General features: G+C 65.8%; 53 protein-coding genes, 1 tRNA gene and 1 pseudogene (2 of these 55 only partly in view). 16 read left to right on the forward strand and 39 right to left on the reverse strand.

What is annotated here, in order from left to right:
• From IE122_RS12250 to IE122_RS12285, 8 genes are all read right to left on the reverse strand, one after another.
• A protein-coding gene (locus tag IE122_RS12250) for an XrtA system polysaccharide deacetylase (RefSeq protein WP_189621465.1) crosses the window boundary here: on the reverse strand, positions 1-56 show its start. 814 nt of this gene lie to the left of the window's left edge; the window shows 56 of its 870 coding nt (coding positions 1-56); its start codon is at positions 54-56; its stop codon lies beyond the left edge, outside the window.
• 65 nt (positions 57-121) lie between these two features.
• Positions 122-1360, reverse strand: a complete 1239-nt coding sequence (locus IE122_RS12255; RefSeq protein WP_189621466.1) for an XrtA/PEP-CTERM system-associated ATPase — start codon at positions 1358-1360, stop codon at positions 122-124.
• Between the two features lie 24 nt (positions 1361-1384).
• The gene (locus IE122_RS12260; RefSeq protein ID WP_308430418.1) at positions 1385-3118 is read right to left on the reverse strand and encodes a preprotein translocase subunit YajC; all 1734 of its coding nucleotides are present in this window, start codon (positions 3116-3118) and stop codon (positions 1385-1387) included.
• 32 nt (positions 3119-3150) lie between these two features.
• Positions 3151-4179, reverse strand: coding sequence for a P-loop NTPase family protein (locus IE122_RS12265; RefSeq protein ID WP_189621467.1), 1029 nt, complete (start codon positions 4177-4179; stop codon positions 3151-3153).
• Between the two features lie 13 nt (positions 4180-4192).
• Positions 4193-5713 (reverse strand): XrtA system polysaccharide chain length determinant, encoded by a 1521-nt coding sequence (locus IE122_RS12270; RefSeq protein ID WP_189621468.1) that lies wholly within the window; start codon positions 5711-5713, stop codon positions 4193-4195.
• A gap of 22 nt (positions 5714-5735) precedes the next feature.
• Positions 5736-6383, reverse strand: a complete 648-nt coding sequence (locus tag IE122_RS12275) for an XrtA/PEP-CTERM system exopolysaccharide export protein (RefSeq protein ID WP_189621469.1) — start codon at positions 6381-6383, stop codon at positions 5736-5738.
• A 177-nt stretch (positions 6384-6560) separates the two neighbouring features.
• Positions 6561-7787 (reverse strand): pyridoxal-dependent decarboxylase, exosortase A system-associated, encoded by a 1227-nt coding sequence (locus IE122_RS12280; protein ID WP_189621470.1) that lies wholly within the window; start codon positions 7785-7787, stop codon positions 6561-6563.
• On the reverse strand, positions 7784-9310 hold the full coding sequence (locus tag IE122_RS12285) for an acyl-CoA ligase (AMP-forming), exosortase A system-associated (protein WP_189621471.1): 1527 nt from the start codon (positions 9308-9310) through the stop codon (positions 7784-7786). The genes IE122_RS12280 and IE122_RS12285 overlap by 4 nt, the downstream gene beginning before the upstream one ends.
• A gap of 35 nt (positions 9311-9345) precedes the next feature.
• Between IE122_RS12285 and IE122_RS12290 the strand changes: the two genes are divergently transcribed.
• Genes IE122_RS12290 through IE122_RS12305 form a run of 4 tightly spaced genes read left to right on the forward strand, consistent with a single transcriptional unit; the run spans position 9346 to position 12140 of the window.
• Entirely contained in the window at positions 9346-10359 is a 1014-nt protein-coding gene (locus IE122_RS12290; protein ID WP_189621472.1) for a GNAT family N-acetyltransferase, read from the forward strand.
• Positions 10360-10398: 39 nt separating this feature from the next.
• Positions 10399-10680, forward strand: a complete 282-nt coding sequence (locus IE122_RS12295) for an acyl carrier protein (protein ID WP_189621473.1) — start codon at positions 10399-10401, stop codon at positions 10678-10680.
• Between the two features lie 3 nt (positions 10681-10683).
• Positions 10684-11358, forward strand: a complete 675-nt coding sequence (locus tag IE122_RS12300) for an alpha/beta hydrolase family protein (RefSeq protein ID WP_189621474.1) — start codon at positions 10684-10686, stop codon at positions 11356-11358.
• Positions 11355-12140, forward strand: coding sequence for a hydrolase 1, exosortase A system-associated (locus IE122_RS12305; protein ID WP_189621475.1), 786 nt, complete (start codon positions 11355-11357; stop codon positions 12138-12140). The genes IE122_RS12300 and IE122_RS12305 overlap by 4 nt, the downstream gene beginning before the upstream one ends.
• 148 nt (positions 12141-12288) lie before the next feature.
• On the opposite strand, the gene trxB is transcribed toward IE122_RS12305, so the two are convergent.
• Complete coding sequence (trxB, locus tag IE122_RS12310; protein WP_189621476.1) at positions 12289-13260, reverse strand: thioredoxin-disulfide reductase; 972 nt, start codon at positions 13258-13260, stop codon at positions 12289-12291.
• Between the two features lie 190 nt (positions 13261-13450).
• On the opposite strand from trxB, the gene IE122_RS12315 reads away from it, so the two are divergent.
• On the forward strand, positions 13451-14329 hold the full coding sequence (locus IE122_RS12315) for an alpha/beta fold hydrolase (RefSeq protein ID WP_189621477.1): 879 nt from the start codon (positions 13451-13453) through the stop codon (positions 14327-14329).
• Positions 14330-14350: 21 nt separating this feature from the next.
• On the opposite strand, the gene IE122_RS12320 is transcribed toward IE122_RS12315, so the two are convergent.
• From IE122_RS12320 to IE122_RS12335, 4 genes are all read right to left on the reverse strand, one after another.
• Positions 14351-14542, reverse strand: coding sequence for a hypothetical protein (locus IE122_RS12320; RefSeq protein ID WP_189621478.1), 192 nt, complete (start codon positions 14540-14542; stop codon positions 14351-14353).
• Between the two features lie 153 nt (positions 14543-14695).
• Positions 14696-14899 (reverse strand): hypothetical protein, encoded by a 204-nt coding sequence (locus tag IE122_RS12325; RefSeq protein ID WP_189621479.1) that lies wholly within the window; start codon positions 14897-14899, stop codon positions 14696-14698.
• A gap of 610 nt (positions 14900-15509) precedes the next feature.
• Positions 15510-15586: transfer RNA gene (locus tag IE122_RS12330), tRNA-Arg, on the reverse strand.
• 37 nt (positions 15587-15623) lie between these two features.
• Positions 15624-16124, reverse strand: a complete 501-nt coding sequence (locus tag IE122_RS12335; protein ID WP_189621480.1) for an NUDIX domain-containing protein — start codon at positions 16122-16124, stop codon at positions 15624-15626.
• A gap of 71 nt (positions 16125-16195) precedes the next feature.
• On the opposite strand from IE122_RS12335, the gene IE122_RS12340 reads away from it, so the two are divergent.
• Together IE122_RS12340 and IE122_RS12345 are read left to right on the forward strand one after the other, a co-directional pair.
• Positions 16196-16393, forward strand: a complete 198-nt coding sequence (locus IE122_RS12340) for a Flp family type IVb pilin (RefSeq protein WP_189621481.1) — start codon at positions 16196-16198, stop codon at positions 16391-16393.
• 110 nt (positions 16394-16503) lie between these two features.
• Positions 16504-16680, forward strand: a complete 177-nt coding sequence (locus IE122_RS12345) for a Flp family type IVb pilin (protein WP_189621482.1) — start codon at positions 16504-16506, stop codon at positions 16678-16680.
• Positions 16681-16803: 123 nt separating this feature from the next.
• On the opposite strand, the gene IE122_RS12350 is transcribed toward IE122_RS12345, so the two are convergent.
• The 4 genes from IE122_RS12350 to IE122_RS12365 all read right to left on the reverse strand — a co-directional run bounded on the left by IE122_RS12350 (position 16804) and on the right by IE122_RS12365 (position 21347).
• Positions 16804-18306: a M48 family metalloprotease gene (locus IE122_RS12350; protein WP_189621483.1), complete on the reverse strand. Its 1503-nt coding sequence runs from the start codon at positions 18304-18306 to the stop codon at positions 16804-16806.
• Between the two features lie 74 nt (positions 18307-18380).
• Complete coding sequence (locus IE122_RS12355) at positions 18381-19307, reverse strand: tyrosine recombinase (protein WP_268249019.1); 927 nt, start codon at positions 19305-19307, stop codon at positions 18381-18383.
• Positions 19308-19335: 28 nt separating this feature from the next.
• Complete coding sequence (locus tag IE122_RS12360; RefSeq protein ID WP_189621484.1) at positions 19336-21204, reverse strand: hypothetical protein; 1869 nt, start codon at positions 21202-21204, stop codon at positions 19336-19338.
• Positions 21201-21347 carry a hypothetical protein gene (locus IE122_RS12365; RefSeq protein WP_189621485.1) on the reverse strand — a complete coding sequence of 49 codons (147 nt, stop codon included), beginning with the start codon at positions 21345-21347 and terminating at the stop codon, positions 21201-21203. The genes IE122_RS12360 and IE122_RS12365 overlap by 4 nt, the downstream gene beginning before the upstream one ends.
• 76 nt (positions 21348-21423) lie before the next feature.
• On the opposite strand from IE122_RS12365, the gene IE122_RS12370 reads away from it, so the two are divergent.
• The 3 genes from IE122_RS12370 (at position 21424) to IE122_RS12380 (ending at position 24606) form a co-directional block, all read left to right on the forward strand.
• Complete coding sequence (locus IE122_RS12370; RefSeq protein ID WP_189621486.1) at positions 21424-21999, forward strand: shikimate kinase; 576 nt, start codon at positions 21424-21426, stop codon at positions 21997-21999.
• Positions 21990-23105, forward strand: a complete 1116-nt coding sequence (gene aroB / locus IE122_RS12375; RefSeq protein ID WP_189621487.1) for a 3-dehydroquinate synthase — start codon at positions 21990-21992, stop codon at positions 23103-23105. The genes IE122_RS12370 and aroB overlap by 10 nt, the downstream gene beginning before the upstream one ends.
• A 103-nt stretch (positions 23106-23208) precedes the next feature.
• Positions 23209-24606, forward strand: coding sequence for a peptide MFS transporter (locus tag IE122_RS12380; protein ID WP_189621488.1), 1398 nt, complete (start codon positions 23209-23211; stop codon positions 24604-24606).
• 9 nt (positions 24607-24615) lie between these two features.
• On the opposite strand, the pseudogene IE122_RS12385 reads toward IE122_RS12380, so the two are convergent.
• The 11 genes and pseudogenes from IE122_RS12385 to gor all read right to left on the reverse strand — a co-directional run bounded on the left by IE122_RS12385 (position 24616) and on the right by gor (position 36638).
• Positions 24616-24986: pseudogene (locus IE122_RS12385) on the reverse strand (tRNA-binding protein).
• Between the two features lies 1 nt (position 24987).
• A complete protein-coding gene (locus IE122_RS12390; protein WP_189621489.1) occupies positions 24988-27009 on the reverse strand; it encodes an acetyl-CoA carboxylase biotin carboxylase subunit in 2022 nt (673 codons plus the stop codon).
• Entirely contained in the window at positions 27009-27254 is a 246-nt protein-coding gene (locus tag IE122_RS12395; protein WP_189621490.1) for a hypothetical protein, read from the reverse strand. Before IE122_RS12395 ends, IE122_RS12390 begins: the two co-directional genes overlap by 1 nt.
• A gap of 7 nt (positions 27255-27261) precedes the next feature.
• Entirely contained in the window at positions 27262-28317 is a 1056-nt protein-coding gene (gene bioB / locus IE122_RS12400; protein WP_189621491.1) for a biotin synthase BioB, read from the reverse strand.
• 12 nt (positions 28318-28329) lie between these two features.
• Positions 28330-29130, reverse strand: coding sequence for a heme-dependent oxidative N-demethylase subunit alpha family protein (locus IE122_RS12405; RefSeq protein ID WP_189621492.1), 801 nt, complete (start codon positions 29128-29130; stop codon positions 28330-28332).
• 8 nt (positions 29131-29138) lie between these two features.
• The gene (gene scpA, locus IE122_RS12410) at positions 29139-31289 is read right to left on the reverse strand and encodes a methylmalonyl-CoA mutase (RefSeq protein WP_189621493.1); all 2151 of its coding nucleotides are present in this window, start codon (positions 31287-31289) and stop codon (positions 29139-29141) included.
• A gap of 189 nt (positions 31290-31478) precedes the next feature.
• Complete coding sequence (mce, locus tag IE122_RS12415) at positions 31479-31916, reverse strand: methylmalonyl-CoA epimerase (RefSeq protein WP_189621494.1); 438 nt, start codon at positions 31914-31916, stop codon at positions 31479-31481.
• Entirely contained in the window at positions 31913-32359 is a 447-nt protein-coding gene (locus IE122_RS12420) for a hypothetical protein (protein ID WP_189621495.1), read from the reverse strand. The genes mce and IE122_RS12420 overlap by 4 nt, the downstream gene beginning before the upstream one ends.
• Positions 32356-33537 carry a beta-ketothiolase BktB gene (gene bktB, locus IE122_RS12425; RefSeq protein ID WP_189621496.1) on the reverse strand — a complete coding sequence of 394 codons (1182 nt, stop codon included), beginning with the start codon at positions 33535-33537 and terminating at the stop codon, positions 32356-32358. Before bktB ends, IE122_RS12420 begins: the two co-directional genes overlap by 4 nt.
• Positions 33538-33620: 83 nt before the next feature.
• Positions 33621-35147, reverse strand: coding sequence for an acyl-CoA carboxylase subunit beta (locus IE122_RS12430; protein ID WP_189621497.1), 1527 nt, complete (start codon positions 35145-35147; stop codon positions 33621-33623).
• A gap of 141 nt (positions 35148-35288) precedes the next feature.
• Positions 35289-36638 (reverse strand): glutathione-disulfide reductase, encoded by a 1350-nt coding sequence (gor, locus tag IE122_RS12435; RefSeq protein WP_189621498.1) that lies wholly within the window; start codon positions 36636-36638, stop codon positions 35289-35291.
• A 251-nt stretch (positions 36639-36889) separates the two neighbouring features.
• On the opposite strand from gor, the gene IE122_RS12440 reads away from it, so the two are divergent.
• On the forward strand, positions 36890-37558 hold the full coding sequence (locus IE122_RS12440; protein ID WP_189621499.1) for an RBBP9/YdeN family alpha/beta hydrolase: 669 nt from the start codon (positions 36890-36892) through the stop codon (positions 37556-37558).
• A 30-nt stretch (positions 37559-37588) separates the two neighbouring features.
• Here the strand turns inward: IE122_RS12440 and dnaE are convergent, their stop codons facing one another.
• Positions 37589-41158 (reverse strand): DNA polymerase III subunit alpha, encoded by a 3570-nt coding sequence (dnaE, locus tag IE122_RS12445; RefSeq protein ID WP_189621500.1) that lies wholly within the window; start codon positions 41156-41158, stop codon positions 37589-37591.
• A gap of 147 nt (positions 41159-41305) precedes the next feature.
• Between dnaE and IE122_RS12450 the strand changes: the two genes are divergently transcribed.
• Positions 41306-41740 carry a PaaI family thioesterase gene (locus IE122_RS12450; protein WP_189621501.1) on the forward strand — a complete coding sequence of 145 codons (435 nt, stop codon included), beginning with the start codon at positions 41306-41308 and terminating at the stop codon, positions 41738-41740.
• Positions 41741-41805: 65 nt separating this feature from the next.
• On the opposite strand, the gene IE122_RS12455 is transcribed toward IE122_RS12450, so the two are convergent.
• Complete coding sequence (locus IE122_RS12455; protein ID WP_229814092.1) at positions 41806-43941, reverse strand: ComEC/Rec2 family competence protein; 2136 nt, start codon at positions 43939-43941, stop codon at positions 41806-41808.
• 143 nt (positions 43942-44084) lie between these two features.
• Between IE122_RS12455 and gltX the strand changes: the two genes are divergently transcribed.
• From gltX to IE122_RS12470, 3 genes are all read left to right on the forward strand, one after another.
• Positions 44085-45533, forward strand: a complete 1449-nt coding sequence (gene gltX, locus IE122_RS12460) for a glutamate--tRNA ligase (protein ID WP_189621503.1) — start codon at positions 44085-44087, stop codon at positions 45531-45533.
• Between the two features lie 15 nt (positions 45534-45548).
• Complete coding sequence (locus tag IE122_RS12465; RefSeq protein WP_189621504.1) at positions 45549-46832, forward strand: citrate synthase; 1284 nt, start codon at positions 45549-45551, stop codon at positions 46830-46832.
• Positions 46833-46947: 115 nt separating this feature from the next.
• On the forward strand, positions 46948-47175 hold the full coding sequence (locus tag IE122_RS12470; RefSeq protein ID WP_189621555.1) for a hypothetical protein: 228 nt from the start codon (positions 46948-46950) through the stop codon (positions 47173-47175).
• Positions 47176-47180: 5 nt separating this feature from the next.
• On the opposite strand, the gene IE122_RS12475 is transcribed toward IE122_RS12470, so the two are convergent.
• The 3 genes from IE122_RS12475 to thiE are packed head-to-tail and all read right to left on the reverse strand — an operon-like array spanning position 47181 to position 50226.
• Positions 47181-48560, reverse strand: coding sequence for a sensor histidine kinase (locus IE122_RS12475; RefSeq protein WP_189621505.1), 1380 nt, complete (start codon positions 48558-48560; stop codon positions 47181-47183).
• Entirely contained in the window at positions 48560-49522 is a 963-nt protein-coding gene (locus tag IE122_RS12480) for a hypothetical protein (RefSeq protein ID WP_189621506.1), read from the reverse strand. Before IE122_RS12480 ends, IE122_RS12475 begins: the two co-directional genes overlap by 1 nt.
• A gap of 53 nt (positions 49523-49575) precedes the next feature.
• Positions 49576-50226: a thiamine phosphate synthase gene (thiE, locus tag IE122_RS12485; RefSeq protein WP_189621507.1), complete on the reverse strand. Its 651-nt coding sequence runs from the start codon at positions 50224-50226 to the stop codon at positions 49576-49578.
• Between the two features lie 85 nt (positions 50227-50311).
• Between thiE and IE122_RS12490 the strand changes: the two genes are divergently transcribed.
• Entirely contained in the window at positions 50312-50752 is a 441-nt protein-coding gene (locus tag IE122_RS12490; RefSeq protein WP_189621508.1) for a hypothetical protein, read from the forward strand.
• A gap of 313 nt (positions 50753-51065) precedes the next feature.
• Here IE122_RS12490 and IE122_RS12495 read toward each other — a convergent pair whose 3' ends face one another.
• From IE122_RS12495 to tkt, 6 genes are all read right to left on the reverse strand, one after another.
• Positions 51066-51977, reverse strand: a complete 912-nt coding sequence (locus IE122_RS12495) for a fructose bisphosphate aldolase (RefSeq protein ID WP_189621509.1) — start codon at positions 51975-51977, stop codon at positions 51066-51068.
• 128 nt (positions 51978-52105) lie between these two features.
• A complete protein-coding gene (locus IE122_RS12500) occupies positions 52106-53299 on the reverse strand; it encodes an acyltransferase family protein (RefSeq protein WP_189621510.1) in 1194 nt (397 codons plus the stop codon).
• Positions 53251-54450, reverse strand: a complete 1200-nt coding sequence (locus IE122_RS12505; RefSeq protein ID WP_189621511.1) for a phosphoglycerate kinase — start codon at positions 54448-54450, stop codon at positions 53251-53253. Before IE122_RS12505 ends, IE122_RS12500 begins: the two co-directional genes overlap by 49 nt.
• On the reverse strand, positions 54447-54917 hold the full coding sequence (locus tag IE122_RS12510) for an MOSC domain-containing protein (protein WP_229814094.1): 471 nt from the start codon (positions 54915-54917) through the stop codon (positions 54447-54449). Before IE122_RS12510 ends, IE122_RS12505 begins: the two co-directional genes overlap by 4 nt.
• 8 nt (positions 54918-54925) lie before the next feature.
• On the reverse strand, positions 54926-55933 hold the full coding sequence (gap, locus tag IE122_RS12515) for a type I glyceraldehyde-3-phosphate dehydrogenase (RefSeq protein ID WP_189621512.1): 1008 nt from the start codon (positions 55931-55933) through the stop codon (positions 54926-54928).
• A 17-nt stretch (positions 55934-55950) separates the two neighbouring features.
• Positions 55951-57671 carry the 3' portion of a transketolase gene (gene tkt / locus IE122_RS12520; RefSeq protein ID WP_189621513.1) on the reverse strand. It continues 268 nt past the right edge of the window, so 1721 of the gene's 1989 nt are visible here — the last part of the coding sequence; the start codon falls outside the window, past its right edge; the stop codon is at positions 55951-55953.

The raw sequence follows: 57671 nt of genomic DNA on the forward strand, positions 1-57671 counted from the left end.
TGGAACCAGTCCTCGACATCGACGGAAAGACCGTTGACCGGCCCGGTGGCATTCATCGCGTGGCACTCCGCAAGCAAACGGGTCTTGGCAGAGCCGGGTGTTCGGCCCCCGTCAGGAAGGATCAGGCGGCCTGGCGCGTGCCCTCGCCGCCTTCGATCCATTCGATCAGCATCGTCAGGGTATGGCGCAGGGTGGTTTCCTGTTCACCAAGGCGCGCTTCGAGCCGGGCGGCGCGATCGTTGACCTCTGCCAGTTGCGCCTGCAGCGCGGCCACTTCGTCAGCGCCCGCAGCCGGCTCGGCAGCCTCCCGCTTCTCGGAAGCGGCGGCCAGTTCGACGACGGCCTGCTGCAATTCCTCGATCTGCTGATCGCGTTCCGCCAGCGCGGTCTCGATCAGCGCCACGGCATCGGCGGCATCGAACGAAGGCACCGCTTCGACCGGATCGCCGGCATAGGCTACCGGCGCGCTGAACGCGGCCGGTGCGGGCGCGATCGGTGCGGCAACGGGTTGAGGCTGGGAAGCGACCGGCGTCACCAGCGAGATCGAGCCGTCATCGTTCAGTTCGTCGAGCACCTGGCGCAGCATCGTGCTGTCGATCCGGGTGCGCTTGTCCACCGCCCCCAGCAGCAGCAGGCGGTTGACGATCTGGTTGATCCGCCGCGGGATGCCGCCGGTTGCCTCGTGAATTTCGGAGAATACCCGCTGATCGAAGCTGGGATTGCCCTTCCAGCCGACGCAGGCCATGCGGTGCTCGATGTAGGGCTGCACTTCCTTGGCATCCATCGCCGAGAGGTGGTGCGTGGCGATCACCCGCTGGCGCAGTTGCTCCAGCCCCTGCGATTCGAGCAGCGTCTCGCGGAATTCGGGCTGACCCAGCAGCAGCGTCTGCAGCAGCGGATAAGCGCCGAGCTGGAAGTTCGACAGCATGCGCAGTTCTTCCAGCGCGCCGACCGACAGGTTCTGCGCCTCATCGACGATCAGCAGGCAGCGGCGACCGGCGCGCGCTTCCTCATGCAGAAACGCCTCGATGGCGGCGAGCGCGCTGGCCTTGTCATGGCCGGCGATATCGAGGCCGAAGGCATGGGCGACGACGTGGACGATCTCCTCGCCGTCCAGCGCGCTGGTGACGATATGCGCGGCGGTCAGCCGGGCCGGATCGATCGTGGCCATCAGGTAAGCCACCAGCGTGGATTTGCCCGCGCCGACTTCGCCGGTGATGACCACGAAGCCTTCGCCCTGCGCCAGGCCATAGCCCAGGTAGGACAGCGCTTTGCGGTGTGTGCCGCTTTCGAAATAGAATGCCGGATCCGGCGTCAGTTGGAACGGCCGGCCATCGAGCCCGTAGAAATCATCGAACATATGCTGTCCCTCTTATTTTCGGGCTCAGAAGCCGTAACGCAGGCCCAGCAGGGCCGATGCTGTCCAGATATCGTCGATCGCCGCGTCCTTGCGGCTGATCCCGTCGATGCCGACCGCTGCCGTGGCGCGCAGACGCCGCGTCAGCATGCGGTAGTAGCTGGCGGTTGCGCCGTAGCCGGTAACGTCGCCGGCCAGCGGATCGCTGGTGGTCAGCCAGTTGGCATAGGCGTTGGTGGACCACCCGGCGGAATCGCCCAGCGCGCCGCTGAGGTAGGCCGCCAGCCAGTAGTTCTCGTCCAGCACCCCGTTCGCTGCGGCCAGTACAGTGCCGCTGGCGGCGATGAACTTGCGCCGGTCGTAACCCGCGCCGATCCCGGCGTTCAGTTGGCCGATGCGCATGGTGTAGTTGGCGGCGATGCCGCGCGCGCGGAAGGTGGACGAGCGGACCGAACCCAGCGCGCCGCCGAAGCAGCCGTTGCCGTCCAGCGTGTTGACGCAACTGGTGATGTTGCCGGTCAGCGGATCGCGGACCACTTCGAAATCATCGGGCAGCTTGTCGAGCACGCGGTTCACCTGCCCCCCGAAGCCCGCGATGTTGTCATAGACCGCGACCGACAGCGCGCTGCGATCATTCGGGGCATAGCTGAAAGTCCCGCCATAGCTGGTCGACCCATAGCGTTTGCCGACATAGGCGCTGAGCGCGGTACGCGCGCTGGGACGCCACATCACGCCCACTTCCCAGGTCAGGCCGCTGACATCATAGGCCAGCACCCGGGGGGATGACTTGTCGGTCACATAGCGGCCATCGCTGCCGATGATCGGATCGCCGTCCTCATCGCGCCTGGCATCGCGCGAGGAAACCTCGACGTCCTCGTAACCGATCGCGCCGGTCACCTGGACGGTGCGGCTGACCGGAACAGTCACCATGCCGCGCCCCTGCATGTCGCGCACGCGCTGGTCGAGGTTGGAGACGTCTTCCTGGTAGAAGCTGCCGGCGACCGCCAGCCCGACCGGCAGCACCGTGCCCGGTGCCACGCCCGCTTCGGCATCGGCAACCTGAACCGTGCTCTTGTCGAACACGTCCGCCGCCGCGCCGGTCGGGCTGGCGCGAAACGCATTGTCATTCTCCACCTTGGTGAAGCCGGCGCGATAGTTGGCGGACAGATTGACATCGCCGGCACGGGTAGTCAGCGAGGGGCCGCCGTAGATCGAATAGATGTTGGTGGTGGATTCGTCGTCCACGAGGCCCGAGCGCACCGCCGCGCCGCCGTTTTCCACGTTGGCCTGCGTCGCCAGCGCGCCGGCTTCGATAGTGAAGCCGGGGATCACCGTGGCATAGCCGCGCGCGATGCCGCTGATGACATCGCCGTCGCGGGCGTTCTTGCCCCAGCCGAAGTGGCGTTCATAGCGGACCGAGGCCGAAGCGGCGTTATTGCGCCCGCTGATGCCAAGATCGACGCCGACCGCTGCCTGGGTATAGGTCAGCACATCGTTGCCCGGCGAAAGCTGGGCATCGACGATCTGGTCGAGTTCCAGATACGGGGCGATGTAGACCTGCTTGCCGCCCTTGCCGCCCCGGCCGGACTTTCCGGCGCGCTTCGAAGCCTTGTCGTCCGGTGCATAGACCGGCTGATCCTCGCCCGAAGAGCCCGACGAGCCGACCGTGTCATAGCCGATCGATTGCGCCGGCGCGGTCTGCGGCATGACGCCGCCGATGCCCAGCGCCGCGATCACCAGCAGCGACGATGCCGGTTTCAACGATGCGGATGTGCGTTGCGCAAACATGCCGATCATCCCCTGTAGCCGTAATAGGACCCGAAGCGGCGGCCGCTCGGGCTGAACTGGGCTGCGTTCAGCAGCAGTTGGACATTGGGACAGGCCCCCAGCAGCGTGACGCAATCGTCGAGCGCGCCCTGCCCGGTGCGGTCCGCCCGCACCACGACCATGGCTTGGCCGACATACTTGGCGAGTTCGGCGGCGGGCGATGCCGCCAGCGCCGGCGGGCTGTCGAAGATGACGATCCGCTGCGGCGCGCCTTCGGTCAGCCGGTCGAGGATCTTGGCGGTGCGCGAGGAAGACAGATATTCGCTGTCATGCGCGGTGGTATCGCCGGCGGGGAGTACCCACAAGCCCGGCACATCGGTGCCCAGCACGCATTGCGCGACGTCGATCCGCTCGTCCATCAGCGCGTCCATCAGGCCGGGGCCACCGGGCAGGCCCAGCGCCGAGAGGATCGACGGCTTGGCGAAATCGGCATCGACGAGCAGGACCTCGCTCTCCTTCTCGGCCGCGATCGACAGCGCCAGGTTGAGCGCGCAGTAGGTCTTGCCTTCGCCCGGATGGGGCGAGCTGACCAGGATGCGCTGGGCGGCTGCACCGGGCATCTTGCTGCGCAACTGTGCGCAATTGACCAGAAGCTGACGCTTGATGATGCGGAATTCTTCGAGCAGCGCGGTCACCGTGCCTTCCGGCACGATCAGCCCCTGCTCGCGCAGACGCTCCCGATCGACCGGGTGATGCTTGCCATGGAAGGCCACCGGCGCGGCGTCATCCGTCACCGGATGGCGCACCGTTTCCGCCGCAGCCGGAGCGGGCTCTGGCGGGATCGGTGCGGGCGGCGGCGTTGCTGCCGCCTTGCGCGGGGCGACGGGCTGGCGCGCGGGGGCGGCCGGCGGCGTCGGGATCGGCGGGGCGATGAAGCTGTTGAGATCGAAACGTCCGCCGGCCCGCTCGATCAGCGATTCGCGGCGCGCTTCGCCACCATCGGCCGGGGTGCGCGAGGTTGCGCCGGGCATGGGGATCTTGCTGTGTTCGGTCATTGCGCCATGCTCCTCAGGCCACCATGCCGCGCTGGATGAATTCGACCGCGAGCAGTACGACGAACAGTCCGCCCAGAGCGGCGCTGGCACCGTAGAAATACTTCAGCCGCCGCTGGCGCAGGGCGCGCGCGCTGGCCGTCAGGTTCTGCGAAATCGCGCCCAGAACCGGCAGGCCCGTCGCCCGCTCCAGCCCGGCCGTAGTGGCGAAGACCGACCGCACCCGGCTGAGGGCAAAGGCACCGGCGCAACCGCCGACCACGCCGACCAGCAACACGCCGAACAGCAGCACCGGCCGGTTGGGCGCGGTGGGCGCGCGCGGTGTCGTCGGCGGATCGACCACCTCGAACTTCACCGCCTCGCGCTCGGTCTTCACCTCGCCACGCAGGCGCAGTTCCTCGCGGTCCTGCAGCAGCTTGTCGTACTGGCTGCGCAGCACGTCATAATCGCGGTTGATGCGCTGGGCCTCGGCAGCCAGTTGCGGATCGGAGATCATCGACGTGGTGAGGGAAGCGATGTCCGACTGCATCGCCGCCTTGCGCGACGTCAGCGCCTGGACATTGGCTTCGCGATCGGCGCGGATGGAGACCAGCGAACTGTAGGCCGGGTTCGGCATGCCGCCGCCGCTGGCCTGTTCGCGCGCCGCCGGGCCGCGTAGGGCATTGACCTGGTTCTGCGCCGCGATCACGTCGGGATGGCTATCGGTCAGCCCCCGCGCCTTGAGCCCGCCAAGCGCCATTTCCGCCTGCGCCAGCGATGCCGAGGCGCTGCCGGCCTGGCCGCCGGGCATGGTCTTGGGGGTGCCGCCGATCTGACCGTCGATCGCCGCCAGCGCGCTTTGCGCCGCGATCAGGTCAGCGTCGATATCCCGCAGCGACGCGCGCGAGGTTTCCAGCCGCTGCGAAATCGCCGCTCCGCCCTGAGCCAGTTCGGGATGCTGGGATTCGAATGTGTTGCGCTTGTTCTCGGCCGATTCCAGCTCCTTCTCGCGCGTGGCGAGCTGCTGGTTCACGAATTCCAGCGTCTCGACCATGTCACCGCGGTTGCCGGAGAGGTTCTCCTCGCGGAAGATGTCGATCAGCTTCTGCGCCACATCCTGCGCCAGCTTGGCGTTTTCCGCGTCCGAGAAGCTGGCGTTGTTGGCAGTGGCGGTGATCTCGAACAGGTTGTCCTGCTGGCTGACGACCTTGACGTTATCGCCGAGCTTGAGAACCGCAGCTTCCATCTGCTTGGGGTCTTCGATGGTATCGCCCAGCCGGGTCGCGCGGACGACCTTTTCCAGATTGACCGCGCTGGTCAGGGTCTGGCGGATCCGCTCGATATCGCGCTTCTTGTCGGCAATGCCGATGCCGACCTGCTCGGCCAGCGCATCGTCAAGCTGGATGAATATCCGCGCCTTGGATTCGTAGCTGTTGGGGATCAGCGCCACCACCAGCCAGCCCAGCAGGCAGATCGCCCAGGCAATGCCGAGGGCCAGCCACCGCCGGTGCCAGACGCTGTGGATCGCCGCCAGCAGTTCTTCGTAGAGGGTATTCATCGCGTGGGTGTGCCCTCTGCCGTCAGAACATGCTTTCGGGGATGATGATCACATCGCCCGGGCTCAGCATGACGTTCGCCTTGCTGTCGCCCTTCTTGAGGAGGTCGCCCAGGCGCAGCGCGTATTCCTTCTGCTTGCCGCTTGCCTTGTCGAAGCGGACCAGCCGGGCCTTGTTGCCCGCCGCATATTCCGACAGGCCGCCCACCGCGATCATCGCGTCGAGGACGGTCATGTTGGCGCGGTAAGGAATGGAAGCCGGCTTCTCGGTCGCCCCGACGACGCGGATCTGCTGGCTGTACGTGCCGGCGAAACCGTTGACGATGACGGACACGAGCGGGTCCTCGATGTACTGGGAAAGCTGCAGGCGAATATCTTCTGCCAGCATCGCCGGGGTCTTGCCCACCGCCGGCATGTCGGAAATCAGCGGCGTGGTGATGCGCCCGTCCGGGCGGACCTGAACCTTGGCCCCCAGTTCGGGATTGCGCCACACGAAGATCGTCAGATCGTCGAGCGGGCCGATCACGTATTCCTCGCCGGGGCCTTCCTGCATCGACACGAACGAAGCGGGCGGAAGCTCTGGCCCCGAAGCGGTGGAACAGCCGGCAAGCGCCACGCTCGCAAGGGCCGTTCCAGCCAGCAAACGGGTCAGGCGGTGGGGTCGAAATGACACGGTCCGGGGCTCTTTCCTGGTTGGCCCGGCCCCCGCATCGCGATCTTCACGCGCGGGGTCCTGGCAAAATCCAAGTCGAGCTATCGGAAAAAAGGGTGAATATTGCGTTAGCCTTGGGCCATCAAATCGATCGCGTTCCCGTTTCGGGACAGCGGCCGGGGCAAAGCGTTAATACCGCTAAACCAGCAGTTCCAGCGCCGGCCCCTGCCCCAGGAATGCCATCGGGCTGGCACTGGCTCCATAGGCCCCGGCGCAGAACACCGCCACCAGATCGCCCACCTCGGCGCGCGGAAAACCGCCCTTGTCGGCCAGCTTGTCCAGCGGGGTGCACAGGCAACCAACGATGCTCGCCTCTTCCTCCACCTCCGCCCCGAAGCGGGTGGCGATGGCGCTGGGATAGTTGCGGCGCACCACCGTGCCGAAGTTGCCGGATGCCGCAAGCTGGTGGTGCATGCCGCCATCCGTTATCAGGAAAACTTCGCCATGGCTGACTTTGCGATCTACTACCCGCGTCAGATAAACCCCTAATTCTCCTACCAGATAACGGCCAAGTTCGATGCAGAACGCGGTGTCCTGCAACACATCGGGCAACCGCTCGAACCGTTCGGCGAGACGGGCCCCGACGAAATCGAGATCAAGCGGCGCTTCTCCGGGGAAGTACGGAATCCCGAAACCGCCGCCCAGGTTGCAATGGACCAGCGGCAGTCCGCATTCGTCGGCCAGCCGCGCGGCCAGCTCCAGCGTCTGCCCCTGCGTTTCGGCAATCGCGGCCGCGTCCAGCGCCTGGCTGCCGGCGAATATGTGAAAGCCGCGCCATTCCGCCCCGGCCGCAGCGATTTCGCGGGCGAGCGCGGGCACTCGCTCGGCATCCAGCCCGAACGGCTTGGCACCGCCGCCCATCTTCATGCCCGATCCCTTGAGATCGAAATCCGGATTGACGCGGATTGCCAGGCGCGGGACCACGCCCAGCCGCTCGCCCAGCGCCAGCGCGCGCCGCGCCTCGTTTTCGGATTCGAGGTTGAGCGTTACCCCGGCAACGATCGCCGCTTCGAGTTCGGCATCGCGCTTGCCAGGCCCGGCAAAGCTGACAAGGCGCGGATCGATCCCGGCCTTGGCGGTGATCGCCAGTTCGCCGCCCGAAGCGATATCGAAGCCATCGACCAGCCCCGCCATCAGTTCCAGCAGCGGCACGAAGGGGTTGGCCTTCACGGCATAGTGCAACGCCAGACGCGGCGGCAGCGCCGCCCGCAGCCGCGCCACCTGCGCGCGCAGCCGATCGGCTGCATAGAGGAAGAGCGGCGTGCCCCCGGCTTCCTCCACCCACTGCGTCACCGGTCTCCCGCCGACCACCAATACGCCGTCGCGCGCTTCGAAACCGGCAGGGATCGGGCCCAGCGGCTTCACGCGACCAGCTCCGCCAGCAGGCCGGCGCGGTCGATCTTGCCGTTCGGGCCAGTCGGCATCGCGGCGCGCCAGTGGATCGCCTTGGGCTGCATGAAGTTGGGAAGTTCCTGCATCAATCGTCCTGGCAGCGCCGTTTCGGCATCGTCGGCATCGGCGCTGGCGCGCACGACAAGGTGAATCGCGTGGCCCAGCCGCGCATCGGGCACGCCCAGCGCCACCGCCTCGGCGACGAGGCCGGTCGCCAGCGCGGCCTCCTCCACCTCTTGCGGGCTGACGCGGTTGCCCGCCGTCTTGATCATCGCATCGCGGCGGCCGACGAAATAGAGCAGCCCTTGCGCATCGCGCCGGACCCGATCGCCGGACCACACGGCGGTCCCGCCATAAGTGGACGCCGCCGGGGCGGGCCGGAACCGCTCGGCGGTGCGCGCGGCATCGCGCCAGTACCCTTGCGCCACCAGCGGGCCGCAGTGAACCAGTTCGCCCTCCGCGCCGTCAGCCGCCACCGCCCCGGCATCGTCGATGACCAGGATCTCGGCATGGGGGATAGCCTTGCCCATCGATGTCGGATGGCTGTCGACCAGCGCGGGATCGAGATAGGTCGATCGGAATGCCTCGGTCAGCCCGTACATCGGGAACAGCCGCGCCTGAGGAAACAGTGCCCGCAGCCGCCGTACCAGATCGACCGTCAGCGCGCCGCCGCTGTTGGTCAGGCGGCGCAGATGGGCGGCGGTCTCGGCCGGCCACTCAAGCTCGGCAAGCTGGACCCAAAGCGGCGGCACCGCCGCCAGCGTGGTTATGCCATGACGCGCAACCGCCTTTACCACATCACGCGCCAGCAGATAGTCGAGCGGGACAACGCAGCCGCCGGCATGCCAGGTGCTGAAAAGCTGATTCTGCCCATAATCGAACGATAGCGGCAGCACCGCCAGCGTCCGGTCGCTGGCATCCATGCCAAGATATTGCGCCACGCTGTGCGCCCCCAGCACCATATTGGCATGGCTGAGCATGACCCCCTTGGGCCTGCCGGTGGAGCCGCTGGTGTAAAGGATCGCCGCCAGTTCATCCGCCCCGCCATCGCCCGGCGGCAACGCGACCCCGGCTGCGGACGCGGCTTCCCACGCCGCGTTCTCCTCGATCACCAAACAGTCTGCGGGCACATCGCCCTCACCCAGCGAGGCCAGCCGCGCCGCGTTGCCGATCAGCAGCGCCGCGCCGCTATCAGCCAGAATATGCGCTACCTGCGCGTGCTTGAGCAGCGGGTTGACGGGAACATGGACCAGCCCCGCCCGCGCAGCCGCCAGCGGCATCAGGCAAGTCAGCTCGCCCTTCGCCGCCCAGCTCGCCACCCGGCCGCCGCGCTCGGGCACCATCCCGCGCAGCCAGCCCGCCAGCAGGCCGACACGCGATCTTAAGTCCTTGTAGCTAAGCGTGCGATCACGCAGCACCAGCGCGTCGGCATCATCTTCGCCGCGCAGGGCAAGATGATCGAGCGGCAGGATCGGGTTTTCGGTCTGGCCGCGCATGACGGACGAAAGGCTCCGAGAGGTTCAGGAATACCGTGATTGCCATCGCATACACTCGCGACCTTAAGGAAGTCCAATCGGACGCGCTGCTCGGCCCGCTGCTCTCGGCCGACCGGCAGCGCGCGCCATTCGACCGGCTGGCGTGGTGGCAGGCGCTGGAACAGCATTGCGGCCTGGCCCCGCTGATGGCGATCGCGCGCGATGGCGACGATGCTGCGGTGCTGCCCTTGACGCTGGGCAAGGACGGGCCACGGGCGCTGGCCAACTGGTACACCTTCCGGTTCCGCCCGATCCTGACCGACGGACATGCCGCCCCGGCGTTGCTCGCCGCCCTCGCCCGCGATCTGGCGGGGGCGCATGCGCGGATCGTCCTCTCCGGGCTGCCTGACGAGGATGGCAGCGCCACGCTGGTGGAACGCGCGTTCCGCGCCGCCGGCTGGCTGGGCATCCGCGCCGAGTGCGACACCAACCATGTTCTGGCCCTCCAGGGCCGCGATTATCAGACCTATCTTTCCGGCCGTCCCGGCCCCTTGCGCACCACCCTCAAGCGCAAGAGCGGCAAGGTCGATGTGCGCGTGCTGACCCACTTCGATCCTGCCATCTGGGCCGCTTACGAAGATATCTATGCCGAAAGCTGGAAGCCCGAAGAAGGCAGCCCGGCATTCCTGCGCGCCTTTGCGGAGGCCGAAGGCGCGGCCGGACGGCTGCGACTGGGCATCGCCCACGTGGGGGGAGAGCCTGTCGCGGCGCAGATGTGGACGGTGGAGGGCGGCACTGCCTTCATCCACAAGCTTGCCCACCGCGAAAGCGCCAAAGGTGTCTCGCCCGGCTCCGTGCTCAGCGCGGCGCTGTTCCGCCATGTCATCGATGTTGATCTGGTATCGGGAATCGATTTCGGCACCGGCGACAATCCCTACAAGCGCGACTGGATGGAACTGGTGCGCCCACGCTACAGCCTGACGCTGATCCGTCCCGCTGCCCCGCGAAATTGGCCGTTTCTGGCAAAATTCGCCTTGCGACGCCTTGCCCGATGGGCGAAGCGGGGCTAGAGCCCAGCCCTTTCGTTAACAAGCCGACATCCGGGGGCCATGTCCGATACCGTAACCGATCAGTTGCTGCGTGGCATTCTGGCCAGCGTGCTCGGCCTGGCACCGGACCGGGTGGCCGGCTTCGACGCGCAGACCGGCCTGTTCGGCCATCTGCCTGAACTGGATTCGATGGCCGTCGCCGGTCTGCTGACCGAACTGGAAGACCGGCTGGACATCGTCATCGATGATGACGAGATCGATGGCGAGATGCTGGAAACCTATGGCGGCCTGCTCGCCTTCGCGATCCGCAAGCGCGAAGGCACGGCCTCTACCGGAGCCTGAAGCGTGGTCCCGGCTACATGGCCTTGCCCCCTGCCGGGCGGCGGCCAGGCCCGGGAGTATGCGCTGATCTTCGATCACGGGCGGGAAACGCGCCTGCTGATCGTCCCTGCCCTGTTCGATGAAGGCAACCGCCTGCGCCGGCTGACCGTCGATGTCATGCGCCGGCTCGACGGGGCCGGCATCGATTGCGTGCTGCCCGATCTGCCCGGCTGCAACGAAAGCCTGCAGCCACTCGAATTCCAGGACACCGCCGACTGGCTTGACGCCATGGTCGCCGCCGCGCGTCACTTCGGTGCCACCCATGCGCTGGGCATTCGCGGCGGCTGCCTGTTCACGCCGGGCCACCTGCCCGGCTGGCACTATGCCCCGGTCAAGGGCAGCGCGATCCTGCGCCAGATGCTGCGCGCCCGGGTCCTGTCCGCGCGCGAAGCCGGCCGCGAGGAGGATCGTGACAGTCTGGACGCCTTGGCGCATGAGGACGGGATCGTGCTGGCCGGCTATCCGCTCGGCCGCGACTTCTACATGCAGTTCGCGACGATGGCCCCGCAGGCCGACGCCACCGTGATCGCGCAGGACGATATCGGCGGTTCCGGCCTGTGGCTGCGTGCCGAGCCGGGCGAAAATCCCAAGCAGGCCGATGCGCTGGCGGCAACGCTCGCGATCGGACTGAACGCATGACCCGCCACCACTTCGCCTTCGACTGCGCCGGCGCGCGGCTGATCGGCACTCTGGATGAAGCGCCGGGATCAACCGGCCTGCTGATCGTCAGCGGCGGCAACGAAGTGCGCGCCGGAGCCTGGAACGGCCAGGCCCTGCTGGCCGCCGAGATCGCCATGCAGGGCTATCCGGTGATGCGCTTCGACCGGCGCGGTGTGGGCGATAGCGAAGGCGTGAACGCGGAGTTCCGTTCAAGCGGCCCGGACATCGCCGCCGCCCTCACCGCTTTTCACGAACGCTGCCCGTGGCTGTCGCGCGTCGTCGGCTTCGGCAACTGCGATGCTGCCAGCGCGCTGATGCTGGCGCGCGGCGCGGAGTGCGATGCGCTGGTGCTGGGCAATCCCTGGACGATCGAGAACGACAACGAAGCCGCCCCGGCTGAAGTGGTGCGCGATCATTACCGCCGTCGACTGGCCGATCCCGCCGCGATCCGCCGCTTGCTGACGGGCAAGGTCTCGCTGGTCAAGCTCGCCCGCAGCCTGTTCGCCGCCGCCCGCCCGGCCCCGCCGCAAAGCGTAAGGCCAACGGGGCTGGCCGGCGAGATATCCGACGGCTTGCAGGGTTTCGATGGCTCGGTGCGTTTCCTCATCGCCGGGCGCGACCGTACCGGCCTTGCCTTCCTGTCACGCTGGAACCGGAACGATCCCCGCCTGCGCACCTGCCCGCAAGCCTCGCACAGCTTCGTCGAGGACGAGGCGCAGGACTGGTTGGTCAGCCAGGTGCTGGAAGTGCTGGAAGGTTAGGCGTCCTCCTCCTTGGGGGAGGGGGACCATGCGCAGCATGGTGGAGGGGCACAGGCGGTTTACGGAACGCCCGTCTGCAGCCGTACCGTAACACGAAGGTGCCCCTCCACCACCCTGCGGGTGGTTCCCCTCCCCGTTTCGCGGAGGATCAGGCTGCGACTTCCGCTTTCAGCCGCTCGAACTCGCGCTCTGCCAGATAGCGTTCGGCATCGAGGGCGGCCATGCAGCCCGCACCGGCGGCGGTGATGGCCTGGCGGTAGACGTGGTCCGATACGTCTCCGGCGGCATAGACCCCCGGGATCGCCGTCTTGGGCGTGCCCGCTTCCACCAGCAGATAGCCGGTATCGTCCATCGCCAGCTTGCCCTTGAACAGCTCCGTCGCCGGGGCGTGGCCGATGGCGACGAAAGCGCCGTCCGTGACGATCTCGCTCTGCTCGCCGGTCACCGTATCGGTCAGCGCCAGCGCGCGCAGCTCACCATTTTCGCCCGGCATGAAGCGATCGACCTTCTTGTTCCAGATCACCGATATCTTCGGATTGGCGAACAGCCGGTCCTGAAGGATCTTTTCCGAACGCAGACTGTCGCGGCGGTGGATCAGGGTCACGTCGTCGGAGTGGTTGGTGAGGTAGAGCGCTTCCTCGACCGCAGTGTTGCCGCCGCCGATAACGACCACCTTCTTGCCGCGATAGAAGAACCCGTCGCAGGTGGCGCAGGCGGACACGCCCTTGCCGGACAGTTCCTGCTCGCCGGGAACGCCCAGCCAGCGCGCTTGCGCACCGGTGGCAATCACCAGCGTCTCACCCTCATAAGTATCGCCGCTATCGCCGGTGGCGACGAATGTCGGGCCCGAGAGATCGACCGAGGTGATGATGTCATACATCATCCGCGTGCCGACATGGACGGCCTGCGCCTCCATCTCCTGCATCAGCCAGGGGCCCTGGATCACCTCGCGAAAGCCGGGATAATTCTCGACATCGGTGGTGATGGTCAACTGGCCGCCGGGCTGGAGGCCCTGCACCACGATCGGCTCCATCCCCGCGCGCGCTCCGTAAATGGCGGCGGAAAGACCGGCGGGTCCCGATCCGATGATGAGCATGCGGGTCTTGTGTGCTGTGGCCAAGGGAAGTGCCTTCTTCGCTTCTTCGGATTTCGTCCGGCGAGATAGGGTATGAAGGGGGCTTTTGCCAAGCACGGCGACGGCATCGATTTCGTTCACACCCGGCAATCCGGGCTTTATCCCCATGCCGGTTCCAGGGCGCTCGGCAGGCTGCGCATTGATTTTCCGGTCAGGCCGCTCCAAGTGGTCCGCCATGAGCACCATTCCCGGCCCGACCTCGAACCGTTTCATGTCGCAGCGTTTGCGGCTCAACTATGCGGAATGGGGCGATCGCGATGCGCCTTTGCTGATCCTCCAGCACGGCGGGCAGGATCACTGCCGCAGTTGGGACTGGGTGGCCCGCGAGCTGATGCAGGACTGGCGGATCATCTGCCCGGACCTGCGCGGCCATGGCGACAGCGAATGGTCGCCCGAAGGCTATTATGGGTTTGACGCCTATGTTTATGATTTTGCGCAGCTGGTCCATACGCTGGGGCGCGAGCAGGTGACGATCATCGGCCATTCGCTGGGAGGCAATGTGGCCACGCGGTTTACCGGGCTTTATCCGGACAAAGTGCGCAAGTTCGTCAACATCGAAGGGCTGGGCCCGGTTGAAAGCATACTGCCCGACAAGGGCAAGGGTACTCCGGCCGAGCGCCTGCGCGCGTGGATCACGGCCAAGCGCGACACGGCCGGCCGCATGCCCAAGCGCTACACCTCGCTCACCGACGCCTGCGCGCGGATGAAGGAGGTCAACGGCTTCCTGACGCTCGAAAAGGCACGCCACCTGACCGTTCACGGCACCACTCGCAACGAGGACGGAACCTGGAGCTGGAAGTACGACAACTACCTGCATGTCTGGCCGACGACGAGCCTGACGCCCGAGCTGCTGAATGAAATCTGGACTGCAATCACCTGCCCGCTACTGCTCCTCTACGGCAAGGACAGTTTCGCCACCAGCCCGGCAATCGACGGCCGGCTGGAACGCCTCCCTACCGCGCGGCTGATCGAATACGAAAACGCCGGGCACTGGCTGCATCACGACCAGTTCGATCGATTTATGGCTGACGTGAAAGCATTTCTGGCGGAATAGGCCACTGTTGCGCGGACACAGTCAGCGCGCAGTCGCCTCGGCAACGTGAGACGATACCTGCGGGAATCGCGAAAAGGGTTCGGCAAAAGCGGCGACAGCCGCGACGACACCAAGGATCACGGCGGGAATGACCAGCACGGTCATCGCCGAGCGACCAGTAGCGCCGAACTCGTCGTCCTCTCGATCAATTTGAGGGAAATCCTGCCGGTCCATGCAATCGGAACCAGGCATCACCCGCAGTGTTCCCAAGCGCCCCGATGACCGTAGCGGCTCACAGCAAGCAAGCCACGCTCCGGCGGTCAGATGCCCTTGCCGTGCGATAACCCCGCCCTGAGACGCTGCATGCCAACGCCGGGAACGGGCGTATCAGGAAAGAAGGAAATATCCCAGCGCCGCCCAGCAGGCGAGACATAGCGCGATGGCGACGACCAGACCGCGCGAATCGTGCTCCTCCCCGCTTTCGGCAGACCGATGCGCAGCATAGACGCGCGGCGCGGACATCCCGCCCGCCACGGTGTACCGGCTTGCGCCCCGGTTCATTCCAACAACATTGTCTTCAGCGACCTTCATCGAACCACATCCTACTCGCATGCGGGACCCGGCGACTGGCGAACGGACCCCACGACCTGTTCTGTTTTTATGGTCGGCAAGGTGCTGCCCTTGCCGCTGCGTTCTTCTCCGCAGCACATTTGTAACATGAACTGTCATTTTATCCTAGACTGCGGAAAAACTTTCCCAAAGTTACGCACATGCCTCTGAAGAATCGTCGCCGATCTACATTTTGGTAATTTTATTACTTTTTTAAGATTTTAAATTTTTCCATTCGCCCATTAATGATGCATTGCAGCATGGCTGGTTTTCAATCGGTTAGGGTCATCATCGCGCGCGCAGCCCTCAATCAGGGCGCAAAAAGTTCTGCATAGCACAACGCCGGCCGCGTGACGTGGCGAGCGCGCATGCGCCGCAGCGATTGATGGCGAAAGGCGCTTTTACCCGTCCGAAAGAACGGTGATTCGCGTGAGGGGGTTTGGCGCGCCTGACCCGTGCAGCGAGTAGCGCCCGCCGCGCAGCCATCGGGACGACCCGCAGTCGTGGCCATGCGAAGCTATGCTCGCAAAACCACCTCCTCGCGCCTGCGAGGTGGCAGGGCCGAAGCCCCATTGCCATGCTTTGAAAAGAATGGCGCGCCCGGAACGATTCGAACGTCCGACCCTCAGATTCGTAGTCTGATGCTCTATCCAGCTGAGCTACGGGCGCGTTGGAGTGGGGCCAATAGAAAGGGATCGAGGCCCCGTCAACGCCTTTCGACACTTGGCGGGAAGAGATTTTTTTCCACCCAGGCAATGAGCGCGGCGGCCAGCGGATAATCGAGTTCGGGCATCGCCAGCGCGGGCACTCGGTGCGGGTCCAGCCAGGCCATCGCCTCGCCTTCATGCAATTGCGGCTCGCCCGTCCACTGCCGCGCGGCATAGAGCAGGATCACCAGCGACCGGGACGAACCGCCTGTGGACGAAGGCACGGTCATGCCGCTGGCGAAGCCGACCGGGCACAGCGCGGCGGGATCGATCGCGATGCCCAGTTCCTCTGCCATTTCGCGCGCGGCGGCCGCCTCGGGGGTTTCCCCGGCTTCCACCTTGCCACCCGGAAATTCCCATAGCCCGCCATGCACGGAACTGTGAGGCCGCTGGTGCATCAGGACATGGCCCTGCCCGTCGATCAGCGCGACGGCCGCCACCAGCAGCGCCGGGGCCACGGGGGGATCGGGATGTGTCGGATATTCTGTCAGTTCAACCATGGCGTTTAGCTTTGAATTAACCGTGACCTGCCACACAGGACCCTATTTTGCGGGCGAGCTGCAAGGACGCCATGACCGGTTTTCGCGAATTCATCAAAACCCTGCGGTCGCTTTTCAACGACAGCACCGCGGCGAGCACAATCGAATACGCGATGATCCTGGGGTTCATCGTGCTGCTGATGTTCATCGCGCTCACCGGCCTTGCCACCGAGGTGACCCAGTTGTGGAACGACATTTCGACAAAAGCAGCAAACGCTGCGGGCCAGTAGACCCACTTAAGCTTTTTTCAACTAATCGCGCCTAATTCTGCAGTTGTCCGGGGGGCCAAAGGGGCAAAACGGATCGGGTACACCAGACTGCTACATCCAGGAGACTGACTATGAAGTTTCTCGCCAAGCTGCGCCGCAACGAAGAAGGCGCCACCGCTATCGAATACGGCCTGATCGCCGCTCTCATCGCCGTTGCCGCGATCGCCGCGATGCAGGGCATGGGCTCGCAGCTCAAGTCCACCTTCGAGAAGACCTCGTCCAACATGGCGTCTGTCAACAACTCGTAAGGTTGAAGCGTCGAACTGATCGACGCAAAGCTAAACGGATGAGGGCGGCAGGTTATCCTGCCGCCCTTTTCGTATGTGCTGATGCCGCATGCGCTTGGCCGATCGCAGTAATAGCTAAATCTATCAGTAAGTTACGATCTTGACGAGCTGCCCCGCCTTCAGCGTGGAGGTGCTGGTCAGCCCGTTCAGCACCAGAAACCGCTCCAGCTTGGCATCGGAGAATGCCATGCGGTTAGCCAGCGACTGGATGGTGTCGCCGGATTTGACAGTCACGACGTCGAGTTGCCGGGGCTTCACGCTGCCGGCTTCGCTGGCCGAAATGCGGTGCAGGCTCTTGAACATGGAGTTGTAGATACCGGCGTTGCCCGCCTGCGTCAGCGCCACGAAGTGGTACGCCTGCCCGCCGCCGAAGTCGTAAGCGAAGACCACGGCATCCATCTGTCCGCTCGAACCCTGCACCCGGGCGACGCCATAGGCGGCGGGAATGCCGTTAACGCTGGCCGATTCGATGCTCGACGGGGTGATCTGCGCCTGCCCGCTGGGGGTGAGCGCGGCAAAAGCAGCGCGAATGTACGAATCGAGGGTGCCGGTCAGCTTGCCACCCGAAAACTGTGCCTTCCCCGATTGCCCGCTGATGGTCACCGCGCTGCTGCCGTTGACCATGAAGAAGCCGTCCGGCGCAGAAAATGCGAATCGCAGCACCGGGTGCGTGAAGTTTCGCCCGTCGACGATGCCCTGCTTGGGGTCATCGCCATAGACCAGCCCGTCGATTCGCGAGAGGAAGGTATCGCGATTGAGCGTACCGGTGGCATTGGCCCCGGCCCGCGTCATCGCCGCGCGCACGCGTGAGGCGGGATCGGGGTGGGTAGAGGCCCATTCGGGCACCTGATTCGACGTGCCGCGAAGTTGCGCTTCCAGCGCATTCTGCCGCGCCAGGCTTTCCAGCACCGTGCTCATCGCGCGCGGATCGTATCCGGCCCGCTTGAGGTAGGTAATTCCCAGATTGTCCGCCTCTTCCTCTTGCGCACGCGAATATTTCAGCGTCAGCAGTTGCGACCCGGTAGAGAAGACCTTCTGGCCCAACTGGCCCAGTTCGTTATTGCCCAGCAGCACTCCGCTCAGGATCGAACCCAGCGCGCCCAGCACCTGGTTACGCTTCGCTGCCGATTCGCGCTTCGCGGCGTGCCGCGCGGCGACATGGCCGACCTCGTGACCGAGGACCCCGGCCAGTTCGGCCTCGTTGTTCATCAGCGCGGTCAACTGGCGAGTCACGTAGACATAGCCGCCGGGGATCGCGAAGGCGTTATTGACCGGCGAATTGAGCAGGGTGACGGTAAAATCGGAACGCGCATTGCCGAGGCCCGACTGAACCGCGATGTTCTGCCCCACAGACGTGACATAGCTCGCCTGGGGGCCGGTTACCGCGCCGCCGAATTCCGCCAGCAGTTGCGGGTGCGCCTTGGCCCCTTCGGCCTTGTCCGTCGCGCTGATCGCGCGCGGTGCGCTTGCCACGCTCTTGGATTTGGCGCTGGCCGTGCCGTCCGCCGCGCAGGCTTGCAGGACCACGGCAACCGCGATGAACGGCAGGCCCACTTGCACCAGCCGCGAACCAATTGCTCTTTTCATATGCATCCCCATTGTCGCCTGTCCCATCAGCAACCTGATATCGTTCTGATTGTTCCGCGTGTTCGGGTTCCGCGTCAACGCCCCGCACGACCGAGCGGGTGACGGGCATTGACCAGTTCGACCAGCCTGGCGCTGTCAACATGGGTGTAGATCTGGGTGGTCGCGATGTCGGCATGGCCCAGCAGGGTCTGCAGCACGCGCAGGTCCGCCCCGCCCTCCAGCAAATGCGTGGCGAAGGCATGGCGCAGGACGTGGGGAGAAACCTGCGCCGGATCGATCCCGGCCCGCACTGCGAGGCCGCGCAGCAACTGGAACAGCCGCACCCGCGTCAGGTGCCCCGCCGCTCCCGATGACGGAAACAGGAAGCGCGGCCCCTTCGCCGCCGCCTTGCCCACGCCGCGCACCGCCAGCCAGCGGGTCAGTGCGGCGCGGGCGCGGGTGCTGACCGGCACCATGCGCTGTTGCCCGCCCTTGCCGGTGACGTGAAGGAACGGCGCGTCGCGGGGGACTGCCGCGATCGGCAGGCTGACCAGCTCGCTCGCCCGAAGACCCGATCCGTACAGCAGTTCCAGCAGAGTAAGGAGCCGGATCGCCTCGCGCGGGGCACCCGCTGCGCTCGCCTCATCCTCGGCGCGCAGCAGCATCCGTTCGACATCGTCGCGCGAAAGGACGCGCGGCAGCGGCCGGCGCGTGCGCGGCCGGGGCAGCGCGGCTGACGGGTCGCCGTCGCGCATCCCCTCATCGACCAGGAAACCATAGAACTGCCGCAACGCAGAACAGCGCCGCGCCAGCGAGGATGCGGCCAGGTCCGACCATGCCGCCGCCAGCCTGCCCACCGCCGCCTCGTCCGCCCCCGCCAGATCGCCCAGCACCGCGCGCGCCGCTTCCAGATCGCGGCGATAGGCGGCAAGCGTGTTGGCAGCGGCTCCGCGTTCGGCGGCGAGCATGGCGAGGAACCGTGCAACAGGATCGTCCGGCCCGGTTTCCGGTCCGTCCGCCACCCGCGTTAGCCCCGGCCGCCTGGGATCATCATGCGCGCGCGACGGCTTCGGCCGCGATCATCCGCGCCTCTGCGCCCAGCCCCACCCGGTTCAGCGCCGAGACGATGTGGAACAGGTAGCGCGGCGTCATGCCGCCCCAATCCCGCCCCTGCATGCCAAAGCCGGCCAGCAGCGCCACACTGGCCTGATCGCCGCGCGCGGCGGCCGAATCGATCGCCTGCGTGAAGCGCGTCGTGCTGTCGAGCTTGAGCGCCATGTCGCTGGAATAGCGCTGGACATCGCCGTCGCCGAGCCGCCCGAGCCCGGCAAGGCCGGCGATCAGGAACGCGCTCTTGCGGCGGTTGCCGCTCTCGTCCGCACCGGCAAACGTATCGATGGCTCCGGTATCGACGGTGCGCGAGGATATCGGCGAGGCCAGCGCCAGCAGCGCCCAGCCCTCGCTCCCGGCGTTGACCACCGGGGCCCAGCGCATCGCATTGGCGTCATAGCCCGCCGCCAGCATCGAGGCGATCAGCGGCGCGGCATTGTCCGCCATGTCCACCGCTGCGGGTATCCGGGCGGCGGCGGCGGCGGTCAGCACCTTGCGGCCGTAGCCGGTGATCGGCCCGCCCGCCCCGGACCACAGCGCCTGCATCGCGGCAAGGCGATCGGCGGGGCTGTTCCCGGCGTAACTGTCACGCAGGGACGTCGCGAGGTCCTGCCAGCTTCCGGTGATGTCCTGCGCGGAATAGATCTGGCTGTAGAGATCGACCATCGCGGCGGTGGACAGCACCCCGGCACCCGCCGCGCGATCGGCGGCAGCGGCGCGGCGCTCCAGCCCCACCATCGGCGCGGTTGCGGTGATGAAATCGTAATCGCGCCCGGCCTTGGCCATCAGGTCCTTGGGCGGTTCGAGCCCCACCCCGATCGCCAGGCCATAACGCCACGGCGTCATGTCTGCCGCCTCTTTCCACTCGATGGTCACCGCGCGGCGCGCCTTGCCCGCTGCGCCTGCGTACTTCTGCGCCAGCAGCGTGTCGATGCGCGGCATCCGCCCGCGAGACTGCATCTTGTCGAGCCTCGACAGCCCCGCCATCGCATTGCCCCGAAACGCCTCGCAGATCGCGCGCGTCGCGTCCCAGCGCACGTCCTGGCTGAATTCGCCGTGGACGGCGGTCACCGGGCACAGGCCGGTGAAATCGGCGGTGCGCTGATAGACGTCGAGCGCCAGCGGGGCATAGACCGGGGTGTAGTTGGCGATATCGACGTCTTGCAGAAGCGCCCGCGCCGCATCGCCCTCGCCCATGCGCAGCAGCAGGCCGACGCGCAGCGCGGCGAACTCGGCCGGGTCCATTCCGGCGGGTGCCTGCAACCGCGAAGCCAGTGCCCGGCGCAGCAGGATATGGCCCCACCGCGATACCAGCGTGCCCTTGTTGAATTGCAGCGCCACCCGCACCAGTGACGGGTTCTGCGCCGCCAGCGACGGTGCCGGCAAGCCGCCCTCGCTCTCGTCAATCAGCCCCACCGTATCGAGCGAACGCTTGGCACCCGGCGGCATGTCGATCTGCGCCCGCGCGCCCAGCAGCGCCTCGAACTCCTGCGGGGTCATCGCCACCAGTTCGGCCAGCGTCGGCACGCGCGAAAGGATGCCGGTCGGCACCGGCGCGGTTGCCACCGTGCTCTCGCCGGGCAGCGTGATGGGGGGCATGCCCGGCAGCGGCTGCACCACCGGGGTAGAGGTCGCCTTGGGCGTGGGCACGCCCGAGGACGCGCGCGGGCCGCTTTGCGCGGCGGGTCCGGCGGGGGCGGCAGGCTCGTCAAAGCCCTTGGGCAGCAGCGATTCGGGGCCGTTCTGCGCCAGCGCCCAGCCCGACGTCAGCACCAGCGCCGCGCCGAGAAACAGATGACGACGCTTCATCGCGGCAACTCCGGCACGGCAACAGTCTGGACGATCCCGGCCACCGGCTGTTCGCCGCCGGCGCGCCACGCCATCACCGCCAGCCCCGCTATCACCAGAACCACCACTGCAGCGACAAGGCCCTTGCGCATTGAAACCGCCACTCGCCTTCCTTCTGACACCGCCAGCCCATCGCCCACGCTTGCGCTGCGACCTAGCGCAACTATAGGCGGTGGGGCAATGGACGTCGACCGCCACCTCTTTTCCGCCGAGGAAATCGCCGCGCTGGGGCGTCGGCTGGATCGCCCGATCGTGCTGGTGGGCATGATGGGCGTCGGCAAATCGAGCGTCGGCAAACGGCTGGCCGGGCTGCTGCACTGTCCCTTCGTCGATGCCGACGACGAGATCGAGCGCTCGGCGCAGATGACCATCCCCGAGATATTCGCGCAATACGGCGAGGATTACTTTCGCGACGGCGAGCGGCGGGTGATCGCCCGGCTGATGTCAGAAGCCCAGGGCAACCGCGTGATCGCCACTGGCGGCGGCGCGTTCTGTAACGCGGAAACCCGCGCGCTGATCCTGGAGAAAGGCATCGCCGTCTGGCTCGACAGCGATATCGACACGCTGGTCGATCGCACCGCGCGCAAGAGCAACCGGCCGCTGCTGCGCACCGGCGACCCGCGTGAAATCCTCACCCGCCTGCGCGACGAGCGCGCCCATCACTATGCCCATGCGCCGATCCACGTGGTCAGCGCCAATGGCCCGCACGCGCATACCATCACCAAGGTACTGCAAGGAATTTCGCAATGGCTGTGATCCCGGTCGACATCGCCGGCCGCCCTTATGAAGTGCGCGTAGGGGCCGGACTGCTGGCGGAACTGGTGGCGCAATGCCGTGGCCGCCTGCGCAAGCGCGCGGTGCCTGTCATCACCGATGCCAACGTCTATGCCGCCTGGGGCCCGGTGGTGGAGGCATCGCTGCGCGACAGCGGTCATGAACCGCACTGGCGCGTGCTGCCGCCGGGCGAGCAGACCAAATCGTGGAGCGAGCTGGCGGCAACGGTAAACTGGCTGCTCGATCTTGAGGTGGAGCGCGGGGATCACATCATCGCGCTGGGCGGCGGGGTGATCGGCGATCTCACCGGTTTTTGCGCCGCTGTCGTCAAGCGCGGCTGCAAGTTCATCCAGGTGCCGACGACGCTGCTGGCGCAAGTCGATTCCAGCGTCGGCGGCAAGACCGCGATCAACACCCCAGCGGGCAAGAACCTTGTCGGCGCGTTCCACCAGCCCTCGCTGGTGCTGGCGGACCTGTCCGTGCTCGAAACCCTGCCGATGCGCGAACTGCGCGCCGGCTATGCCGAAGTCGTCAAGTATGGCCTGATCGATGATGCCGATTTCTTCGGCTGGTGCGATGCCAACGGCGCGGCGATGCTGGCGGGCGACAGCGCGTTGCGCGAATACGCCGTCGCCCATTCGGTCAGCGCCAAGGCGCGCATCGTCGCCGAGGACGAGTTCGAGACCACCGGGCGGCGCGCCCTCCTTAATCTGGGCCATACCTTCGGCCACGCACTGGAGGCCGAGACCGGCTTTTCCGATCGCCTGCTGCACGGTGAGGCGGTGGCGCTGGGCATGGTGCTCGCCGCCCGCTACTCCGCCCGCCGCGAACTGATGCCGCGCGCCAGCGCCGAGCATGTAGCGCAGCATATCGGCGATGTCGGCCTCCCCGCCAGCCTTGCTGCGCTGGGGCTCGATTGCGACGGAGCCGGGCTGGTCCGGCACATGCTGCACGACAAGAAGATGGACGCCGGCACCCTGCCCTTCCTGCTGATGAACGGGATCGGCAAGACCTACCTCGACAAGTCCGTGTCGCTCGACGATGTCGCGGCCTTCCTCGACGAGGAACTGGCCCGCACGCCGGCCTGACCGTCCGCTTCGAGCGATCCTGCAACCCTGTCGCATCGCGGCGTGACACTGCGTCACGTCGTTGCTATGTTGCGCCATACGATAACAAAATAACAGGACCGCCATGACTGCGGCAGAGGCCACTCCCGAACTCGACCAGAGCGAAAGTCTCGTCAATCCTGCCGATCGCGCTTTCCTCGGCCATCCCAAGGGTCTGGGCTACTTGTCCTTCGTCGAAGGGTGCGAGCGGTTTTCGTATTACTCCATGCAGACGCTGCTGGTGCTCTACATGGTCAAGTTCCTGCTGCTGCCGGAAAATGCGGGGTCGGTGCTGGGCCTCGGATGGCTGCGCGAAACCCGTTATTCGGGGCTGGACGGACAGCCGCTGGCATCGGCGATCTTCGGCGATTACACCGCGCTGGTCTATCTCACCCCGATCCTGGGCGGGCTGATCGCCGATCGCTGGCTGGGACGGCGTGCTACGCTGATCCTGGGCGGAGTGGTCATGTCGCTCGGCCATTTCCTGATGGCGTTTCAGGGCCTGTTCGTGTTCGCCCTGCTCAGCCTCGTCGTCGGTGTCGGGCTGTTCAAGGGCAACATCGCCAGCCAGGTGGGAGAGCTCTATCGTCCGAATGACCTGCGCCGGGCGATGGCGTTCCAGATCTTCTATATCGCCATCAACGTATCGGTCATCGCCGCGCCGCTGGTCTCCGGAACGCTGGGCGAAAAGGCCGGCTGGCACTACGGCTTCGCCTGCGCCGGCGTGGTCATGGTCTTCGGCCTGCTGCTTTACCTCAAGGCCCGCCCGTTCCTGCCCGAAGACGCCCGCCCGGCCGGGAACACTGCGGCCCAGATGGTGAAGCTGCAGGCGTCGGACTGGCCGCGCCTTGCCGCGCTGGCGGTACTCGTGCCCGTCCTGGCGATCTCGCTGCTGACCAATCAGGAGATCTTCAACGCCTACCTCGTCTGGGCGGACGCACGCTTCCAGCTCACGTTCCTCGGCCATACCCTGCCGACAAGCTGGATGATCACGATCGACGCCACGCTCAGCTTCTCGATGCTGGTGGCGGTTGCCGCGTTCTGGAAGTGGCGAGCGGACCGCACCGGGCGCGAGCCGGACGAGCTGGGCAAAATGGTGATCGGGTCGGTGTTCACCACCATGGGCGGGATGTGCCTGGTGATTGCCTCGGCCACGGCGGGCACGGGCAAGATCGGCCTGTTCTGGCCGGTGATGTTCCATCTCGTCAATTCGATCGGTTTTGCCCACGTCCTGCCGGTCAGCCTGGCACTGTTCACCAAGATCGCCCCGCGCGCGCTGAATGCCACCGTGGTCGGCATCTACTACCTCGCCTTCTTCGCCGCCAACTTCATCGTCGGCAAAGTGGGCGGCTGGTATTCCAGCATGGACACGACCCAGTTCTGGCTGCTCCACGTCGCCAGCGCCGCCTTCGGCCTGATCGCGTTCGCGGTGCTCAGGATCGTGCTGGGCAAGGTGCTCACGGGTGAGCCGTCGCGGGGTTGACGGGGGCGGTTAAAACAACCGCGCCCCGTTCGGCACCGGTCGGTCGGGCGAGAACAGCGTGACGCGGCCTTGCCCGTCCGCAAAGCCCAGCGTCAGCACTTCGACACCGCCTTGCCGATCTGGCGCGGCGGAAAGTTCACCACCGCGGCCAGTTGCCGCCCCACCAGTTCCGCACACGAATAGAGCGCCGCGACTTGCGCGACGCTCTTCTTTTCGCCCACGCCCGGACCGAAATCGATCCGCAGCCGGTAGCTTGGCTTGCGTGCCCCCTCGTAGACCTCGGCCGCGATCACCGTTCCGATGCGGATATCGACGTTCAGGAACGCATCGAAACCGATCGGATCGCCGGGTGGCGCGGCCGGATCATGATCGAGGTGCATGCTACTCCATTTCGAGGATCACGGCGTCCACCGCCAGGCTTTCGCCCGCCTTGGCGTTGACCGACTTGATGACACCGGCCTTTTCGGCCCGCAGGATGTTTTCCATCTTCATGGCTTCGACCACGGCCAGCGGCTGGCCGCTTTCCACCTTGTCCCCCTCACCCACGTGCAGCGCGACCAGCAGGCCGGGCATCGGGCAGATCAGGAACTTCGAAAGATCCGGCGGCGTCTTTTCGATCATGTAGTGCGACAGGTAGGCGACGCGGGTCGGCAGGCAATCGATCTTGTGGATCGCGCCGCGCGTGGTCATCCGGAAACCGGTGCGGGTGTTGGCCAGCTTGATGCCGATATCCTCGCCATCGACCTCGGCTTCCAGGAACGGATCGCCCGGCGAATATTCGACCGCAAGATCTACCGGCTTGCCGTCAACGGTCACCCCGTTGCCGAGGATCTTTACCTGATAGGCGGTCTTGGCGATCGTCACCGTCCAGTCGTGCGGTGGATCGGTGGGCTCGGCAAGCTGGCCCGAGATGCGGCGCGCCCGGTCCGACCGCGCGGTGGAAACGAACCCGGCCACCGCTGCGAGCTTGACCTTGAGGTCTTCCGATGCCGGGGCACCGGTGAAACCTTCGGGATATTCCTCGGCGATGAAGCCGGTGGTCAGTTCGCCCGAACGGAAGCGCGGATGCTGCATGATCGCGCTGACGAAATCGATGTTGTGGCCCAGCCCCTCGATCTCGAACGCATCGAGCGCGGCAACCTGGAGGTCCGCGGCCTCGTCGCGGGTCTTGCCCCAGGTGATAAGCTTGGCGATCATCGGATCGTAGAACATCGAGACTTCGCCGCCTTCATAGACGCCATCGTCCACGCGCACGCCGTTGATGCCGCGACGGCCGTTGGCCGCGCCGTCTTCCTCCCAGCCGGCAACCGGCGGGCGATAGCGGGCAAGGCGGCCGGTCGAGGGCAGGAAGCCGCGATAGGGGTCTTCGGCATAGACGCGGTTCTCGATCGCCCAGCCGTCGATCTTCACGTCGTCCTGCGTCATTTCCAGCTTCTCGCCGGCGGCAACGCGGATCATCTGTTCGACCAGGTCGATGCCGGTGATGCACTCGGTCACCGGGTGCTCCACCTGCAGGCGGGTGTTCATCTCGAGGAAGTAGAAGCTCTCGCCGGTGGCATCGGCGCCCGAGACGATCAGTTCGACGGTACCGGCCGAGTAGTAGCCCACCGCGCGCGACAGGGCGACGCACTGCTCGCCCATGGCCTTGCGCATCTTCTCGGTGACGAAGGGCGACGGCGCTTCCTCGACCACCTTCTGGTGGCGGCGCTGGATCGAGCATTCGCGCTCGTTCAGATAAAGGATGTTGCCGTGCTTGTCTCCCAGGATCTGGATTTCGATGTGGCGCGGGTTGAGGATGAACTTCTCGATGAACACGCGGTCGTCACCGAACGAGTTCAGGCCCTCGCGCTTCACGCTTTCAAAGCCCTCGCGCACGTCCTTCTCGTCGTAAGCCAGGCGCATGCCCTTGCCGCCGCCGCCGGCCGAGGCCTTCATCATCACCGGATAGCCGATCTCGTTCGAGATGCGCACCGCGTGCTCGGTATCCTCGATCTCGCCGACGAAGCCGGGGACGACGTTGACGCCCGCTTCCTTGGCGAGCTTCTTGGATTCGATCTTGTCACCCATCGCGGCGATCGCGCCCACGGGAGGGCCGATGAACTCGATCCCCTCTGCCGCCAGCGCCTCGGCGAACGAGGTGCGCTCGGACAGGAAGCCATAGCCCGGATGAACCGCTTCAGCGCCGGTCTGCTTACAGGCAGCGATGATTTTGTCCGCGATCAGATAGGACTGTGCTGCGGGTGCCGGGCCGATATGCACGGCCTCGTCCGCCATCTGCACGAACGGCGCGCGGGCATCGGCGTCCGAATAGACGGCCACCGTCTGGATACCCATGCGGCGCGCGGTCTTGATAACGCGGCAGGCGATCTCGCCCCGGTTTGCGATGAGGATTTTCTTGAACATCAGTCCCTGTCTTTCGTCACTCGCCACGCGGCGAAAATTCCAATTGCGATCAGCAGGATCAAACTACCTGGAAACATCAGGAACTTGATCAGTCCGTCGTTCACACATTCTGGGCTTCCAGGTTCCCCGCAGTCACCCAATGCCGCACCAAACAGCATCAAACAAACAATCGCCGTTCCGACCAACCCAATTCCGACGCATCCAATTTGTCGAACAAGATCTTTTGGACGGTCGGCGTAACTCACACCTTTATCACTCCGCCGCCTCCGCCTCGGGCATTTCCAGCTTCGCACAGCCCTTGGGCATGCGGCTCGCTTCGACATCCGCGCTCGTCTCCGCGATGGCCATCGCGCGCAGCCCCAGCCGCGCAAACATCGCGGCGTCGCTGTCGTCGCCCGCGTTCGGGGCTGTCAGCAGCTTGTCGCCGGTGAAGATCGAGTTGGCTCCGGCCAGGAAGCACATCGCCTGCGTCATCTCGGACATGCTCTCGCGTCCGGCAGACAAACGCACCATCGAGCCCGGCATGGTGATCCGCGCCACCGCCACGGTGCGCACGAACTCCACATCGTCGATCTTGGCGAGCGGGGTGTCAGCCAGCATGTCGCCCAGCACCGTGCCCTTGACCGGGACCAGCGCGTTGACCGGCACCGATTGCGGATGATCGGGCAGCGTCGCCAGCGTGTGGATGAAGCCCACGCGGTCCGCCCGCGTCTCGCCCATGCCGACGATTCCGCCGGAACACACGTTGATCCCGGCCATCCGCACGTTCGACAGCGTATCGAGCCGGTCGTCCATCGTGCGGGTGGTGATGACCTGGTCGTACCGCTCGGGCGAGGTGTCGATGTTGTGGTTGTAGTAATCGAGCCCGGCCTCGCTCAGCATGTCGGCCTGTTCGGGTGTCAGCATGCCCAGCGTCATGCAGGTTTCCATGCCCATGCCGCGCACGCCCTTCACCATTTCGATGATCGCGGGCATGTCGCGGTCCTTGGGGTTGCGCCATGCGGCGCCCATGCAGAACCGGGTCGAGCCGTTATCGCGCGCCTGCGCCGCCTTCTGCAGCACCTGCTGCACTTCGAGCAGCTTGGTCGCCTTGACCCCCGAGTTGGCCGAGACCGACTGCGAGCAGTAGCCGCAATCTTCCACGCAACCGCCGGTCTTGATCGACAGCAGCGTGGACAACTGCACTTCTGCGGGATCGAAGCTTTCGCGGTGGACCTCAGCCGCACGGAACACCAGCTCGGTGAACGGAAGGTCGAACAGCGCGGCGATTTCCTCGCGAGTCCAGTCGTTGCGGGGGTGTGCGGTCATGATCCTGTTCCCTTATGCCGCTGTTCGTGCGCGGTCGTGTGCATATGCGGCCAGTGCCCCAGCATAGTACGGACCGGCCCGCCGCTCCAGTTCGCCGTCGCCGTAGCCTTCCAGCGAACTGGCAAGCCGGGCGACCGCTTCATCGCTGAGCGATACCAGCGGGGCGCGGTAGATGCCGATGGTGAACACGATCGCGCGCGACTTCGGCAAGCGGCGCAGGGCCTCACGCTCGCATCGCGCGAACAGGGTTTCGCCGGCATTTTCGGCGGTCACGTGGGCAAAGCGCTGTTCAGGCGGCAACTTCGGCATGTAGCGCAGATCGCCCGAAGGCAGCACGAAAGCATTGGTGCGGCCGAAGATGTTGAACGACTGCAAGCCGTCCATGAACTTGTCCACCCCGCTCGCCAGTTGTTCGGCATAGCCGTGGATCGGCTGGTGCACTTCATGCATTGGCCGGCCCATCTTCTCGGCGATGCGCCAGTCGGTTGGGAAGGCCACGGCCGCAGCGCTCAGGTGAAACGGTGCACCGGGAGCAGGCTGCGTGATGATGCAGAAATCTTCCCAGAACGCACGCGCGCAGGCTTCCAGCCCGCCATTGATGCCCAGCAATTCGGCCAGTTCGGCGATCGCGGCTTCAGCCTCGGGCAATATCGCCACGCTGTCCGGGAAGGCATCGAAGGCGACCGCCCGCGCGGCCAGATCGGGCGCGGGATCAAGCCACTCGCTCTCCGTCAGCTTTACCAGACCCATCCGCAAGGGTCCGGAGACCCTCGCGCTAGGCAGCAAAGCCTCGACGGAGAAACCGAGCGACATCCGCCTGCCTACTCGGCCGCTTCCAGTTCGCCGCCCGCCGGCGGCATGTTGTGGCCCAGCAGGCGCAGCACGTCGGCGGCGCATTCGACCACGTTCGAACCGGGACCATAGATGCCCTGAACGCCGGCATTGCGCAGGTATTCATAGTCCTGCGGCGGGATCACGCCGCCCGCGATTACCTTGATATCGGTGCGGCCCGCTTCGCGCAGCTTGCCGATCAACTCGGGGATCAGGGTCTTGTGCCCGGCCGCCAGCGAGGACGCACCAACGACATCGACGCCACTTTCCAGCGCCAGCACGACGGTCTCGTCCGGGGTCTGGAACAGCGGGCCGGACACCACGTCAAAGCCCATGTCGCCGAACGCCGAAGCGATCACATTCGCCCCGCGATCGTGCCCGTCCTGGCCCATCTTGGCGACCAGCAGCTTGGGCTTGCGGCCCAGGCGGCATTCCACCGCGACCACGCCATCCAGCACCTGCTGCCAGCGGCTATCGCCTTCGTAAGGGGCGGAATAGACGCCCTTCACCGGGGTCGGCTGGGTGCCGTAGCGGTCGAAGCTTTCCTCCATCGCGCTGCTGATTTCGCCCAGCGTCGCACGGGCGCGGGCCGCTTCGACGGCCAGCGCGAGGAGGTTGTTCTCGATGCTGGAGGCACCTGCGGCACCATCGCGCAGCGCCTGAAGCGCGGCCTGGCACTTGGCTTCGTCACGCTCGGCCTTCATCTTGTTGATGCGGGCAATCTGTGCTTCGCGGACCTTGGCGTTATCGACTTCCAGCGTTTCGAGCAGGTCTTCGTTGGCAAGGCGGTACTTGTTGACGCCGACGATCACGTCGTCGCCCCGGTCGACGCGGGCCTGGCGAGCGGCGGCGGCGGTTTCGATCATCGCCTTGGGCCAGCCGGCGGCAACCGCCTTGGCCATGCCGCCCTCTGCCTGCACGCGCTCGATGATTTCCCATGCCTCATCGACGAGCTGCTGGGTCAGCGCCTCGATGTAGTAGGAGCCGCCGAGCGGATCGACGACCTTGGTCATCCCGGTTTCTTCCTGGATGATGATCTGGGTGTTGCGGGCGATACGGGCCGAGAAGTCGGTCGGCAGCGCGATGGCTTCGTCCAGCGCGTTGGTGTGCAGCGACTGGGTGCCGCCCAGCATCGAGGCCATCGCCTCGATCGTGGTGCGGATGACGTTGTTATAAGGGTCCTGTTCCTGCAGCGACACGCCCGAAGTCTGGCAGTGGGTGCGCAGCATCTTGGACCGTTCGTCCTTCGCGCCGAGCTGGGTCATCGCCCGGTGCCACAGGGTACGCGCGGCGCGCAGCTTGGCCACTTCCATGAAGAAGTTCATGCCGATAGCGAAGAAGAACGACAGGCGACCCGCGAACTTGTCGATATCGAGGCCGCTGGCCACGCCGTACTTCACGTATTCCATGCCGTCGGCGATCGTGAACGCCAGTTCCTGGACCTGCGTCGCACCGGCTTCCTGCATGTGATAGCCGGAGATCGAGATCGAGTTGAACTTGGGCATTTCGCGGCTGGTATAGCCGAAGATGTCCGAGATGATCCGCATGCTCGGCTCGGGCGGGTAGATGTAGGTGTTGCGGACCATGAACTCCTTGAGGATGTCGTTCTGGATGGTCCCGTCGAGCAGCTTGCGCTCGACCCCCTGTTCCTCGCCCGCCACGATGAAGAACGCCAGGATCGGGATCACCGCGCCGTTCATCGTCATCGAGACCGACATCTTGTCGAGCGGGATGCCGTCGAACAGGATCTTCATGTCCTCGACGCTGTCGATCGCCACGCCGGCCTTGCCGACATCGCCCACCACGCGCGGGTGATCCGAGTCATAGCCGCGGTGCGTCGCCAGATCGAACGCGACCGAAAGGCCCTTCTGCCCCGCGGCAAGGTTGCGGCGATAGAAGGCGTTCGATTCCTCGGCAGTGGAGAAGCCGGCGTACTGGCGAATGGTCCAGGGACGACCGGCATACATCGACGCCTTGACCCCACGCGTGAACGGCGCGAAGCCGGGCAGGCCGGGATCGACGGTCACATCCTCGGCGGTGTAGAGCGGCTTGACCGCGATGCCTTCGGGCGTGTTCCAGGTCAGGTCCTTGCCCTTGACTTCCTTGTCCGCCGCAGCCTGCCAGTCGTTGATATCTGCCATATTCCCTGTTCCTTCAAATCCCCTCTCCCCAAGAGGGGAGAGGATACGAAGGCTTGCCCGCTTGCGGGCTTAGCCGAAGTTGGAGAGGGGCGTCTCCCCTCTCCGCTGCGACTAACCTTCGCTTCGCGAAGGCAAGTCTCGCGCCTCTCCCCGAAACGGGGAGAGGGCTGATCGTTCAATGCCCCGCCCTCAGTGTCCGTGGGAGGGCGTCTCCATGATCTCTGTCAGTTGGCCACCCATGTCCTTGGGGTGGACGAAGAAGATCATCGTCCCGTGCGCACCGATCCGGGGTTCGCCCAAGACCCGCTTGCCCTGCCCTTCGAACCAGACCTTGGCAGCCTGAATATCGGGCACTTCGTAACAGATGTGGTGCTGGCCGCCCAAGGGGTTCTTCTCCAGCCACTTGCCCACGGCGCTGTCGGCAGTGGTCGGCTGGAGCAGTTCGACCTGGGTTCCGGCGGTCCCGCCTTCGCCCGGCGTGTTCACGAAGCACACGCGAACCTGCTGGCTTTCCAGCACGAACGGTTCGGTGATGTCGGTTGCCCCCATCACATCGCGGTAGAACGCAATCGAGGCATCAAGATCGGGCGTGGCGACGCCAATGTGGTTCATGCGGCCAAGTTTCATGATCCTGAATTCCTACAATAGCTTACGAAGCTTCGCAGCACTTGCCGATCTTTGAGCGTCGCAACGGGATACCTATCTGGCCCAATTTGCAGCGTCTGGCCTGCGGCCATTTCATCAAAGATCGCGCTACTGGCCGGCAAATTGATAAGGTCCGTCTGCACCCCATCGATGGGCGCGGCATTTTGATGGCCAGCGATGACCGCAGGAAAAGGATATAGCTGGACCTCTCGCTCGACGGAAATTTGATCATTGCCCGGCTCACAGCTCAACTCGATCTCCGGCTCGGAAGCGTCAGCCGTGAATGCAATTGACCGGATTGGACTGGCTCCTATCTCTATCCAACGCGCAGCCGCCTGCCCGGCCCAACACTGGTCAGGTAACATCCCGACAAATGCCGTCAGACCGGACACAACGATCGCGCGAGATCGAAACGCGATGGTCACCCGCAATTCTCGATCACCATGGCGATGCCCTGGCCACCGCCGATGCACATCGTGATCAGGCCGTACTTGCCGCCGGTGCGCTGGAGTTCGTAAGCGGCCTTGATCGTCAGGATCGCGCCGGTTGCCCCGATCGGATGGCCCAGCGAAACGCCCGAGCCATTGGGGTTCGTCTTGGCTGCATCAAAGCCCAGTTGCTTGGCGACGCCGCAGGCCTGCGCCGCGAAGGCCTCGTTGCTTTCGATCACGTCGATCTGGTCCAGCGACAGCCCGGCGCGCTTCAGCGCAACGGGAACCGCATCGACCGGGCCGAGCCCCATGACCGAAGGCTCAACCCCGGCATGGCCCCAGGCCAGGATCTTGGCGAGCGGCTTCAGCCCCTTTTCGGCAACCGCCTTGCCGCTGGCCAGGACCACCGCGCCCGCGCCGTCGTTGATGCCACTGGCATTGCCGGCGGTCACGGTGCCGTCCTTCTTGAACACCGGCTTGAGCGCGGCCATGCCTTCGAGGCTGGCATCGGTCCGCACGTGTTCATCGGTATCGAACACCGTAACGCCCTTGCGGGTCTTGATCTCGACCGGGACGATCTGGTCCTTGAAGTAGCCGCCGGCAATAGCGGCGGCAGCGCGGCGGTGGCTTTCCACTGCCAGCGCGTCCTGGTCCTCGCGGCTGATCTGGCACTGTTCGGCCACGTTCTCGGCGGTGACGCCCATGTGATAGTTGCCGAAGGGGTCCTGCAGCGCGCCCAGCATGCCGTCCTCGAACGTGAGGTCGCCCATCTTGACGCCCTTGCGCACCGCGCTGGTCAGGTGCGGCGCGTTTGACATCGATTCCACGCCGGCACCGATAGCGATATCGTGCTCGCCCAGCGCGATGGCCTGGGCCGCCGAGACGATCGCCTGCAGGCCCGAACCGCACAGGCGGTTGACGTTCATCGCCTGCGACGCAATCGGCACGCCCGCATTCACTGACGCGACGCGCGAGATATAGGCGTCTTTGGCCTGCGTCGGCACGACGTTGCCGACCACCACGTTTTCCACGTCCGAAGCCGGGATGCCGGCCCGCGCGATCGCTTCCTTCATCACGATCGTGCCCAGATCGGCCGGGCGGAACGAGGCGAGGCTGCCGCCGAACGAACCGATGGCCGTGCGCGCGCCGCTGACGATGTAGATATCTTCCATGTTACCTGATTCCCGATGCGTGCGCCCGATGCGCGTCGATGCGATCCGGTTCCCCACCTTGGGCAGGGGTCAGCCAGCCCTAATCACAGAGGAATGTTGTCGTGCTTCTTCCAGGGGTTTTCGAGCTGCTTGGTGCGCAGCTTGCGCAGGCCCAGCGCGATCCGCTTGCGGGTGGAATGCGGATAGATCACTTCATCAATGTAGCCGCGGCTGGCGGCGACGAACGGGTTGGCGAAGCGGTCTTCGTATTCCCTGGTCGAAGCGGCCATACCTTCTTCATCCTGGCCGCGGAAGATGATCTCCACCGCGCCCTTGGCCCCCATCACCGCGATTTCGGCGGTCGGCCAGGCATAGTTGAGATCGCCGCGCAGATGCTTCGAGCTCATCACGCAATAGGCCCCGCCATAAGCCTTGCGGGTGATGACGGTGATCTTGGGAACGGTCGCTTCGGCATAGGCGAACAGCAGCTTGGCACCGTGCTTGATGATGCCGTTATGCTCCTGATCGGTGCCGGGCAGGAAGCCGGGAACGTCCTCGAAAGTGATGATCGGGATGTTGAACGCATCGCAGAAGCGCACGAACCGCGCGGCCTTCTTCGAAGAGTTGATATCAAGCACGCCGGCCAGCACCATCGGCTGGTTGGCGACGATGCCCACGGTCTGGCCCTCGATGCGGCCGAAACCGATGATGACATTGGCCGCGTGGCTGGGCTGAAGCTCGAAGAAATCGCCTTCGTCCAGCACCTTGCGCAGCACTTCATGCATGTCATACGGCTGGTTTGCGTTCGGCGGGACAATCGTGTCGAGGCTCTTGTCCTCGCGGTCCCACGGATCGACGCTCGGCCGGACGGGAGCGGCTTCGCGGTTGTTGAGCGGCAGGAAATCAAAGAAATCCCGCGCCGCCAGCAGCGCCTCGACGTCGTTCTCCAGCGCCAGGTCGGAGACGCTGGTCTTGGTGGAATGGGTGATCGCACCACCCAGTTCTTCCTGCGTCACCACCTCGTTGGTCACGGTCTTCACCACGTCGGGGCCGGTGACGAACATGTAGGAGCTGTCCTTCACCATGAAGATGAAGTCGGTCATTGCCGGCGAATAGACCGCACCACCGGCGCAAGGGCCCATGATCATCGACAACTGCGGCACCACGCCCGATGCCAGCACGTTGCGCTGGAACACCTCGGCATAACCGGCCAGCGCCGCGACGCCTTCCTGGATGCGCGCGCCGCCGGAATCGTTGAGGCCGATCACCGGCGCGCCGACGCGCATCGCGGTGTCCATCACCTTGCAGATCTTCTGGGCATGGCGGTTCGAAAGCGAGCCACCGAACACGGTGAAATCCTGGCTATAGACATAGACCAGGCGGCCGTTGATGGTACCGGAGCCGGTGACCACGCCATCGCCCGGAATCTGTTTCTTCTCCATGCCGAAGTCGATGCAGTCATGATGGACGTAGAGGTCGGTTTCCTCGAAGCTGCCCTCGTCGAGCAGGACTTCCAGACGTTCGCGCGCGGTCAGCTTGCCACGGGCGTGTTGTGCCTCGATGCGGGCTTCGCCGCCGCCCATGCGGGCCGCGCTGCGGCGCTTCTCCATTTCGGCGATATTGGCTGACATGCTGACAGGTCCCCACTCGAAAATGTTCAAATCGCAAAATCGGTCCGCACGCCTAAGGCAGTTTGCGGCGATCAGGTCAATAGCTTTTAATCGTCCGGTTAAACTGATCCCCGGGGAATCCGGAGTCGGGATTCCAAATTTCTATTTCAAAAGGACGAGTTCCTCGGCCATCGTAGGATGGATGGCGATGGTAGCGTCGAAATCGGCCTTGGTCAGCCCGGCCCTCACCGCCACTGCCGCTGCCTGCATGATCTCGGGTGCATCGGGCCCGATCATGTGGATGCCGACCACCCGGCCGTTCGCATCGTCGCACACCATCTTGTAGAGCGACCGCTCGTTACGGTGGGCGACCACATTCTTCATCGGCCGGAAGTCACTGGTGTAGACCCGGACCGCGCCCAGTTTCATGCGCGCCTGCGCCTCGCTCATGCCGACCGATGCGATCGGCGGATGGCTGAAAACGGCACTGGGAACGCAGGAATAGTCCACCGTGGCAGGCGTGCCGCCGAACACGGTATCGGCAAAGGCCTGGCCCTCACGGATGGCGACGGGGGTCAGTTGCACGCGATCGGTCACGTCGCCGACGGCATAGATGTGATCGACGCTGGTGCGCGAATATTCATCGACGACGATCGCGCCCTTGTCGTTCACGCTGACCCCGGCCTCTTCCAGCCCCAAGCCTTCGACGTTGGGCACGCGCCCGGTGGCGAACATCACGCAATCCACAGTCAGCGGTTCGTGATTGGTCATCGCCACCGATAGCGAGCCGTCGGGATTGCGGGTGATCCCCTCGAATTCCGCCCCGAAGCGGAAGTCGATCCCCTTGGCGAGCGATATTTGCAGAAGCCGGTCGCGCAGTGATTCGTCATAGCCGCGCAGGATCGTGTCCGAGCGGTTGATGATCGTCACTTTCGAGCCGAACTCGTTGAAGATGCCGGCAAACTCGTTAGCGATATAGCCGCCGCCGGCAATGAGCACGCGGTCGGGGATGGCATCGAGGTGGAACGCCTCGTTCGAGGTGATGCCGTGTTCATGCCCCGGACAGTTCGGCACGAAAGGCCGGGCACCGGTCGCGATCAGGATGACTTTCGCCGTCTTCTTCACCCCGTTCGCCAAGGTGATCTCGTGCGGGCCGGTGATGGTCGCGCGTTCGTGGAATATCTCCACCGCGTGGTTTTCCAGCGTTTGGGTATAGAGGCCGTTGAGCCGGTCGACATCGCCCAGCACGTTATCGCGCAGCCGCTTCCAGTCGAAGGTCGCCTGCGGAATGTCCCAGCCGAAATGCTTGGCGTCTTCCAGGTCTTCGGCAAAGTGGGCTCCGTAGACCAGCATCTTCTTGGGCACGCAGCCCCGGATCACGCACGTCCCGCCGACCCGGTATTCCTCTGCCACCGCCACGCGCGCACCATGCGCTGCGGCGACGCGGCTGGCCCGCACGCCGCCGGAACCGGCACCTATCGTGAACAGGTCGTAGTCGTACTCATCAGCCATGCGGCAAGGCTCCTGTCGATCCGGCACAAAGCGTCGCCGGCGGGTCAGGCGGCATATGGGCCCGTAAGGGCCCGATTGCCAAGCGGTTGCAGCCGATCGTGTAAGCCCTGGCCATTTTTCGGCTGGCCGGACCAGAGCCCCGAACCATCGAAACTCTATTGTCTACCATTTTGCTTGATATACATTGAGAGAGCCGGAAAAGACCGATTCGGCCCCGGATGCCACCGGCTATCGCAACGAGGAGACGCCCGATGACACGCTTGCATCACAGCCAGAATTCCGCGTCGCAGGAACCCGCCGTCTTGTTGGTCCCCGGCCTTGACGGCAGCGGCCCCGATCACTGGCAATCGGCGTGGGAACGCGAACTTCCCGATGCCCGCAAGGTCGATCTCGGCATGTGGGACAATCCCCATCGCAATACCTGGGTCAACAAGCTCAACCTCGCCGTGCATCGAGCCGGCAAGCCGGTGGTGCTGGTGGCGCACAGCCTGGGCTGCCTGGTCACGGCGTGGTGGGCCAAGTTCGAACAGCCCGGCTGGTCCGAACCGGTGGTCGGCGCACTGCTGGTGGCCCCGCCCGAGGTCGATTTCTTCCCGCGCGATGAACGCGTCACCCGGTTCGCCCCGACGCCGGCCGATGCCCTCCCCTTCCCGTCAATCCTGGTCGGCAGCCGCAACGACCCGTGGATCAACTTTGACGCCGCCCGCATGCTCGCCCGGCGCTGGGGCAGCGCCTTCGTCGATGCCGGCGATGCCGGGCATATCAATGCCGAGTCGGGCCATCACCGCTGGCTGAACGGCCGCGCGCTGCTCGATCGGCTGATCGGCGGCGGGCTGGATACCGCGTCCCGTCCCGCAGCGGCCGCCGGCACATTGCCGATCCATTCGGACTGGGCCGAAGGGCTGGAATACCGCAGTTAGGCGTTATCCGTCGGCCTCGAGTCCCCAGCGTCAGGCAGCCGCGCGCAAATGGCCGCCGGTGCGCTGGGGGCCAAGGCTGGCGTTGGAGATGCCGTCGATCTCGGCGATCCTCTCAACGATCTCGCCGTCCAGCCGGAAATCCCAGCCCAGCCGCACCGACTGCCGCTTGCCGCCGCCCAGCAACAAATGGGCGATCACCTCACCGCGCCGCTTGTCGCCGGCCTCCAGCAGCATGGCGAGTTCGCGGATCGCCCCCACCCGATCGACTTCAAGCACCAGCCGCATCCGGGCATCGGCAGTAACGGCGCTCAGCGGCCGCGCCCCGCGCACGGTGACGCGCGGCGGCTCGTCGGGACTGGGGCTGTCGAGTTCGACGGTGAGCAGGACGCAGGTGCCGTCCTTCGCCCACTTCACAAAATCATCGACCAGCGTCTCCTCGAAGCACGAGGCCGAGAAGTTTCCTGACTGGTCCGAGAAATCGGCCATCACGAAGTCTTTGCCCTTGCGGGTCTTGCGCTTCTGGACGTTCTCTACCAGCGCCGCCATCACCGCCGCGTTGCGGCCGGTGCCGGCGCTGCCGCTCAGCAGGCTGGCGTGGGTACGCGCGCCGTTGGCCGATGCCACCGCGCGATATTGCTCGACCGGATGGGCGGCAAAGTAGAAGCCGAAATTCTCGCGCTCCTTCGCCATCTGCTCCATCCGCGTCCACGGCGGGCAATCGCTCATCCGCAGATCGGGCTCGGCATGATCCTCGCCGCCGAACAGGCCCACTTGCGCGCTCTGCCGGCTGCGGCTGGCTTCATCCGCCACCGCCAGCAGCAGATCGGCATTGGCCAATACCCGCGCGCGGTTGGGATCGAGCCCGTCCAACGCGCCGGCGGCGGCGAGGCTTTCCAGTTGCCGCCGGTTCATCGATCCGGCGGGCGCGCGCTTGAACAGGTCCTGGAGGTTGGCGAACTTGCCGTTCGCCTCGCGCTCGGCAACGATCGCGTCCATCGCCTTTTCGCCCACGTTGCGGATGCCCGCCAGGGCATAGCGCACCGCGTGGCTGTCGGGCGTTTCCTCGACCGTGAACTCGGCTTCGGACATGTTGATATCGGGCGGGGCCAGTTCGATGCCGTTGCGCCGCGCGTCGTCCACGAACACCGCCAGCTTTTCCGACTGGTGCATGTCGAAGCACATCGATGCGGCATAGAATTCGTGCGGATAATGCGCCTTAACCCACGCCGTGTGATAGGCGAGCAGCGCATAGGCGGCGGCGTGCGACTTGTTGAAGCCGTACCCCGCGAACTTGTCGATCAAATCGAACAGTTCGTTCGCCTTGGCCGCTTCGATCGCCGATTCACGCTTGCAGCCATCGACGAACCGCTGGCGCTGCGCGTCCATTTCCGCCTGGACTTTCTTGCCCATCGCCCGGCGCAGCAGGTCGGCATCGCCCAGCGAATAGCCGGCGAGTATCTGCGCCGCCTGCATGACCTGCTCCTGATAGACGAAAATCCCGTAAGTTTCGCCCAGGATGCCGGCCAGCTTGTCATGCGGATATTCGATCGGGGCGAGGCCGTTCTTGCGCTGGCCGAACAGCGGGATGTTGTCCATCGGGCCCGGCCGATAGAGCGAGACGAGCGCGATAATATCGCCGAAATTGGTCGGCTTCACCGCCGCCAGCGTGCGGCGCATGCCTTCCGATTCAAGCTGGAAAACGCCAACCGTATCGCCGCGCTTGAGCAGTTCGTAGACCGCCGGATCGTCCCAGGCGAGGGTCGACAGGTCGATCCGGATGCCGCGCCGCTCCAGCAGGTCGCACGCCTTGCGCAGGACCGACAGCGTCTTGAGGCCGAGGAAGTCGAACTTCACGAGCCCGGTGTCCTCGACATATTTCATGTCGAACTGGGTTACCGGCATGTCCGAACGCGGATCGCGGTAAAGCGGCACCAGTTGCGCCAGCGGGCGATCGCCGATCACCACCCCGGCGGCATGCGTGGACGAGTTGCGCGGCAGGCCTTCCAACTGCGTCGCGAGATCCACCAGCCGCTTCACTTCGCGGTCGTTGTCGTACTCGCGGCGGAAATCGAGCGCGCCGTTCAGCGCGCGCTCCAGCGTCCACGGGTCAGTCGGATGGTTCGGCACCATCTTGCACAGGCTGTCCACCCGGCCATAGCCCATCTGCAGGATACGGCCGCAATCGCGCAGCACCGCGCGGGCCTTCATCTTGCCGAAGGTGATGATCTGGGCGACGTGATCGTGGCCGTACTTGGCCTGGACATAGCGGATCACTTCGCCGCGCCGGGTTTCGCAGAAATCGATGTCGAAGTCCGGCATCGACACGCGCTCGGGGTTGAGGAAGCGTTCGAACAGCAGCCCGAGCTTGAGCGGATCGAGATCGGTGATCGTCAGCGCCCAGGCAACCAGCGAGCCCGCGCCCGAACCGCGCCCGGGGCCCACCGGGATGCCGTTGTCCTTGGCCCACTTGATGAAATCGGCCACGATCAGGAAGTAGCCGGGAAAGCCCATCCCGATGATGATTCTGGTCTCGAAATCGAGCCTTTCGGCATATTCGAGGAAATCCTGCGTCACCCCGCGCGGGCGCAGCGCCTCATAGGCCTCCGCCCGTGCCTCGCCCTTCATCGCCATCGCCGCGTCAAGCTCGGCCTCGGTCACCTCGGGCCAGTACGCCACCAACCGCCGCGCCAGGCCGCGCCGCGAATCGTCCGCCAGCATCCGCGCCTCGCCCTCCCGGTCACCCGCGAGGCTAGGCAACAGAGGCTTGCGCTTGGGCGGCGCATAGGCGCAGCGCTGGGCAACCACGAGCGTGTTCGCGAGCGCTTCGGGCAGATCGGCGAACAGCTCCTGCATCGTCTCCACCGGCTTGACCCAGCGTTCGGCCGAGGAGCGCGGGCGATCGGCGGCATCGATATGGGTGGAGTTGGCGATGCACAGCAGGGCGTCATGCGCCGGGTGGAAATGCCGCTCGTCAAACTGAGCGGGATTGCTGGCCACCAGCGGCAGATCGCGGGCATAGGCGAGATCGATCAGCGCCGCTTCGCTCGCGTCCTCGATCGCCTCGCCGCTACGGCTGATTTCGACATAGAGGCGGTCCCCGAACAGCGCCTGCAACTCGTCGCAATAGGCACCGGCGGCGTCACCGCGGCCTTCGCCGAGCAACCGCGCCAGCGCGCCTTCCGCGCCGCCGGTCAGGCAGATCAGGCCATCGGTATAGCCGCGCAGCGATACCAGTTCGACATGCGGATCGCGATCGAGCGGCCGATCGAGGTGCGCGCGGCTGACGTGGTGGCACAAGTTGAGCCAGCCAGCTTCGTTCTGCGCGAACAGGGCCAGCCAGTCGATCGGCTGTTCATGCCCTTGCCGCGCCGCGCCCGGCCGGATAACCGCGAGGAACGTCCCGACGATCGGCTGCACCCCTGCCCCCTTGCAGGCCGAGGCGAAGATCGGCGCGCCATAAAGCCCGTTGCGATCGCAGATCGCGGCGGCGGGAAACTTGCGCTCCTTGGCCAGCTTGGCGGCGGCCTTGGGATCGATCGCCCCGTCCAGCATGGTGAAGCTGGAGAAGATGCGCAAAGGAACGAAGGGAGCGTAAGCCATCGATCAAATCTTGGCCCCGCTCCCCCGCGCAATCAAGGCCACGCCGGGGATAACTGCGGGGATATCGGCCCATAGGCGGGAATGGCTGGACAAGCCCGGGCAGTTCGTCTGCATTGCGCCCGCCGTCATTTCAGGAACCCTGTGCCCGTGTCCGATACCCTCGATCCCGCTATCCGCCAGTTCATTACCGACAGGTTCTACCAGCCCGGCTTCATGACCAACTTCGATACCCGCATCGTGACTCTCGAATATGGCCTGTGCGTGATCGAAATGCCGGCCTCCCCGCTCATCCTGCAGGATCAGGGATTTTTCCACGGCGGCGCGATCGGCGCGCTGGGCGACACCGCCGGCGGCACTGTCGCGCGCACCGTGCTGTCCTATCCGGGCGATGTGCTGGCGCTGGAATACAAAGTCAACTTCCTGCGCCCCGGCGTGGGCGACAAGCTGGTCGCCCGGGCCAGCGTGCTGCGCAAGGGCCGCTCGGCCATCATCACCCGCGTCGATATCGACTGCGTCACCGGCGGTGAAGCGAAGCTGTGCGCGGCGATGCAGCAGACGGTCGTGCCGGTTGGCGCGGGGTGACGTGGGTAAGCTCTTCCCCCCGACATACGGAGCTCGGCGAAGGAAGAATGAACCTTGAACCGAGGTCAGGGCGACTGGTCGCCGGAAGGTAGCGCTGTGTTGGTGGTCGCCGGGCGGGGCCACTCGGGTGGGGGCCGCCACCAGCCGTGGCCTTGCTGCGCGGCGGCGACGGTCTCGATCGACCGGTCTTCCAGCCGGATCGCCAGGCCGCCGGTCTTCTCCAGCATGCGGCGATCTGCTTTCAGCCAGCGGGGATGGCAGGAGCGCGGCAGGAAGCGATCGGACAGGACGATGTCCACCCGCTCGCACGCCGTCGCCAGCGCCCGCTCGGGCACCGCATCGCGGCCGCGCGACAGCAGCACCAGCCAGCGCCTGCCCCGCCGTTCGAGCCGCAGGGTGCAGAAATCCCGGTTACAGCGGGCACCGGGCCAGTCCTGCAGGAGCACCGGCTCCCCCTGCATGCCGGACAGTTCCAGCAGATTGTCGCGGGTATAATCGGTCCGGCTCTGGCGCAGCACCAGCAGAGTGCGGCCGGTCTGCCCTTCTGCCTCGCTGAGCACGCCGACAGTGCGGCCATCGCCGGACAGCAGGATGTCGGGCGGTGACAGCGTCATCAGCAGCACGGTACCGGCGCAGACCGGCGGCAACCCCAGCCAGCGTACCCGGCCCGGCCAGAGGCCCAGCCACAGCCCGCCGGCCACGAACAGCGCGAACGCTTTAATGCCGAATGCCGGCAGCACGGTGACCGCGCCGGGCAGCCCGGCGGTGAACCGCGCGATGGCCAGCAGCAGCGCGATGGCCTGCGCCGTCAGCCACCAGAACGGCGCGCCAAGGCCCAGCGTATCCAGCAGCAGCGAAAGGCCCAGCAAGGGCATGATCGCAAAGGTCGTCAGCGGGATGGCGATGACATTGGCCAGTGCGCCGTACACCCCGGCGCGGTGGAAGTGATAGAACCCGATCGGCATCAGCGCCATTTCGATCACCAGCCCGGTCACCACGATCATAACCGCATTCCGGGCCAGGCGGGCCGGCCACCATTCATCACGCGGGGCAAGAAAGCGGCGGGCGGGCGCTGAAGAACTGACCGCGATGATCGCCAGCACCGCCGCGAAGCTGAGCTGGAAGCTTGGCCCGACCAGCGCTTCGGGCCACAGCAGGAGGACAAAGAAAGCCCCCACCGCCAGCATCCGCAACGACAGGCTCTCGCGCCCGAGCACGGTGGCGGCGAGAACCAGCAGCGCGCCGATGCACGATCGCACCGTGGGTACCTCCGAGCCGCTCAGCAGGGTGTAACCGATCCCCACCAGCGCCCCGGCACCGGCCGCGAAAACCGGCAACCGCACGCGCAGGGTAAGCCAGGGGATCAGCGCCGCGAGCCGCAGCACGATGAAGAAGGTCGCCGCGATCACCGCGCTGACATGAAGGCCGCTGATCGACAGCAGGTGGGCAAGCCCGGCATCGCGCATCGCATCGACATCGCCCTCGGCCAGCGCGCCTTCATCGCCGGTGACGAGCGCGGTGGCGATGCCGCCGGCGTCGGGATCGACCCGCGACAGGATGTGGGCGGACAGCCGGTTGCGCAGATCGCCCAGCATCGCGCCGCCCTGTCCCGCCTCCACCACTTCGACCGGCCCCAGCGCGCTGCCGCTGGCGGCAAGCCCGGCGAACCAAGCGGTGCGCGCGAAGTTGTAGGCACCGGGCAGCATCGGCGGGGCCGGCGGCATCAGCCGCGCCTTGAACCGCACCAGCGCACCGGGCTCCACTCCCGGCCGTCGGTGGGCATCGGGCAGATTGACGCGCACCTTGATCGCCCGCCCGGTCCCCTGCTCGCGCGTGGCGAGCACCAGCCGGTCGCGCGCCTGCGCGCTCTGATGCTCGATCGCCAGCACCCGGCCGACGAAGCTGCCGACCATCGGCCGCTCGATCGGCGCGGTCCCGACCACGTGCGATCGCGCCCAGACAACCAGGCATCCGGCCAGCGCCATCGCGAAAATCAGGCTGAAACTGGCAGCGATATAGGGGTCACGACCGGAACGGCGCAGCGCCAAAGCGCCGATGCCGGACAGGATCAGGCATATACCACAAAAGACGATCCACGCGGTGGCCCCCGGCAGGCCGAACCAGGCGGCGATGCCAGCCGCGAAGCACACCACCAGCCATGGCCCAAGGTCGAGACGGGAGGCACCAAGAAATTGCTCCAACCCCGCCAAACCTCTCGACAATCGGCGCAGTCTGTTCCATTGCCCATGCTGCATTGCAGCGCCCCTAACGGGCGTCGTGCCATGGTTATCGTGCGGGTCGGCAGTGGTGGCCATCCCCCGCATTGGACAGGAAGGTTAATTGGATGACAAGCGGCGGAGCATCGAACGACGTGGGGGCGGGCAAAACCGTCGTCACCCGTTTTGCTCCTTCCCCCACCGGGTACCTGCACATCGGCGGGGCACGCACTGCCCTGTTCAACTGGCTCTATGCCCGCCACCACGGCGGCGCGTACCTTCTGCGCATCGAGGATACCGATCGCGCCCGCTCCACCGAACCGGCGATCGCCGCGATTTTCGATGGCCTGAACTGGCTGGGCCTGGGCGGTGACGCGGAACCGGTGTTCCAGTTCGCCCGCTCCCCCCGCCATGCCGAAGTCGCGCAGCATCTGCTCGACACCGGCCACGCCTATCGCTGCTATCTGACGCAGGAAGAACTGGCCGCGCGCCGGGCCAAGGCGCAGGAAGAACGCAAGCCCTTCCGCATCGAAAGCGAATGGCGCGATGCCGATCCCGCCACCTGGCCCGCCGATTCGGCCTATGTCGTGCGGATCAAGGCCCCGCGTGAGGGTGAGACGGTGATCCACGATCTGGTGCAGGGCGAAGTGACCGTCCAGAATCGCGAGATCGACGATTTCGTAATCCTGCGCGGCGACGGCACGCCGACCTACATGCTCGCGGTGGTGGTGGACGACCACGACATGGGCGTCACCCATGTCCTGCGCGGCGACGATCACCTCAACAACGCCTTCCGCCAGCTTGTCATCATCGACGGCATGGGCTGGGAGCGTCCGGTCTACGGCCATGTCCCGCTGATCCACGGATCGGACGGGGCCAAGCTTTCCAAGCGTCACGGCGCGCTGGGCGTCGATGCCTATCGCGACGAGATGGGCGTGCTGCCGGAAGCCCTGTTCAATTACCTGCTGCGCCTCGGCTGGGGGCACGGCGACGAGGAATTCATCGCCCGCGACAAGGCGGTCGAATGGTTCGACATGGCCGATGTCGGCAAGAGCCCGTCGCGCTTCGATCTGGCCAAGCTGCAGAACCTCAACGGGCACTATTTGCGCGAGGCAGAGGATGGACGGCTGGCGCAACTGGTCGGCGAACGGCTGGCCGGCCGTTTCGGCGCGATCGACCTCGATCTGCTGACGCGCGCCATGCCGGTGCTCAAGGTCCGCGCCAAGGACCTCAACGAACTTGCCGAAGGTGCCGAATTCCTCTTCGCCAGCCGCCCGCTGGCGATGACCGAGAAGGCGCAAGGTCTCCTCACCGACGAGGCGCGGGCGCGTCTCGGCCAGATCCACGATCGTCTCGGGACCGAGCGGGCGTGGACCCTGGAAGGTCTGGAGGCCAACCTCAAGGCAATGGCCGAGGAGCAGGGACTGGGCCTCGGCAAGCTCGCACAACCGCTGCGGGCGGCCCTGACAGGTCAGACGACCTCGCCGGGAATTTTCGATGTTCTGGTTTTGCTCGGACGTGACGAGAGCCTCGCGCGGATAGGTGCGCAGGCCCGGGTTGCGGCCGGGTCGCAGTGATAAGGAGAAAGATTGGTGGGTGATCAGGTGAAGCTGAGCGCAGGGGGCAAGGACTACGAATACGCCGTGCTGAAGGGCAGCGTGGGTCCGGACGTCATCGATATCCGCAAGCTCTACGGGCAGACGGACATGTTCACGTTCGATCCGGGCTTCACGTCAACCGCCAGTTGCGAGAGCGCGCTGACCTATATCGACGGCGACGAAGGGGTCCTGCTGCATCGCGGTTATCCGATCGGGCAACTGGCCGAGCAATCCTCGTTCATGGAAGTGTGCTACCTCCTGCTGAATGGCGAGTTGCCCAGCAAGGACGAACTGGACAAGTTCTCCTGGACCATCAGCCGCCACACCATGGTCCATCAGCAGCTCAGCAGCTTCTTCAGCGGCTTCCGCCGCGATGCGCACCCGATGGCCATCATGTGCGGCGTGGTCGGCGCGCTTTCGGCATTCTATCACGATTCGACCGATATCTCGGACCCGGTGCAGCGCAAGATCGCCAGCCACCGTCTGATCGCCAAGATGCCGACGATCGCGGCGATGGCCTACAAGTATTCGGTCGGCCAGCCGTTCGTCTATCCGAAGAACGACCTGTCCTACGCCGGCAACTTCCTGCGCATGACCTTCGGCGTCCCGGCCGAGGAGTACGAGGTCATCCCCGCCGTCGAAAAGGCGATGGACCGGATCTTCATCCTGCATGCCGACCATGAACAGAACGCCTCGACCTCGACCGTGCGTCTGGCCGGTTCATCGGGCGCGAACCCCTTCGCGTGCATCGCCGCGGGCATCGCCTGCCTGTGGGGCCCGGCCCATGGCGGCGCCAACGAAGCGGCGCTGGAAATGCTGCGCGAGATCGGCACCCCGGACAAGATCCCGCACTACATCGCGCGGGCGAAGGACAAGAACGATCCGTTCCGCCTGATGGGCTTCGGCCACCGCGTTTACAAGAACTACGACCCGCGCGCGACTGTCATGCAGTCGACCGTGCGCGAAGTGTTCGAGGCGCTCAAGGTTTCCGATCCGCTGTTCGAAACGGCCATGCGGCTGGAAGAGATCGCGCTGAACGATCCCTACTTCGTCGAAAAGAAGCTGTTCCCCAACGTGGACTTCTATTCGGGCATCATCCTTTCGGCGATCGGCTTCCCGACGACGATGTTCACCGTGCTGTTCGCGCTCGCCCGCACTGTGGGCTGGGTGGCACAGTGGAACGAGATGATCTCCGATCCAGGCCAGAAGATCGGCCGTCCGCGCCAGCTTTACACCGGGCCGACGCAGCGCGACTACATTCCCGTCGCACAACGCTGAGTGGGTGGCGGGCTCGGCCCGCCGTCCCGCCGCGCCGGACAGACAAAAGGGCTCCCACGCCACGGCGTGGGGGCCTTTTTGCTGCACCGCACCCGCGAAACGTGCTATACTCGCGATGACTGGAGGTCCGGCCATGCGGTTTCTGGCGGCAATCTGTTTCCTGATCGGCGTTGTGGCCGTGGCCATGGGCGTGCTGTGGATGGGCCAGGGCACCGGGCTGATCCTGTGGCCGTCGGAAAGCTTCATGCTGAACCAGCGCACATGGGCGTTCCATGGCGTCTTGCTGACCGCATCGGGCCTGCTGCTCCTGTGGCTTTCGCGTCGGGGCCGCCGGCTCGGCTGACGCCTTCAGCCCTGCGGATCGGCCGGTAGATCAAGGATGAAGCGGGCCCCGTGGCCGGGGGCGCTTTCTACCGAAAGCTCGCCGCCCATTGCCCGCGCCAGCCGGCGTGAGATGAACAGGCCCAGCCCCGAACCGCCATCGCCGCTGCGGCCCAGCCGTTCGAACTTCTCGAACACCTTGGCCTGATCGGCGGGGGTTAGGCCCGGCCCGGCATCGGTCACCACCGCGCGCACGCCATCGCCGTGCCGCCCTGCAGTCAGCCAGACGTGAGAGCCTTGCGGCGCATATTTGATGGCATTGGTGATCAGGTTGAGCAGGATCTGCAGCACCCGGCGAAATTCGGCGATCGCGGGCACATGGTCACCCTGCCCCGGCGCATCGATCAGCACCCCCGCCTCGCGCGCGCGGACGTTGAGGATGCCGGCGGCCTGTCGGCACACTTCCGCCAGATCGATGCGATCGGGCGCGGTGTGGAAGCCGTCCGCCTCCACCACTTCCAGATCGCCAAGGTCCTTCAGCAGATCGAGCAGATGCCGGCCGGCATGGGCGATTTCCTGCGCATACTGGGCATAATCATCGGGCAGCGGCCCCGCCAGCCGGGTGCGGATCGTCTCGGCATTGGCGATGATGCGTGAAATCGGCTGGTGCAGCACCGGAGCCAGATCCTGCCCGACCAGACTGGTGCGCAAGCCCTGCCCCGCAGGCGCGGCGGCGGGGGCCGCGATTACGGCGGGCGGCTGATCGGACAGCAGCAAAAGTTCGAAGCCATCGGGATCGAACCCCGGCTGCATGTGCGGGATCAGCGACACGCGCCAGCTCCGCAGCGAACCGGGGACCGTCACCCGCGCGCCATCCAGCAGCCGCCAGTGCAGCGGTTGCTGGTGCGTGGCGTTTTCCGGCGGCAGGAACTCGGTCCAGTGGCGGCCTTGGCCCGCCTCCATCGCGGCGGTCAGCGCGGCCAGTTCGGGGCTGTCGGACAGCACCGTCAGCACGCGCTGGCGCGCATCGAGCCGCGCGCTGAGTTCGGCGACATGGCGATCGGTAGCCTGCCGACGCTGTTCTATCGTGGCGCTATCCTCGGTCGGGCAGGCCGATGTCTGCCAGTTGCGCACCCGGATCTCGCAACCTTCGCCCGCGCTGTCGGGCACGACCTCGACCCAAGCGGAGACGGCTTTGCCTCCGTCAAGGGCATTGATCGCCCGGCCCATGCGAAAACGGAAGCGGCGGGCCTTGCGCACCAGTTCGAGCAGTTCGGGAATGGCGATCGTCCCCGGCAGCTCGCCGCCGCTGCGCAGTTGCAGACCGGCGAGCGGCTCTTCCGCTTCCAGCAGCCGGTTGTCACCGTCGCACAGGGCTCGGGCCAGGGTGATCGCCTCGCCGTTCATCAGCCGGTGTAGCGGCCTGACGCGAGGATGGAGGCTGCAAGGTCAACGCCGAGCCGATCGAAACCGACAGGCATCGTGACATCGGGATGCAGGGCCAGGAACTGTTCCTCGACCAGCGAAGCCTTCTGCCCGGCCGCGCGCAGGGCCAGCGCAAAACGCGCCAGTTGCGATTCGTGCGTGGACAGCACGACCGGGTCGCGCTCCTGCCCCGATCCCATCGCCAGTGCGGTGAGGAACAGCGCAATCCCGGCGTGGCTGATAGACAGCGCCGCCTGTGCGCCGCCGCCCATGCTCACCACCAGCCGGCCAGCCAGGCCAAGGCGGCTGGCGGCTTCGTCATAGCGTTCGCGCAAGCCCACCTCGGCGATGCCCGATCGCCGGGCCAGTTCGGGGTCGGATGCGCAGACCGCGCGCAAGGCCAGCAGCGCGGCGTGAAACAGTTCGCCGGGCAGTTCAGACGGAGCCAGCTCCATGCGCCGCTGTGCCTGGCACCAGCGCGCCTGCGCGGCAAGGAAGGTCATCCCCAGCCCCTGCGTGGCGGAATCGGGCGATGCGATCAGCGCCTGCACCAGCGGCGACACCACCGGATCGAGCGCCAGCCGCGCTTGCAGACGTTCGGTCAGTTGCCATTCGAGCGCGGTGCAATGGAGGTGGGCCAAGAGCGCCGGATGATCCATGAACGCCCCGGTCAGCGCATCGACCAGCTTGGGCGGATGGCCCCCGTGGACGGCCTGGCCATCGACAGCGAAGGTGGCATTGAGCAGCCCGTTGGCCAGCGCCGCCAGCATTCCTCGCACCCGCGCGAGGATTTCGTCGCTGAACACCGAGTTGTCTTCGGCGGAGATGAGATGGCGCAGGATCGGCAGGATCGTGCCCGCCATCGCGTCGCCATGCGCCAGTTCGGCGCGCATGACGGCTTCTACGGTTTGCGTGCGCGGCGGATGGACACCATGATCGATCATCCGTCCATCCTATACCTGCCTTGGTTAAATCGGAGTTAGAGCATTTTCTCGGGTTAGGACGCTGCCTCAATCGCTTGCGTGAAGGCGGCGACGGCCGCTGCCTCATCGGTTTTCCAGACGGCACCCGACACCGCGATGAAGTCCGCCCCGGCGCGGATCAGGGGGCCGCAGTTCTCCGGCGTGATGCCGCCGATCGCTACGCAGGGGATCTCGAACAGCATCTGCCACCAGGTCAGCGCGCCCAATTCGGCCCGGTGCTTGGTATCCTTTGTCTCGGTCGGGAAGAACGCCCCGAAGGCGACATAGTCCGCCCCCGCTTCTCCCGCTTCCATGGCGAGGTGCTTGCTGTCGTGGCAAGTCACGCCCACTTGCGCATCCTTGCCCAGCGCCTTGCGCGCTTCCTCCACGGTGCCGTCACTCTGCCCGAGATGAACGCCGTCGGCCCCGATGCGCTTGGCCAGGCTGATCGAATCGTTGACGATGAACGCCACTTCGCGCGCGGCGCAGATTTCCTGCAGCGGCGCGGTCAGGCGCACCGCTTCGTGCTGGTCCACGTCCTTGACCCGGAACTGGAACGCCGCCACCGGCCCGGCATCCAGCGCCCGGGCAAGGCGCGCGGGAAAATCGCCGCCCACCTGCAACGGCGAAATCAGGTAGAGCTGCGTCGGCGCGCGCTCATGCTCGAAGATCGGTGCATCATCCATCGCGTTCGCCTAGCGCGACGCGGCGCGCCGGGAAAGTGTTTCGCGTTCCGGCCGGGTTCAGCTTGCCCCCGCCAGACCGGCCGGCATGCGAACCAGAAGCCTTCTCCTCGCCGTGGCGATCACCCTGCTTGCGGGTGCGTGCGCCGCAAAACCGGAATTCAACCCGCCCAAGGGCACCGCCCTGCCCCCGCCCGAAAGTGCCGACAGCGCGCTGTCCTACGCCCGGATCGGCGAGACGGTGGCCGTCGGCGGCCCCCGCGTCACGCCGCTGACGGTGCTCGAAGACAGCCGGTGCCCGATGAACGCGCGGTGCGTGTGGGCCGGGCAGGTCCGGCTGTCGGTGCGGGTCGAGACCGGGGCGGGCACCCGCGACATGGAAATCACGACCGGCAAACCGCTGCCGGTGGCCGACGGCACGCTGGAATTGGCGGAGGTCCAACCCGACCGGGTGGCCGGCGGCGACAGCGGCGGGCAGATCAAGCCCCAGAACTATCGCTTCGGCTTCAGCTTCGTAGACGGTTTGTAGAGCGAGGTTGGCGCGGCGCTCTTACGGTATCGGTTGGCACAGGCGTGAGGCGTAGCCGCAAGAGCTTCCCCATCTCCCCCTCTGGTCACCCTGAACTCGTTTCAGGGTCCATCCTGCGGTTTATGCCGCAGCGTCCGAAGGGCGCTTCCGGCACGGTTGCGCGCCTACACCGCGCTTCGGCGCATGCGGCCCGATGGATGCTGAAACGAGTTCAGCATGACGGAGCTTGGGCGGCAATTGTAGTTTTCTTGCCCCCGAAACCAAAAAGCCCACCCCGCGAAGGGTGGGCCTGATGGTTTCGGAACCTGGAAGCTCAGGCCGTGGCGGCCGCTTCGGTCTTCTGGGTCGAACCCTTGTAGATATCGTCGATCGCTTCGCCGAGCGATGCATCGAATTCGGCTTCGGTCATCTGGAAGCGCAGGTCGTTCAGCAGCGCGCGGCTGAAGCTGGCGATGATGCCCTTGTTCTTGGCCAGTTCAACGCAAGCTTCGGGGCGGGCATAGCCGCCCGACAGCGCGACGACGCGCAGCACCTTGGGGTGGCTGACGAGCGGATCGAACGTGCCCGGCACCACCGGCAGCGAAAGCTTGAGCATCACCTGCTGGCCTTCCGGCAGCGCATCAAGGTTCTTGAGGATTTCGGCGAGCAGGATCGTGTCGCACTCGGCGCGGGTTTCGCTCTTGATGTTCACTTCGGGCTCGATCATCGGCATCATGCCGTGGCTGAGCACCTGTTTGCCTACCTCGAACTGCTGCTTGACGACGGCGGCGATGCCTTCGGCATTGGCCGAGTTGATCACCGAGCGCTCCTTGGTGCCGAACACGCCCAGCGCCTTCGAGCGAACCAGCAGTTCGTCCAGCGTCGGCATCGGCTTCATGAGCTGCACGCCGTTGACTTCGTCTTCCAGACCCTTGTCGATCTTGATGAACGGGACCACGCCCTTCTCGATCAGCGCGGCCGGGGTCGGTTTGCCGCCGACGGTGCCGTCCATGGTGCGCTCGAACAGGATCGCGCCGATCACCTTGTCACCGGTGAAGGCGGCGGAGGTGATGATGCGGCTGCGCATGTCATGGATCAGGCCGAACATTTCCTCTTCGGTCGACCAGGCGCCTTCCTCGATGCCGTAGCCCTTCAGCGCCTTGGGCGTGGAACCGCCGCTCTGGTCCAGCGCGGCAATGAAGCCGTTGCCTGCCGCCATCTTCGCGTTCATCTCGGAAAAGTCCATGGATCACCCTGCTGTTTGATTGTAACGAAAACTATGGGCCCGGCTTATCGCGTCACCGGTCATCTCGCAACTGCGGCATACACCGCGCTGACCGTCTCGGCGCGGGACGGGAGCGGCCGGCCGCGCTTTCACGCCGAAGGTACCGCCCCGTTGCCGCGCGCGGTAGTGGCGGACCGGTTCAGCCAGCGGCGGAACGGCACGTCGTAAAAGTCCACCGCCATCCACGAAACCGCCAGCGCCATCGCGATATAGAGAACCGCGCAGAGCAGCGGGTTCCACCCGGCCTGATCCTTGAACCAGCGGAACGGCTCGATCAGCGCCCAGTGGACGGCATAAAGCGCGAACGACACTTCGCCGAGGAAATGCGCCGGGCGCTCCAGCGCCGCCGGGCATTCGAAGCGCGAGCCCAGGAACAGCAGCACCGGCCACAGGACAAGGATGCACAGCAGATCGTACTGGGCGATTTCCGGCGTCTTGACCGGAATGCTGACCCCCAGGCCAAACCCCACGAACAGCCCCAGCGCATAGGCGATGGCAAGCAGCAGCAGCGCCCCCACCCAGCCCGCCGGCCGCTCCGCCGGGCGCGGCAGTCGGGCGATCAGCGCGCCCAGACTGAACGAGAACATGGTGCGCGCCAGTGCAACATCCCATTCGCGCCACAAGGCACCGATATTGGCAGACTTGTGGGCGATCACCACCGGCACCATAATCCACGCGCTGAGCGCACAGATGAGCACCAGCCCGAGGCGTGGCAGGCGGAACATCACCAGCACCATCAGCAGGCTGGCGACCAGTTCGAAGAACAGCGTCCAGGCCGGCAGGTTGATCGGAAACAGCGCGTGCGTGACCGGCGAGGGCAGCATCAGGAGATTGGTCGGCAGGCTGTACAATATCCTGGTCGGCGACGGCACGCCATCATCGCCCAGCGCGATCCGCCCGAACGCGACGCAAGTGCACAGCACCATGCCCAGCAGGAACAGCGGATAGAGGCGGACCACCCGCTGGCGCATGAACGCCACGGTGCCGTGCCCGCCGCGCCAGCGATCGTGATAGGCCTGCCACAGCACGAAGCCGGAAAGCGCGAAGAAGAAGTCCACCGCCACATAGCCGTGCGGCGCGCGGATGAAATCGAAATGGAACAGCGCGACGGCCAGCGCGGCAAGCCCGCGCATGCCGTCGAGCGTTACATAACGGCCGGGCGCGATCGGCGCACGCTGTCCGCCGCGCCGGGGCGCGGGGATAGCATCCGGCAGAGCGCAGGCCGTCGCCACGATCAGGCCGAAAGCGCGGCCACGCCGGGCAGTTCCTTGCCTTCCATCCATTCAAGGAAGGCGCCCCCGGCGGTCGAGATATAGGAAAAGTCCGCAGCCACGCCCGCGTGGTTCAGCGCTGCAACGGTATCACCGCCGCCGGCCACCGAGGTGAGCGAACCTTCGGCCGTCAGCGCTGCGGCGGTCTTGGCCAGCGCCACGGTGGCGGCATCGAACGGGGCCATCTCGAACGCGCCGAGCGGGCCGTTCCACACCAGCGTGCGGCAGGTCTTGAGGACATCGCCCAGCGCCTCGGCCGCTGACGGGCCGGCATCGAGGATCATCTCGTCGGCAGCCACTTCGTGGACGTTGCAGGTGCGCAGCGAAGCGGGATTGGCGGCGAATTCCTTGGAGACCACCACCTCGTAAGGCAAGTGCACGGTGCAACCCGCCTTGTCCGCCGTTTCGAGGATGGCGATCGCGGTGGGAGCCAGATCGTGTTCGCACAGCGACTTGCCGACATCGACACCCTTGGCGGCGAGGAAGGTGTTGGCCATGCCGCCACCGATGATGAGGTGATCGACCTGCGCCACCAGATGGGTCAGCACGTCCAGCTTGGAGGACACCTTGGCCCCGCCGACCACGGCAGCGACCGGCTTGACCGGAGTGCCCAGCGCCTTGTCCAGCGCTTCCAGTTCGGCCTGCATCGAGCGGCCGGCATAGGCGGGCAGCACGCGGGCCAGCCCTTCGGTACTGGCGTGGGCACGGTGCGCGGCGGAAAAGGCGTCGTTGACGTAGAAATCGCCATTGGCGGCAATCGCGTTCACCAGTTCGGGATCGTTCTTTTCCTCACCCTTCCAGAAGCGGGTGTTCTCGAGGATGGCGACATCACCGGGCCGCAGGATGCCGACCGCCTGGGCGACGATATCGCCGGCGACTTCGGGCACGAACATCACTTCCTTGCCGATGACCTTCTCGACCGCACCGACCACCAGGCTGAGCGACATCACCGGATTGCGTTCGCCCTTGGGGCGGCCGAAATGGGCGAGCAGCAGGACCTTGGCGCCCTTGGCGGTAAGATCGCGGATCGTCGGAACGGCAGCGCGGATGCGGGTATCGTCGGTAACCAGGCCATCCTGCATCGGCAGGTTGAAGTCCACGCGGACCAGCGCGACCTTGCCGGTCACATCGCCCAGATCGTCAATCGTCTTGAAAGCGCTCATTCCTCGATCCTTATCTCGTCACCGACGGCAATCTCGCCGTCCTCCAGCACCCGGCCGCAGAACCCGCCGCGCCAGTCGGGCGTGAGCGCCGCGCGCAGTCCGGGGACCACCGCTTCCATCCGCTCGCACGGATCGCATTCGCGGGTAATCTCGATTTTCAGGTGCGCCCCTATGGACACCACCGTACCCGGCTTTCGCGGCAACGACAGCCCCGAAATCAACAGGTTGGCCCGCCGTTCGGACCAGTGGGCGGCATGGCCGTCAGCCAGGGACAGTTCTGCCAGCGCGGCTTCCCAGCTTTCGACCTCGATGAGGGTGATCTGGCGGCGATTGGAGCGCCCCGGCCTTGTCGCCCCACGAAAATCGCCGTGAACGCCCTCTTCGCGCGTCACGGCGACATGCGGGACCGTCTCCATCGGGCCGCGCGGCCGGGAATGGCGCGCGATCCCGAGGAGACGTCCGTTCATGGCTGGCCTTAGAGGAACGAGGCCATCACGCCGGCGGTATCGATCATCCGGTTGGAGAAGCCCCACTCGTTGTCGTACCAGCTCAGCACGCGGACCAGCTTGCCGTCGATCACCGCGGTTTCGAGCGCGTCGATGGTCGATGAGTGCGAATCGTGGTTGAAGTCGATCGAGACCAGCGGCTCTTCGGTGTAGGCCAGAACGCCCTTCAGCGGGCCCTCGGCAGCGGTCTTGAGCAGCGCGTTGACTTCGGCGACGGTGGTGTCGCGCTTGGGCTGGAAGGTCAGATCGACGACCGAGACGTTCGGGGTCGGCACGCGGATCGACGAACCGTCCAGCTTGCCGGCCAGATCGGGAAGCACGAGGCCGACGGCCACGGCAGCGCCGGTGCTGGTCGGGATCATGTTCATGGCGGCAGCGCGGGCGCGGCGCGGGTCGGAGTGGATCTGGTCGAGGATCTTCTGGTCGTTCGTGTACGAGTGGATCGTGGTCATCAGGCCACGCTCGATGCCGATGCTCTCATGCAGGACCTTGGCCATCGGCGCGAGGCAGTTGGTGGTGCACGAAGCGTTCGAGACGACGACGTGGTCGGCGGTCAGCTTGTCATGGTTGACGCCGAAGACGACGGTCAGATCGACGTTCTTGGCCGGAGCCGAGATCAGCACGCGCTTGGCACCGGCGTCGAGGTGCTTGCCCGCGCTCGCCTTGTCAGTGAAGAAGCCGGTGCATTCGAAAGCGATGTCGATGCCGTTTTCGGCGTGCGGCAGGTTGGCGGGATCGCGCTCTGCGGTCACCTTGATGCGCTTGCCGTTGACGACCAGATCATCGCCGTCAACTTCGACCGTGCCCGAGAACGGACCGTGGACGCTGTCGCGCTGGAACAGCATGGCGTTGGCCTTGGCAGAGGCCAGGTCGTTGATCGACACCAGCTCGAGGTCATGGTCGGTGCGCTCGAGAATGGCACGCGCCACATTGCGCCCGATACGTCCGAAACCGTTGATCGCAACCTTGGTCGCCATGTTCAAAGTCCTCCTGGTTAAATGCTGAGCTTTTCGAGAATCCGGGGCACGATGGCTTCGGCGGTGAAGCCGAAGCGCGCGAACAACTGCTTGGCCGGGGCCGAAGCGCCGAACCGGTCAAGCCCGATGTTGAGCCCGCCGTTGCGGCTGACGGCGGTGTAGCGCTCCCAGCCGAGCGTCGTCCCGGCCTCTATCGAGACGCGCAGGATCGACGGATCGTTCGGCAGCACCTCGTGCTGATAAGCACTGTCCTGAGCGTGGAACAGTTCCATGCACGGCATCGACACCACATCGGCACCGATGCCCTGCGCTTCCAAGGCATCGCGCACATTGCAGGCCACTTCGACTTCGGAACCGGTCGCGATCAGGATGACCTGGCGATCGGCCTTGGCGCGGCGCAGGGTATAGGCCCCGCGCGCCGACAGCATTTCGCCCGAGGTGCGCAGTTGCGGCAGGTTCTGGCGGGTCAGCGCCAGCACGGACGGCGTATCCGGCGTCTGCAGCGCCATGTTCCAGCACTCGGCCGTCTCGATCAGGTCAGCCGGGCGATAGACGTTGAGATTGGGGATCAGACGCAGGCTCATCACCTGTTCGACCGGCTGGTGAGTCGGCCCGTCCTCGCCCAGCCCGATCGAATCGTGCGTGAACACATAGATCGCGCGGACCTGCTGAAGCGCAGACAGGCGCACGGCGTTGCGGCAATAGTCTGAGAAGATCAGGAACGTGCCGCCATAAGGTATGATGCCGCCGTGCAGCGCCATGCCGTTCATCGCGGCGGCCATGCCGAATTCGCGGATGCCGTAATAGACATAGCGGCCGGCATAGTCTGCGGGCGTGAACGGAGCCTGGCACTTGGCCTTGGTGTTGTTCGAGCCGGTAAGATCGGCCGAACCGCCGACCATTTCCGGCACCAGCGGAGCCAGCACGTTCAGCGCGTTTTCCGAAGCCTTGCGGGTCGCGACCGAGGCATCGCCTTCCAGCCAGGCGGCAAAGGCCTTGGCGGCTTCGTCACCCTCGGGCAGCTCGCCGGCCATGCGGCGGCTGAATTCGCCCGCCTGCGGATCGGCGACCTTGCGCGCTTCCCATGCCTCGCGCGCAGCCTGTCCGCGCGCGCCGAGCGAGCGCCAGTCGGCAAGGATTTCGGCGGGGATTTCAAACGGGGCGGCAGTCCACCCCAGCACGCCGCGCGCGGCGGCGATCTCGGCATCGCCGAGCGGCGAGCCATGAACATCGTGGCCGCCCTGCTTGTTCGGCGCGCCCTTGCCGATCACCGTGCGGCAGGCGACGAGGCTCGGCTTGGCAGAGGCTGCGGCTTCGCCCAGCGCGCGTTCGATGTCCGCGAAATCATGCCCGTCGCACGAGAACACGTCCCATCCCGAAGCGCGATAGCGCGCGGCGATATCTTCGCTGGTCGACAGCGAGGTATCGCCGTCGATGGTGATCCTGTTATCGTCCCACAGCACCTTCAGGCGGCCAAGGCCCAGCGTACCGGCAAGGCCGATCGCCTCGTGGTTGATGCCTTCCATCAGGCAGCCGTCGCCGGCGACGACCCAGGTGTTGTGATCGACCAGCGCATCGCCGAACGTCGCATTGAGGTGGCGCTCGGCCATCGCCATGCCCACCGCCATCGCCAGCCCCTGGCCCAGCGGGCCGGTGGTGCATTCGATGCCGGGGATCAGGAAGTTTTCCGGATGGCCAGCACACACCGAACCCATCTGGCGGAAATTGCGGATGTCCT

This window comes from Novosphingobium colocasiae (assembly GCF_014652555.1).
GTDB classification, from domain to species: Bacteria; Pseudomonadota; Alphaproteobacteria; order Sphingomonadales; family Sphingomonadaceae; genus Novosphingobium; species Novosphingobium colocasiae.

Excerpts from the sequence above, each read along its gene's own strand:
- thiE (WP_189621507.1), bottom strand. The coding sequence starts at position 50,226 with ATGGATGATGCACCGATCTTCGAGCATGAGCGCGCGCCGACGCAGCTC.
- IE122_RS12335 (WP_189621480.1), bottom strand. The coding sequence starts at position 16,124 with ATGGTTGAACTGACAGAATATCCGACACATCCCGATCCCCCCGTGGCC.
- mce (WP_189621494.1), bottom strand. The coding sequence starts at position 31,916 with ATGAAACTTGGCCGCATGAACCACATTGGCGTCGCCACGCCCGATCTT.
- IE122_RS12315 (WP_189621477.1), top strand. The coding sequence starts at position 13,451 with ATGAGCACCATTCCCGGCCCGACCTCGAACCGTTTCATGTCGCAGCGT.
- gor (WP_189621498.1), bottom strand. The coding sequence starts at position 36,638 with ATGGCTGATGAGTACGACTACGACCTGTTCACGATAGGTGCCGGTTCC.
- IE122_RS12430 (WP_189621497.1), bottom strand. The coding sequence starts at position 35,147 with ATGTCAGCCAATATCGCCGAAATGGAGAAGCGCCGCAGCGCGGCCCGC.
- IE122_RS12380 (WP_189621488.1), top strand. The coding sequence starts at position 23,209 with ATGACTGCGGCAGAGGCCACTCCCGAACTCGACCAGAGCGAAAGTCTC.
- IE122_RS12360 (WP_189621484.1), bottom strand. The coding sequence starts at position 21,204 with ATGAAGCGTCGTCATCTGTTTCTCGGCGCGGCGCTGGTGCTGACGTCG.
- IE122_RS12285 (WP_189621471.1), bottom strand. The coding sequence starts at position 9,310 with ATGCGCGGCCAGACCGAAAACCCGATCCTGCCGCTCGATCATCTTGCC.
- gap (WP_189621512.1), bottom strand. The coding sequence starts at position 55,933 with ATGGCGACCAAGGTTGCGATCAACGGTTTCGGACGTATCGGGCGCAAT.
- bioB (WP_189621491.1), bottom strand. The coding sequence starts at position 28,317 with ATGACCGCACACCCCCGCAACGACTGGACTCGCGAGGAAATCGCCGCG.
- IE122_RS12475 (WP_189621505.1), bottom strand. The coding sequence starts at position 48,560 with ATGAACGGCGAGGCGATCACCCTGGCCCGAGCCCTGTGCGACGGTGAC.
- IE122_RS12390 (WP_189621489.1), bottom strand. The coding sequence starts at position 27,009 with ATGTTCAAGAAAATCCTCATCGCAAACCGGGGCGAGATCGCCTGCCGC.
- IE122_RS12295 (WP_189621473.1), top strand. The coding sequence starts at position 10,399 with ATGTCCGATACCGTAACCGATCAGTTGCTGCGTGGCATTCTGGCCAGC.
- bktB (WP_189621496.1), bottom strand. The coding sequence starts at position 33,537 with ATGGAAGATATCTACATCGTCAGCGGCGCGCGCACGGCCATCGGTTCG.
- IE122_RS12490 (WP_189621508.1), top strand. The coding sequence starts at position 50,312 with ATGCGAACCAGAAGCCTTCTCCTCGCCGTGGCGATCACCCTGCTTGCG.
- IE122_RS12340 (WP_189621481.1), top strand. The coding sequence starts at position 16,196 with ATGACCGGTTTTCGCGAATTCATCAAAACCCTGCGGTCGCTTTTCAAC.
- IE122_RS12265 (WP_189621467.1), bottom strand. The coding sequence starts at position 4,179 with ATGACCGAACACAGCAAGATCCCCATGCCCGGCGCAACCTCGCGCACC.
- IE122_RS12325 (WP_189621479.1), bottom strand. The coding sequence starts at position 14,899 with ATGAAGGTCGCTGAAGACAATGTTGTTGGAATGAACCGGGGCGCAAGC.
- IE122_RS12500 (WP_189621510.1), bottom strand. The coding sequence starts at position 53,299 with ATGGATGGAAGGCAAGGAACTGCCCGGCGTGGCCGCGCTTTCGGCCTG.
- IE122_RS12510 (WP_229814094.1), bottom strand. The coding sequence starts at position 54,917 with ATGAACGGACGTCTCCTCGGGATCGCGCGCCATTCCCGGCCGCGCGGC.
- IE122_RS12255 (WP_189621466.1), bottom strand. The coding sequence starts at position 1,360 with ATGTTCGATGATTTCTACGGGCTCGATGGCCGGCCGTTCCAACTGACG.
- IE122_RS12495 (WP_189621509.1), bottom strand. The coding sequence starts at position 51,977 with ATGGACTTTTCCGAGATGAACGCGAAGATGGCGGCAGGCAACGGCTTC.
- IE122_RS12320 (WP_189621478.1), bottom strand. The coding sequence starts at position 14,542 with ATGGACCGGCAGGATTTCCCTCAAATTGATCGAGAGGACGACGAGTTC.
- scpA (WP_189621493.1), bottom strand. The coding sequence starts at position 31,289 with ATGGCAGATATCAACGACTGGCAGGCTGCGGCGGACAAGGAAGTCAAG.
- dnaE (WP_189621500.1), bottom strand. The coding sequence starts at position 41,158 with ATGGCTTACGCTCCCTTCGTTCCTTTGCGCATCTTCTCCAGCTTCACC.
- IE122_RS12345 (WP_189621482.1), top strand. The coding sequence starts at position 16,504 with ATGAAGTTTCTCGCCAAGCTGCGCCGCAACGAAGAAGGCGCCACCGCT.
- IE122_RS12305 (WP_189621475.1), top strand. The coding sequence starts at position 11,355 with ATGACCCGCCACCACTTCGCCTTCGACTGCGCCGGCGCGCGGCTGATC.
- IE122_RS12370 (WP_189621486.1), top strand. The coding sequence starts at position 21,424 with ATGGACGTCGACCGCCACCTCTTTTCCGCCGAGGAAATCGCCGCGCTG.
- aroB (WP_189621487.1), top strand. The coding sequence starts at position 21,990 with ATGGCTGTGATCCCGGTCGACATCGCCGGCCGCCCTTATGAAGTGCGC.
- IE122_RS12440 (WP_189621499.1), top strand. The coding sequence starts at position 36,890 with ATGACACGCTTGCATCACAGCCAGAATTCCGCGTCGCAGGAACCCGCC.
- IE122_RS12270 (WP_189621468.1), bottom strand. The coding sequence starts at position 5,713 with ATGAATACCCTCTACGAAGAACTGCTGGCGGCGATCCACAGCGTCTGG.
- gltX (WP_189621503.1), top strand. The coding sequence starts at position 44,085 with ATGACAAGCGGCGGAGCATCGAACGACGTGGGGGCGGGCAAAACCGTC.
- IE122_RS12350 (WP_189621483.1), bottom strand. The coding sequence starts at position 18,306 with ATGAAAAGAGCAATTGGTTCGCGGCTGGTGCAAGTGGGCCTGCCGTTC.
- IE122_RS12470 (WP_189621555.1), top strand. The coding sequence starts at position 46,948 with ATGACTGGAGGTCCGGCCATGCGGTTTCTGGCGGCAATCTGTTTCCTG.
- IE122_RS12405 (WP_189621492.1), bottom strand. The coding sequence starts at position 29,130 with ATGTCGCTCGGTTTCTCCGTCGAGGCTTTGCTGCCTAGCGCGAGGGTC.
- IE122_RS12505 (WP_189621511.1), bottom strand. The coding sequence starts at position 54,450 with ATGAGCGCTTTCAAGACGATTGACGATCTGGGCGATGTGACCGGCAAG.
- IE122_RS12480 (WP_189621506.1), bottom strand. The coding sequence starts at position 49,522 with ATGATCGATCATGGTGTCCATCCGCCGCGCACGCAAACCGTAGAAGCC.